Raw genomic sequence first — 55,837 nt, 5'->3', positions numbered from 1 at the left:
ATGAAAGACGAAGAGGAATTGCTGCCGGAATATGAACGCATAACGTTGACGGTCGTAGTGAATTAACAATCCGATTTGGCTTCTGATTTTGACAGAAGCCTGCTTTTTTATTTGAGCGAACTTGATGGAGCTTCTGCATGGTTGTAAAAGTTTATGATATAGTAAAAATTAACATTTTAGGGAGGAAGAAAGCGACTGAATTTTTGACGGTAAAAAACTGCTTAGCAGATGATCGTTTTACGGGGGGACATGAGACTGATATGCTTTCAGAGAAATTAATAACTTATTTTAAAAGTAGAAATTGGTGGTTCGACGATAGTACAGAGGACTATAAAAATGCGTTAATGGAAATAGGAGTTGACCTTGAATCTGATTTTGCGCAGTTTTATTTGCATGTGGAGGATGGGCCAACCTTTCTAGCAAGGCGTCGAGAGATTTATCAGGTTTGCTGGTTTATGATCAATTCTGATTATAAATTAAATATACAAAGTGCTCATGAAGCTTTAAAGCTACCTGCAGAGTATATTCCTTTAGATTCTTTTGAAGGTGAGTATGGATATTTCTACAACCAAAAAACGGATGAAGTTTTACGCCTTGGTCTAGGCCGGGAATGGCATGATTTTATGAAAGGGACCTTGAAACCTCAGTGGGAAAATTTCAATTCATTTCTGGAGTGGTTTTTTGAGCTGGTTGATTAGGCAGGAAGTTAAAACAAGATCAAATCGACTACACGAGGGATTCCCCTTATGTCAGCCGTTTTTTTGATCTCAGTGCATGCTCTTTGTTTTAATCATCGTTTAATAAAAAATGGGCATAAAAAAATATAAAACAACATAAAAAATGAAAATTTGTTGACAAAACAACGTCCTGGAATTAGGATGAAGTTGTGGTGGCAAGACTGGCACGGGTGGGTACTCAACTTTTCTGGCGGTACCGCCGTCATGAAAGACTTGGAAGGCTACCTTGGCGTAGACAAGAAGTGGGCCCAAGGCTGGGGGCAGGGGCTAGTGCTTGCTTTGCTGACGGCTGTTGAAAATGATAGCGTCACAGTGATTTAATAAATATTTTTGGATTTGGAAAAAATGATAGAACAGGTCTGGGTCTTGTCTACTCGAATTGGGTGCAAGGCCCTTTTTATTTAGGCTATATTAACGAATAATGTTTTCAATTGTTTTTTTCTATTTTCCACCATATTAATTCATCATTTTCCTTAAACTTGATAGCACCTACATTCTGTAAGACTTTATGTGATGGTATGTTTGTCTTTTCTGTATCTGCAATCACACAAAGTGCCTTGGGGTTTTCAAAAATCCATTCAGTTAATCCTTTTAATGCTTCTGTGGCATATCCATTTCTTCTATATTTTTCTTCAATGCTATATCCAACAATTACCTCACCAATTTCATTAGGATAACCTTTAAGCATTATAAAACCAATTAGTTGGTTTTCTCTTTTATTGATTATAGCCCAATTAGTTAACCACAAAAAATTTTCAACGTTCTCAAGTACTTTTCTTAACCTTACTTTCATGGCATATTTCATTTCTTCATCAAGAACTGTATTAGTAATTCTTAATCCCAAATCACTTTGCATTTTTTCATAATCCTCTAATGCTAAAGTTAAATTGTGTACCTGTAATGGTAATAGGTTTAATCTTTCAGTTTCTAATTTTATCATGCTGCTCTCCTTAATAATTTTATTATTAAAGACTTCCGACCATTTAAGCCAATACATAAATCAATACATATATTTAGCAGGAAATTTAGTTGCTACACCATTAAATTATCCAACCATTTCTTTAGTTTGCTATGAAATGAGTTAATTGTATGTGATATATACCTTCCTTATGCTTACCAGTAACTCGTTATATACTCGATAACCTATTTTACTAAAAAACCAATTTTAACATTATTATTGAACAGTGCCCTAATTATAGAGTCTGCTTTTAACCAGCTTAGGATTTAGCCGCCGAGCGTTTGACAAAGCACCTATCAGTAGATACATTTGTATTCGAAAGGGTATTGTCTGCAAATGGCAAACTGTAAAAGGAGGATAACGATGACCATTATAGATGCGATTAAAGAAAGAAGAAACATTAAAAAATTTAAACCCGACATGATTTCTGAAAAGGATTTGCTAGTTTGGCTCGAAGCGGCAAGCTATGCGCCGAATCACCGCATGACCGAACCGTGGGAGATTCTCATGATTGGACCTGAAACTAGAGCAAAGCTGAATCACAAGACCGATTTTGGCGGCGCGCCTGTGGTATTGGCGGTATTGTCCAAGTCCGCTTCCACACCGCTTGAACGCGACGAGAACGTGATGGCGGTCTCCTGCTTTGTTCAAAATTTCATGCTGGCTGCACACGAAGCGGGCGTTGGTGTATTTTGGTCATCCATCGGCGCATCACCACAAAACCGAAAAGTTCTCGGTGTGGCTGACGGTGACGATGTCGTTGGCGTCCTAGGCATTGGATACCCGGAAGAGGTTCCTGAAGTAAAACCAAGAACGCCGATTTCCACAAAAATCTCGCATTTGTCTTAGGCCTTTATCATACAATCTATAACTCCAAAAGCATTGGAGACTTCCGCTTAGGCGGGGTCTCTTTTTTATTGGCTGCAAGGTGAATTTGTTGTGAGTTGTAACTCTAGTAACTGCGGTAAAAATCTTTTTCTAGAAGAGGTGATCCCTGTTGGAAGCCAACCGTACTTATCCGTATATTAAGATTTTGCTTAATGAGCCTTATTTGTCTCTACAAACACCGTATGTTCCGGAATGGGTCGAGCTGATTCGAAAAATACCAGGTAGAAAATGGGACTCCCTAAACAAGGTATGGCTTGTCCCGGCGGAAATGCAAACCGTTTTGATGATGTGCCGGATTTTGGAGGCGGTCCCCATAAAAATTAGCAATCCCGAGCTTTATGAAAGTTATCCTGCTATGGTCCGATTGTGCACTCCAAACGATTTCGATGCCCTGAAAAAGCTTGATGAGCATCTTCACCGAAAAGGCTACAGCAGGCAGACTCATAAAGCTTATTTGGGCCATGCCGAGCGCTTTATCCGGCAGTCCATCTTAACGGTGGAGGAAGTGAGCCTTCGTGAGTTAGATACCTATTTTCTTGGGATGATGAAGGAAAAGCATTCTCATGCTTACGTTAACCAAGCCATTAGCGCGCTTCGCTTTTGGTTCAAGGAGGTACTGAAACGAAGCGATTTTCCGAAGCAATGGGTCAGGCCCAAAAGGAATAAAACCCTCCCCTCCGTGTTCTCCGAGGAAGAGGTGCTCGCATTGTTAGAATCGACCTCGAACCTCAAACATCGGTTATTATTAACTTTGGCATACTCCTCTGGTCTCCGTGTTAGCGAAGTTGTGCGTTTGCGAAAAGGGGATCTTGATGTGTCCCGGAAAATGATCCATATTCGTCAAGCCAAAGGTAACAAGGATCGATATAGCCTCATGGCCGAATCTGTGATTGATTTGATGCAACAGTATTTGGGGAGCCACGTAGCTGTGGACTATTTGTTTCCGGGCGGTGGAGGAGACCCGAGAACTCATCTAACAGAGCGCTCGGCTCAGTATATATTCGAAAGAGCCAAACGTAAGGCGGGGATTGAAAAGAAAGCTTCTATTCACGCCCTGCGCCATTCTTTTGCCACACACCTTTTGGAAAATGGCACTGATCTCAGACACATCCAAGAACTCCTCGGCCACGCGAGCCTCAAAACCACCGAAATCTACACCCACGTGGGCCTCAAAGACCTCAAACGCATCCAAAGCCCACTGGACCGGCTGCTGAAGAAATGAAGGGAAGGAAAGTAAGGTAACCGAATGAATTAATGTAAATTTAAAGAATTTCCACAGAAGGATTAATGATCTTTTGCGTCTAATATACAATTATGGAATATTATACGAATTCACAAATTCACCATAACAGGAGGGATGGGTGAATTTGGGGAAAAGACGTTAGCAGAAATTAATGCAAAGGGATGGTTAAACCATGAATAACATTTTCAGCGGATACACTAATGGTCTTGTATTTACCGGTGATATAAAACAAGATGTACACGACTTTTTTAATTTGAATAAAGACATCAGGACATTAAATCATACATTAGATGTAGCTGCTGAAGCTGTTCGAATAGCCAATTTATTTAGCATGGATCCACAGAAAGTTGAATGTGCAGCTCTTTTACATGACATAAGCAATGTAATTCCAATTTCGACGATGCTTGAAGTAGCAGAACGGTTATCAATTGAAATACTTGAAGATGAGTATAAGTACGATAGAAGCGTGCATCAGAAATTATCAAAATATATGGCTTATGATGTGTTTGAAATAGATGATGAAGAGATATTAAATGCAATTGAAAGTCATACAACACATAAACCAAATTCAAATATGATCGATAAGATTTTATTTGTTTCTGATAAGATCTCATGGAGTTTGCCAGGTGAACATCCTTTTTTAAATGAGATGAGAATAGAGGTAAATAATCTAGAAATAGATAAAGCAATTTTAATATACCTTGACCATATTTGGGATCAACGGAATATATTGAAGCTTGTACATCCTTGGTTAATAAAGGCGCGAGAAGAGCTTTTGGAAGAATACTCAGGAAGGCATTAACTTCTGCTAACACCGTATTCACGCGGCGGGCCTTATGGCCCTTGGTCTGTAAGAGGCTTTTCGAAGAAGCGGAATCAGCAGACAACCCTGCACTGGCTAAGTCCGTCGGACCCGGGGCTGGCGTCCCTTAAGCCAGTGAGGTTCGTGAATACCAGAACGTTATAAGAAATCAGCCTAAAATGACATAAAGGAGACGAAACATGTTGATTCGTGAAGCGGAAAGAAAAGATAGGGATCAATTATACGAATTATATAGAATGTTAGTACCAAATAGTCGGAAAATGAACGTTGAGGAAGAACAAATAGAGAAAGTTAAAACTGACCCTATGAATTTTTTGCTTGTGTACGATGAAGAGGGAAAAATATTTGGGACATTAACACTAAACATTTGTTTACAAGCTTTGCATGGTTCTAGACCTTATGCAATAGTAGAAAACATAATTGTCCATGAAAATCATCGGAGCAAGAATATTGGACAAAAGCTTTTACAATATGTTGAGGAGTATTGTAAATCTATTAACTGCCATAGGATTATGCTCTTAAGTAAATCAACACGTATAAGTGCTCACCAGTTCTTTGAGCGGGAAGGGTATGACGGATCAATAAGTAAGGGATTCAAAAAATATCTATAAAGAATATAGTTCGATAGATAAATCGAGGAAGAGGCTGACTTCATATAACACCAAATTCGCGCTGCGGATCGCTAGCGATCCTTGGTCCGCCCGAGAGATTTCGAGGAAGTGGATTCAGGCGGACACATCCCATCGGCTAAGTGGCGTTTCCGCCACCCGGTCCTGCGGACCTTAAGCCGCTGTGACGTCGTGAATACCAGAACGTTATACGACAGGGTCTGAACAAAAAGAAAAAGCCCGCAGGCTCTTAAAGTTTTGTGATATGTAATTCGTTGAAGAGATGTAAGGCATCTTTAAACCCTTGCAGATATATTTTATTTTCTAGAATTGCTTGTAGTGAGAATTGAGCGTCTTCATAGAGGAATAAAGTATGTTGGAGGTTGTCGGGAAGGGATTCTCGTATTGTTTTGAAATACTGTACAGACTCATTTGATACTTGCTTGAAATCAGAGTTATTGGTTGTAAGCTCACTGTATAATAACTCTAATCGGTTACGAATGAGTGGATCAATCAAGACCTCTAAAGAATTGATCAAGAATCGCACCTCCTGGGGGTTTATATTTACGAAATAAAGTTTAACTACTCAAATATTATTTTATCAGGATGAATTATATAGTCAAGTGAACATAAACATAATTTTGCCTATACAAAGATTATTCAATATAATTAAAGAAAAATTCAACTACCTTGTGAGGGGCTTAGCAATGATAAGTTATAAACCATTTCAAAAATTACTCATAGATAGAGATATAAAGAAACAGGAGTTATTAAAAATCACTGGAATGTCATCGGCAACAATGGCAAAATTGAACACGAATGAATATGTCTCTCTAGAAATAATTGATAAAATCTGCTCAGCATTAAAATGTCAACCTGGTGATTTGTTGGAGCATATACCCGAACATAAATAAGGAATAAAAAGACATGAAAATATCGATAGGGTTAATTCAAGAAGGCCCCCGTCGTATAACACTGCATCTACGCTGCGGGGCAATCGCCCCTTGATTGTCAGGTGTGAAAGCATAGAAGAATAATCAGACAACACACGACCCGGCCTAAGATAAGAGCTATCTAAGGCCGGGTCGCGTCGTAGATGCAACAACGTTATGCGCCATTACCGGTAAATATTAAAGATAATATTATATTTAAGGAGATAATTTATGAAAGGTAAGATACTCTTATTATTTTTTATTACGATAGTGTTTTCATCTTGTCAAAATATTAGTCAATCGACTACCTTGAACAGCGAAACTAAATCAATAATGAATTCTGAAATGCCTCCTGATGTAGTGAGTACGGGTAATGGAACAGAAGCGAAAGAAATAACTGAAGGTCGATCAGATTCTTCTAACAATGAAGTGTTATCCATGAGCATTGGGAACTATGATTTGACTGGAGAATTTTATGATGAAATGCTTCGAAATCCTATAGATCATGATTATGAAGTGGAATTTAATGAATTTCAAAATTCCAAAGAGTTTTCAACATTTGGATGGAGGGCGTTGGAAAGCAAATATACAGAGATTTGGGATAAAGAGTTGAATCAAATATATAAAAAGCTTCTTTCTAAGTTGGATAGTGAACCAAGAGAAGCACTAATTGAATCGCAGAAAGAATGGTTACAGTATCACTTAAGGGAAACAAAATTTGTAGAGAAGACATTTATTAATAATGGTTACCTTGGATCACAAGGATTGGTAAGCCTAGACACGGTTATAATGGAGAGAATTAGGGAAAGAACAATGCAATTATTTGAATATCGATATTTGCTAGATGGTGAAGTTGAGTTTTTATACCAAAGCAAAAAATAGAGTTGGAATCTTGATCAAAGGTTTTTAGGTGATGCTTCGAAGACAGTAACGGCGCATAACTGTATTCACGCTGCGGGAGCTTAAGCTCCCTTGGTCCGGGCCGAGGAACTTCGGAGAAGCAGAGTCAAGCTGGACAACCCTGCGAGCCTAAGTCTGACGACCCGTTCCCTGCAGTCACTTAAGGCTCTCGGGTTCGTGAATACAAAAACGTTATGTGAAAGATACGCAAATCTTATATGTGAGGGTGATTCGTTTGAAGCAAGGAATCGTTGTGTTGTTGAACGGTACTTCAAGTTCAGGAAAGACTAGTATTTCTATTGAGCTGATAAATCAGAAAGAGATTCTTTTTCATCATTTATCAATAGATGATTTTTTTGTGAATTTCAATGAATTTATTGATAAAAAATTTCCGGATTTTAAACCTACAAGAGAAGTAGATGATCAAGTTGTCGCTCAAATAATTTTTGATCCCATAATCTCAATGTACTATTCGACAATTAAATTGTTTTCAGAAATGGGTTTGAATGTAATCGCAGATACGGTAATCGATAATGATAAGAGGTTTAATGAGTGTCTTGATGTATTTTTTGATCAGCCTACATTATTTATAGGTGTAATATGCTCAAGAGAAGAGCTCATGAGAAGAGAGCAAATAAGAGGAGATCGACAGATTGGACTAGCAAATTCCCAGTTTGATAAAGTATATTGCTTTAATGAATATGACCTTGAAGTAAATACTGAAGAGTTGAATCCAATAGAATGCGCCGAAAAGATATTAAGTTATATTAAGTCCGATAAGGATTACTCTGTATTTAAGAAATTAAGTAAAAGAAGTGTTAGTAGTTCATAGAAGGCGTATCCATCAGATAACATCGCATTCACGCATCGCAGCCGGTCGGTTGCTCGGTCCGCAGAAGTGTTTCGCAGAGTAGCAGATTCAGCGGACACCCCTGCGAGGTTAAGCCTGTCGGACCCGAACGCGTCCGCCCTTAAGCCTCTCGGGTTGTAGATACACATACGTTATGTGAAACCAGCGCGAATTTTCTAAAGGGAGCGAATAAGATGCTAGCACTTAGATTCACACAAAAACTGATAAAAGATATGAAGGTGGCTCCGGTTGAATTAAGTGAGGTTGATTCGCTATTTAGTTGGCACGTTAATATATTACAACTGAGAAGAAAACATATAATTTTTGTAAATGATTCGAGTCGATTATGTTTAATTATCGGCGGGATTAGGAGTTCCCAAGTAGTCAAGCTTCAGAACATTTTTAAGGAAGAACTAAAAAAGTATCTGATGTTAGAAGGTTTAAAGAGAAAATTAATAGATCAATATTTCTTGGAAGCAGGGGGAATAAGCATAGGAAAAACTAACGATAAGAGTGTTCTGGGAACTATGAAGGAAATGTCTCTTTACTGTAGTGATGTGGAATTTGATCACACATATGATCTTAGTGCATGGCTAAATAAGTTAATTTATAAACCAATTGATTATAAAGAACCAATTCAAATGTTTAAGAATGAATTAGAAAGAAAATACCATTAAGGACATGGTTGCACATCTCAAGGAGGCACCGGCGTCACATTACACTGTATTCACGCTGCAGAACTATCGCAACTCGGTTGTCCAGATGAAAAGATTGCAAGATAATGTTAAATATATATTGTAAAAACTTGATTTCAAGCGCAATTTTTATATTACAATAATTAAGAAAATGGTAAAGTGTGGAATTTATATGGTGACGAAGAAAATTTATAAACTCTGACGTAAGGAGAGTAAGCACATATGGGCAAGAAGAAAAAAACCTTACCGAAAAATTTTGATGAACTAATTAATGCAGGCGATCTATCAGCATTAAAAGAGGTATTTACTCGATGTGAATTGGATGCCCGTGGCGGTTACAGCAAATCAACAGCCTTAAGCTTTTACCAAGTACCGAATGAGTTGATTCGCTGGCTCGTGGAACAGGGTGCTGATATAAATGCTAGAGACAATTACGGAGAAACACCTTTGCATAAACATGCAATGAGTTGGTGTGGTAATTCGGAGTTGCTGCTTGATTTGGGTGCAGATATAGAAGCCACTAATTATCAAAACGAGACACCTTTATTTGCCGCCGCAAGTTCATTTAAACCAAAAGCGGTTCACACGTTGGTGACTAGAGGCGCAAATATCAATGCAAAAAATAAGATGGGACAGACTCCTTTAGAAAAAGCTTTGGTCTGGTGCAAAAACGCGGATATTGTCAATATGGCGGAAGTTGCCGATCTTTTGCTTAACGCTGGAACAGCAGTAACACCGGAAATGAAAGATTCTATTAGACGAATCGGAAAAGACTTTGAATTTCACAGAGAAGGTTTTAATAAAGAATATTTGAATCAAACCGATGAGGCACTTTTACATCTATATGAGCTATTTGATGTTAATCCAGTAGAGAAGCGGAAGACGCACGACGGCGTCTCTTCAATAATAGTATCAACAAAGGGATGGCAGGCGCAACATAATGAACTCTGGAGTTTACTAGTTCCTTCAAAAGGACATGCGAAAACCGTACAGGGTGAGGTTATCCGTATTACTGGCAAAATGTCATACGAAATTTTAGATAATGGGGGTATCAACTGGGATCATCAATATCGTAAAATGCTCACTAGTTTGATTCATTACTTTAGCTTGGGTACACCATTAAATCCCGCTACACTTCAGGAGGTAGTAACATTAGCAAAAGAACTTCACAACGGAAATGGTAATGATGAACCTGCGAGACTGTGCGAACTGGCAGTGCATTGGGTACTTAGCAATCCGAATCCTATCACTCTGGAACAGCCTGACTATAAACGATAACTTATGTTCGACTTAAACTAACATTGCTTTTAATTCATAAAAAATACAGGTGATTATATGTCTGATTTTCTTTTGTATGATTATTTAATGATATATTCCGATGAGAAATCGCAGGTGCAATTGCAAGTAAATTTTCATGGATAATTGATGAACGCAGATAATAATTGAATTTTATGGGCTAAATCGAGGAAACGCTGACATCCTATAACACTGTATTCACGCATCAGGGCTTACGCCTTCGGTTGTCAGATGTATAATCATGGATGAAGCTCAGACAACAAACGACCCAGCCTAGGATAAGAGCTAACTAAGGCTGGGTCGTTTTGTGAATGCAATAACGTTATATGAAAGGAATGCAATAATATGTTAAAAAGACAAAATATAAGCAATAAGGTGTTCCATGAAGAAACCATTTGATTGCTTAACAGACCTAGTATTTGTTAATCAAGACCAACTTGAGCTATCCGATATTATTCTCGTTCCAGGAGGGAGCCATCCCCAATTGATAGAAAGAGCTGTTGAATTATACCAACTTGGGCTTGCTCCATATATTCTCCCTTCAGGTGGATACAATTCTAAGATTAATCAAACGGAATGGAAATTTTTGAATGAAATTGCTATAAAGATGGGGGTACCTCAAGAAGTTATTTTAAAAGAGGATCAGGCAAGGAATACATTTGATAATGCAAGGAATTCGTGGAAGCTTATCGAAGAACGAAATATTAAGGTAAGACAAGTGATAATGGTTTGCAAAGCACAGCATAGTAGAAGGGCTTTAATGACTTATCAAACCGTTTTCCCTTTAGATATTCGATTCTTGATGGAACCTATTTCAGATAAGAATAATATCACACGGGATAATTGGTTTCAAGACGAGATGAAGATTAAAGCAGTAATGGGTGAGGCAGAGAAGATATCAAAATACTTTGTGCATCACATTCCATATTGGATATAGAAAGATATATAAAAAGTATATTTTTAGCGCATTCGAAGAAGGAGGAATAATTTTGCTCGATTGGCAGGCAGTATTTATTGATCGAGACGGTACTATTGGAGGTACCGGCCACTTTATTCATCCAAGGGACTTCGTCTTATATCAGGGTGCTCAAGAATCAATTAAAAGTTTGAAGAAAGCAGGATTGAAGGTATTTGCATTTACTAACCAGACCAGAATTTCTAGGGGAGAGGCCACTGAAGAAGAGTTTATATCACAATTTAAAATATATGGTTTTGATGATTTTTTTATATGTCCACATGGAAAAAACGAAGGTTGTAATTGCCGCAAACCGAGCCCGGGAATGCTTTTTGCAGCAGCAGAAAAGTATGGATTGGATTTGTCTAGGTGCGTTGTGATTGGCGATGTGGGAGATACTGACATGCTAGCTGCACATTATGCTGGAGCAAAGAAAGTATTGGTTAGGACAGGAAGGGGTGAAGGGTCACTGAATATAAATAGAGATAAATGGAAAGAAATTGAACCTGACTTAATAGCGAGTGATATCAATGAAGCAGTGAAATGGATTCTAGAAAGAAACTCGTAGATGGTGGAAACATCACTAACACTGTATCTTCGCTGCGGGGCTGAAGCCCCTTGTATCAGATGGTAATCATGGAAGAAGCTCAGACAACAAACGCCTCTGCCTAAGATAAGAGCTATCTATGGCCGAGGCGTTTCGTGAATACAAGAACGTTATGTGAAACCCCGGAAAGACTCTATACCATGTTTACGGAGGTCCATTATTATGAATAAAATTTGGTCTAGTCAGATTCAAGGTCCTAAGACTTTAGATCTGTCTCGAGAATTAAGATTTAGAGATGATCGGAAGGAGTTTTTCGTAAAGTCCCTTGGGTTACTTACAGGTATGACTGTTGTGGATTTAGGTTGTGGGCCTGGGACGTTAACTCGTAAACTGGCAAAGTGGCTAGGGAATGAATCTAAAATAATAGGAATCGATAGAGATGATATTTTTATTGATTATGCGAAGAACAAAGCACTTGAACAAGGTTTTACTAATATTGAATATTTGAACGGAAATATCATGAATATACCTCTTGAATCAGACAGTGTTGATGCCTGTACATCACATACAGTCATTGAACATGTTCCAAATTATGATTTCTTACTTGAACAGAAGCGCATTTGTAAATCAGGTGGAATTGTTTCGGTGATGAGCGCACGTCCTGAAAAAGCAATTAAATCCTTGCCTTCATCAGCTCCTCAAATTTCAGAGCGGGAGAAAGAACTTTGGGAGCCTATAAATCAAGCATGGTTAAAGAAAGACCAGGAAAGAGGAGTAGGTTCTTATGCCATTGAACCTTCGCAATTCCCGCATTTATTTGAGCAACTTGGATTTGTAGATATAGAAATTGATTCAATAGCTTTACCAGTAGTAATTGATAATTCGAGTATTACTTTTGAAGAAAGACTATTGATGGTTGAATACGAACGCCAACAAGCGATTGATTGCTTGGTAGTTGGTCTAAATCAATTAGAACAAGAGTATGAGCATGCTATAGAGCTAGAATTGCTAATAAATAATCGTTTTGATAAACGCAAAGAAATGGTTATGAATAATCAGAAGATATGGGACTTCCAAATACATATTCTTTTAATTGCTAGAGGAAGGAAACCTTAATACATCTTTGTTAGCTATTCGAAAAAGCCGGGGCATCGCATAACACCGTATTACGCTGCAGGCGTGACGACCCTTGGTCAGCAAGAAGGTTTTCGGAGAAGCTAAATCAAACAGACAACCCTGCACTTGCTAATTCTGTCGAACCCGGGCTAGCGTCCATAAACCAGTCAGGGTTCGTGAATACAAGAATGTTATCCGAAATTCCTTGAAAAGCACTGAATACTTAAACAGGGGAGTAATTTATGTTAGCAATAAAAGCATTAAAATCATTTTGTGATTTGTACTATGGTTCGAACAATAAAGTGGACTGGATTTTGGTTGGATCCGTTGCTTCCCTTTTACAAGGTGCTGAGATGGATCCCAATGACATTGATATTTATACTAAGGACCAAGATGACGTTTTGAGATTGTCAACCATCCTAGCTAAACATAGTAAGGAGAACCCTTCAGATCTACCCATGCACGATCCGAAGTGGATGTCCTCAATAGCAGAACCATTTTTCACTCAATCTTTTCCGTCTGGTTTTACTTGGACCAAAGGTAAGTGGGAGATAGATTCTTTTCAATTGGAAGTTGTACAAATATCAAATTCTGCGGGGATACCTGACTCCATTTCTGGTGATGGGATTTGGGAGGGCGGTAAGTATATTTGGGAATATTTCAAAGAAGTTGAATTTGCAAATTACCGGATTCCAGTTGTTCCCTTAGAAATTCAACTAGAATCTAATTTGAGAAGAAACAGAGAAGACAGAGCCAAAAGTATAATCTCGGCTATGAAGAAACATGGGTTTGATAGGGAGCTATTAGAGAAATCCCTATCAATAAAACATAAGAAAATAATTAATGATTTGTTGTAGTAACTGTAGGGCTATCGCCCTTCGGTTATCATATGTATAATCATGGAAGAAGTTCCAGGCAACAAGCGACCCAGCCTAGGATAAGAGCTATCTAAGGCTGGGTCGTTTTGTGAATACAACAACGTTAGGTGAAACTTCCGTAAAATCAAATTGAGTCTGTGAGGTGCAACATTATGAAACAATATAGATTAGAGCAGGCAGAGATAAATTCATTTGCAGTTCAACAAGTTATCTATTCTAGCTCTGATATTGAAATGTGGTTTGACTGGAATTCTCGCTTGAATGATACGAAGTTTACAGATCAATGTTTTTGGATAATGTGTGACGATGATAGAATTGGAGGGATTGTAAAGCTTACGGATACTTAATGTTTCCATTTATAATTCCTCCATTTTCAGATCGACAACTAATGTGGAGGATATTATTAAACTGTTGCGAAGATATAAAAAATATTTACGGAGTCCTGCAAGATGATGTAAATATACTGTTGTCATTAGGGTTTAAAGTAAATGTAATTCGACAGGTAATGTGCTGTCCTACGGGTAAAAGTAAAAAATCCACAATTCCAAATGGATTGTCATTGTATCTGTTAGACGATTCTTTTGATATTACAAAAATAAAGAATGTAATGAAGGAAGGATACAGCGGAGGAATTGATTATGAGATCTTTGGTGTTCCCAATGATGAGAAGATAATAGAGGATCTATCGTATCTTTTGCAAGTGTATAAACATAGGAATCTTTCGATATATGTAGTAAATGAACAGGACCAAGAAATCGTTGGTCTTTGTATAGCTGGTATAAGCGAAAAAATGCCATTAGGATTCGCAGAAATCGGAGAATTATGTGTTGTTCCTCAATACAGGAACAAAGGCATTGCAGAGTTCATGCTAAATTATATTAAAGAATCTGCTAACACCTATACAGAGGTTGTGAAATTGTGTGTTACTGTTGGTAATTATGCAGAAATACTTTATAAGAAAGCAGGGTTTCAAGCAGGCCATAGATTTGCGAGAATGGTTAAAAGATCAATTTAGTTTTTTTAAGCGGTGCATTAATAATATTTAGTTTTTATGCTAAATAAGTATTTGATTCAATGCAGCTCGGTTATTTTTTTGCAATATTCAGGAGTGATATTTTTGGTGCTAATGATAACAACCATAATTAATTTTATATAAAAGATAAGGAAACACCCAAAGGAAAGACATTGAATAAAAGATTAAAGAAAAGCCAGAGTAGTATTTCAAAAGGAACGAATGCATCTATCATCGTATTCACGCTACAGGGCTATCGCCCCTTGGTTGACAGATGTATAATCATGGAAGATGCTCATTCAACAAACACCCCAGCCTAAGATAAGAGTTATCTAAGGCTGGGGTGTTTCGTGAATACCAGAACGTTAGCTGAAAGCAGCAAAAACTATAATGCTTACGGAGGTACTCATGGAAGAGCATTTATCAAAATACATAAAATATATTCAAGAAAAAAATCCAAAAATCGAAATCAATAATATTCATACCAATTTGACTGACGGTCTTCACAACGATGTTGTTGTTATCAATGATTGTGATGTGTTCCGTTTTGCGAAGCACGACTTTAGTAAAGCCCTTTTATTTAACGAATATAAGGTTCTTCAAATTGTTAAACAATTTGTTGACATGCCAGTGCCGAATTTAGAAATCCTTGATGAAGGAGTTTCTAAGTATTTCTTTATAAAGGGAAGACCGATTTTTAGAAGCAATATTTTGAATTTACACGAAGACCTTCAACTTCAGATTGCCGAACAATTGGGTCGATTTTTATCTCAGTTGCATTCCATTCCGTTGAGTACAATTAAAGAAAATAATATAAACGCATTTCCTGGTAATGGAACACGGGATTCGTATATGGACTTGTATTCAAGAATTGAAGCAAAACTATTCCCACATATGAAGAGTTACGTCATTGAGTGCATTCAAAACGTATTTAGACCAGTATTTAACAACCCTGATTTTCTCGAGTACATTCCAACGTTAATACATGGAGATTTAGCTCCATACCACATCATTGAGGAATCAAACAAAGTTATAGGTATAATTGATTTCGGTGTTTCTGGCTTCGGTGATCCAGCCCACGATGTCGGTGTTATTCTTGATACTTTAGGCGAGGGATTCATTAAGAAAATTAGTCAGTATTACAAAGGCATTGACTCATTTATTGACAGGTCAAGATTTTACGCAAATGTTTCGTCGATTAGATGGGCCCTAATTGGATTAGAAAGTAATGATGTTTCTTGGCATGTAAATCACTTTTTTACAGCCAAAGAGATCAATCCTTATGGTAAAAAATAATTGTTCCATAGTGCCGCTTCAGATAACAATGTAATCACGCTGCGGAGGCTGGTGGTGGTCCTCAAAAGTCGGTGAGGATTCGTGAATACGGTAACATTATACGCAATACCCTAAAGTGAACAGAAAAGGGGCAGAATTCATGGCAACGATAAAAAACGTTGAGCAGGAAGTATTCGATTTCTATAACGCTGGAGTGGAAAAAGAACGCTTGAAACGGGGCATTGGAAAAATTGAATTTGAAAGAACAAAAGAAATTATTTCAAGATATTTGTTAAATACAAAACAAGTGATCTATGACATCGGTGGAGGAACTGGAGAATACGCCAGATGGTTGGCACAGTTAGGGCACGAAGTCCACATGTTTGAACTGGCGCCGCGTGCGGTGGAACATGCGATTGAATTGCAAAATCATACTGAGTTTCCCATTCACTCCATCGAACTAGCGGATGCAAGAGCTATTTTTCGCCCTGATGAGAGCGCGGATATGGTATTGCTGATGGGGCCGCTCTATCACCTGCTTGACAAAGATGACCGAATCGATGCTTTGAAAGAAGCGGTAAGAGTATTAAAGAAGGACGGTGTATTGATTGTCGCGGTGATCTCAAGGTTTGGATCCACGTTGTGGGGGCTATCGGTGTTCGGGCAAAAAAACGATTTAATAGACGAGGACGCCTTTATGGAGATGGTCCAGCGTGAACTTACGGATGGTCAGCATATACGCCCAGAACAATACCCCAATTTCATTGCGCGGGCTTTCTTTCATACGCCTGAGGAACTGAAGGCGGAAATTGAAGAAGCTGGTCTTGCGTACGAGAAAACATTAAGTGTGGAAGGTCCCATATGGATCGTACCTGCGTTTGAACAAAAATGGACGGATAAAAACAGTAAGGAACGGCTTATGAAAATTGCGGAGTTGGTTGAAGAACAAGAAAGTTTACTTGGGATGAGTCCACATATGCTGGCAATATCTCGAAAATTATAAAAACCCGTAAGAGAGAAGGGATTTTTCGATGAAAAATAGCGAGAAAGCTCGTAAGCTCTACGCGCATATGAACGCAAGTATTAAAGAGAGCCTGCTAATACCGAATAAGATATTTGTTAACGGTCGTGTACCAAAGTATTTGCCGTATGCATTAGGTATTTTAGTCCGTCAGTATGCCGAGCATAATTTTGAAGATGATTGGGTTCCCGTAACTTTAGAAACCTTTAATATAAGCAAAAGGGATCGTGAAGGCTGGAAGGATCTTCAGCGGATAATTGATCTACTTGAAAAGAACAAGGTAATAGAGACGAAGGAAGTAGGGGCGGTTTCGTATATTCGTATTGTGGAAGATGTAGTAGTTACCAATAGATCGGACATTGGCCTATTTAATTGTTCCTGAGCCAACCGGCAGTTATCAGTAAATGAAGGATTAAATAAACCAGAAAATGTATACAGGTCAGAAATCAATTTTCATATGGTATGGTTAGATGATTATCTCATAGTATTTGAAGGGATAGGTAAACCAAATAAGAAGAAAACAAAATACAAAGGTATACAAATCCAGTATAAAATAATATGTAATAGAAAAATACAAAATGAGCGCTAGATTAACAAAATAAACTGATCTCTCATTATGAGGAATGAGGAAAACTCATGAACACAAAACTAATATTAATTGATGGAATGCCTGGGTCTGGTAAATCAACTACCGGAAGCTTCATTAGTGAAAAACTGAATGAATTGTATATTTCCAATAGATTTTATCATGAGTTAGAAGAAAATCATCCCTTACGAATTTATGATAGGCAGTTTACTTCCTTCACGGATACAGAAGAAGCTGAATGGTTCTCCACAAAAGTTGAGCAATTATTTAAGAGCTTTGTGAACGACCGACTAACTCGAGATGAAATCACAATTATGGAGAGTTACGTTTTCCAGGACACCATTGGATTCGCCTTTAATATGTGGTTGCTGTGGGTAGATAACGACAGTCTCCAGAAGATTTAGATTCTGTTATATCGATGTGGTTACATAATTATGAGGAGAAAAGTGGATTTGACGCTGGCGTGTGGTTTAATCAAAAATTGGTTGGTATGATAGGACTACATTATATTGATTGGAAGAATAAAGAGACAAGTATAGGATATTTTTTAGCTGAGTCAAACGAAGGGAATGGGGTTATTACTTTATCGATACAAACATTACTTGATTTTTTGTTTAAGGAGCTTAAGTTGAATCGAGTAATTATTCAATGCGCAGAAACTAACATTAAAAGCAGAGCTATTCCAGAACGAATTGGTTTTGTAAAAGAAGGTATATCGAGAGAAGCGCAGTGGCTGTACGATCATTATGAGAATATTGCGACTTATAGTATGTTGTCGAGTGATTGGAATAAGTAATAATCATGGAAGAAGCTCAGACACAAATGACTCAGCCTTAGCTTAGGAGCTTCTAAGGTTGGGTCGTTTTGCGAATACAAGAAACGATATAAGAAATCAGCGAAATATAATTGTAAAGCAGAAAAAGCATGAAATCAGGAGGTTACTATGTCGGTTGAATATATAACTGGAAGAAAGGTCAGTCTTAGAAAAGCGAATCCAGAGGATGCCGATCTTTTATGTAAATGGTATGCCGATGGAAGAGTAATGATCCATGTTGGTTTCCCAGATGGACTACATGGGGACATAGATGAACTGAGGCAGCGATTGGCTGTTATAGATAAGGGAAATTCATTATTTATTATATTAGATGAATACGGTAATCCGATTGGAGAATGTAATTTCAATAATCTTAATAAAGAAAGTTGCGATATTGGAATTAAAATATGTGAAATAGCTTATCAAGGAAAAGGATACGGACAAGATGCGCTGACAATATTTGTTAAACATTTATTTACTACTTATGGGTTAGAACGTATATGTTTAAATACATTACTTGAAAATCATAGGGCTCAAAATCTATATTTAAAAACTGGATTTAAAATCGTAAAAACTAACTATGACTGCTGGATTGATCCAACAGGTACAAGTAGAAGTTCGGTAGAGATGGTATTAACAAAGAACGATGCAGATTTCGTGAAATAGTACCAGTTACAGAGAGCAGGGATGTCCTTGGAAATTGTTAAATCAAGGGTAGAAAGTATTCGTATAGTCGTTAATGAAATGATATTCAGTATGGATAGCTCAAATAAAAAACAGGAAGCTTCTATCCGACTTTATGGAGTGTCATCTTTTGCTTCGATGCTTGCAATGAAGAGAGGTTTAGAGACGGAAATCGCTGCAATTGCGGGTTTGCTTCATCAATTTTATTATTATAAAACCGGTATCATTCATTATCCTGGAATAAATAGTACTGAGGCGGTTAGACCTATAATAAGAGACTTGGGAATTTTCACCAAGGAAGAACAACTTGTAATTTTACGGGCAATATTCTATCAGGATCAAAGTGGACAAGTCCATGGCCCATATGATGAAATAATCAAAGATGCCGTTGTTCTTCATAAGTTTTTGCAAAACATGGATCAAGCTGTACCCCATTTGGATGGGCAAAGACTTTCAAATTTGCTAGACGAATTATCCATACAAGCGGATTACCAAGAGGGAGAGGTTACAACTCAAATTAATATCTCCAGCAATGTTAAAGATAAACGTCAATTGTTGGCTGACATTTCGGAAGAATTAGCAGGAGAAAATATTATTGGCATTCCAGGAGACAAGCGATATCGTGAAATTTGCCAGTACTGGCCCGATCCCGACATATATAAAGCGCTCCAAGGTAATTGGTGTGCAGCATTCGTTTATCATTGCTGCATGTTAGCGGGATTTCTGCTTCCAATACGTTACCCGAATGGAAATCATCGATTAGCTGGCGTAGGTGCGATGTTAGAATGGGCGAAACTACATGAAACCGGTTTTTTCCACATAGATGGCAAGGAAAACTATATACCCGAACGTGGCGATATTGTTATCTATGAGAAACTCTTGTCTGATCACTCGCACGACCATATAGGAATTGTTCTTGCGTGCGATGAGCATGAAATTCTGGTTGCTGAAGGCAATAGAGATAACGAGAACTATTCCAGCATTCTACGCAGGAATAGGAAACAGTGTATTCTTGGATATATCCGAATCGACAATGAATACCATTATAATTTCGATGGCATATACAACCCAACTCTTTAGGTGCTGACAATATTAATTAACGGAGTGGATCATTAATGGCTTTTGATACTTTTACAAAAAAGAGACTTGAAAAAATACTTGATAACTACATAAAAGAAAAAATGCCTATGCTTCTTGAGGAAGAAATAAAGATAATTTATAAGTTCCGGGGAAACACAATCACACTTTCACAAGATAGACCATCTTATATGCCTGGACGACGAGTGGAGCTCCCGATTGCTCAGTTTAGACAAGAAGATAATAAATGGAAAGTTTACTGGATGGACAGTAAAGATAAGTGGCATTTTATAGATGATATAGAACCTATAGAAGACTTTGAAAAACAGTTAAGAATAATTGATGAAGCACAATATGGATTTATGTGGATGTAGTTTAGCTATTTTGGTTTTTTGCTCCCCATTCGCATAATTCTTCTAAGATGGGTAACAGCGTTTTCGCTCTATCTGTGAGACTGTACTCGACTTTTGGGGGGATTTGAGGATACTCCTTTCGTTCCACCATACCATCTGCTTCCAATTCCTTGAGTTGTGAACTCAGTATTTTATAGGTAATTACTCCTATCTGTCTTTTCAGATCATTAAAGCGAACCGGTTGATTTTCTGCTAAGAGGTAAATAATTACCATTTTCCATTTACCACCAATAACTGACAATGTGTAGCCAAAAGGAGTATCCTGGATATTTTTAATTTTACCCTTATATTCAGACATACCCATAATTTACACTATCCTTTCTGATAGTACCTATCAATAAAGTGCGTACTGTTTTTATGTTTAAACTCATTTTATACTAACCTTACTTTGAACTAAAGGAGAGAATAAAATGACAAAAGTTAAAACTTACAATCACGGTGTTGCATGGGAAGAGGGGAATTGCGTCACTCAGGGCTACTCCGTCAATGGAACCATCTATATTTCGGGGCAATTTTCCCATGATATGGAGGGCGCATTCGTTGGTGAGGGAGATATCGAGGCGCAGACACGTCAGACTTTGGAGAATCTCGATCGCGTGCTGGCAGGGTTTGGTGTCACAAGGTCGAACCTTGCTTACGTGGAGGTGTATCTGACAAACGGGCAAGAGCATGCTGAGCCATCCATTCGGCTGTTCAAGGAATACATGGGACAACACCGGCCCGCTGGCAGTCTCATCGGTGTGACAAACCTGGCATTCCCTGAGCAACTGATCGAAATTAGCGCCGTGGCATATACGGACTAACTGGTTTAAACAGGTAGGTGCAGCCCCGGACGGTTCGAATTCTAAAAGAATGTGCCGATTGTTGTTGCAAAACCGGACGGGGCGACCTTAAGTCGCTTTCCATTGTGTATGCTACAACGATAACGATATCGAGGCTAGGGTTTGTTGTGCATACTAAACGTTATCAGAAATATCTATGCATAAATCGTGAGGATATGTTTTGAAGAAATTTAGAGGACTAAGAAGACAGTACAGGAAAATACAAAGAAGACTTGATAATTTAGTTTTCAATCTTAATGAAGAGTCTTGGTATAACTTTTACCATATACACCTAGATTGGAAGGGAATTACTGACTATAGTACTAAAAATAGAAGGAGTCATATTAAATGGTACCTTATAAATAATACTTGATTCAGACCTTGCCTCCGCAGATGCAATATATTTTCACACCGAAAACCCACATAGTGAATTTCCAATAAAGTTCGATGATTATGAATGGGGCATTCAGGCAAATGAGTTATTAAAAGATATAATTGATTTGGATAAATATGATTTGGGAAGATGTCTTGGTAATGAGGGATTTTATAGTATTGCATACAGAAGAAAGGGCTAGGAATTTCTTTAAGAAGATTTATGCATTGACCTCAGATAACACCGTATTCAAGGATTTGTGAAAGGATTAAGCTTTAAAAGCAAGGTTGAAAAACAAGATATTTATTTTAAATCAATGAATTATACATATCCAAAATCAAATCGAAGTGTTGAACTGGAGATTGGTAAAGAGATCTATCATGAAAGTGGTTTAGCCTATCAAAGTTTGTTAATGAAGGGCAAGTATGAAACTTGCCATCGAAACGGAGATAATCATGGACATAAAAATAAGACAATTGGAAAACGCTGAAGAAGCGCCTCTAGAATTATTGCTTATGGCTGACCCATCGGAGAAGATCGTAAGAGAATATTTAAAAAGAGGCTCTTGTTATATAGCCACCGTCAGTCATGAAATCGTTGGAGTCTTTGTGCTGCTCAAAACAAGACCTGAAACGGTAGAGATAGTAAACATAGCAGTACGAGAGGATTATCAGAGAAAGGGGATAGGGACGAAGCTTGTTATTTTTGCAACTGAAAGAGCAAAAGAAGAACGTGCAAAAACAATAGAAATAGGAACAGGAAATTCAAGTATAGGGCAACTTTTACTATATCAGAAATGCGGATATCGTTTGACGGGAATAGATCGAGATTTTTTTGTAAGACATTACAGTGAAGAAATTTTTGAGAATGGGATTCAATGCAGAGATATGGTTAGATTAAGTCTTGAGATATAGGGTGTATGATGGGAAGAGAACTATATGGATAAAGTTGTTGAGAAGAAATACGCAAACCAAGTTAAGAGCGAATTACTAAAAAACCTAAAACCCTACGGCTTTAAGAGGACTAAACCTACCTTTTATACCAGGCTGAAGGAGGACCGCATAGAATTCATACATATACATAAGTTTTCTTTCGGGCCGTCTTTTAGAGTTCATATTGGTGCAAGATTTTATTGCGATAGCTTTGAAGCCGTTGCTTTAAACGGTATTGATAGTGATGGATTCCGAAGGAAATACAATTTGTCCTACGGGTCGCCTGAAGAATCAGTAGTGAAATGTGTCGAAGAGATCATGAAGTTTATCCGATGTGAAGGTTTTAGGTGGTTTGAAGATTGGATGGATCCTATTGAATTGCTAGATGATGAAGATTCGCCGATCATTAGATTTAAGAATGAATATCTAAAATTCCAAGCTGGTGAATACGACATTGAGAAAGTAACCTTATCTAGGATGCTTTTGGGAATTAAGGATTAATTTAAGCAATTTGAAGCTTTCAATTCATGAACATCAAGTAAAGGGGTAAAATCAATGAAAATCGCTTTAGTTTTATTTAATAGAGTAACGTTTCTTGATTTCGTTGGATTTTATGATGTTATCGATCGTTTAAACCAATTTGATGGGACCAAAGGAACAACTTGGGATATTTGTGGTTTGACCGAAGAAGTAACTGATGAACTTGGTATGAGGGTAAAGGTAAATGTGATTAAACCGGATTTGTCTGAATATGATCTTGTTTATATTCCTGGTGGAATGGGAACGAGAACGCTCAAGGACGACAAGGAATTTATGGATTGGGTAAAAACGGCAGAATCCGTTGAATATAAAATATCGGTATGTACGGGGTCGTTATTGTGGGGGGCTGCAGGATTTTTGAAGGATAAGAAAGCGACAACACATCCGAATACTTATGAATTACTGGAGCCTTACTGTTCAGAGGTTATAAAGTCACGGATTGTGAAGGATGGCAAGGTTATCACAGCAGGAGGCGTAGCAACTTCAATTGACTTAGGTTTATACATTGTTGAATTGTTAGCTGGAAAAGAAGCGATGAATATCGTGAAGAAGCAGATTGATTATCCATATACAGCGGTTGGAATCGTAGAAGTGTAGTCCAACCTCTAACAGTAAGCGAATTTAATTCACTGCTGCTAGAGAAGCAACAAGCAAACAAGTACATGCGTCCCTTGCCTGAAGCTTATCTAACCAACCTGTGGAGGAGTTTCATTTGCGCTTTACCGCTGCAGATGATTATGGTGGGTCCACTCACCAGGTTTATTTTTATGAAAATCTATCCGGTGCCAGTTCCTGCCCCAAGTTAAAAGATAAGGATAATCGGAAGTATTGTAAGCTATCCAACATCTGTACTAATTGGTTTCGCCCATTTACAGGCTGCGGATCCAAGCGGCTTGTGAATGAATAAAACGGCATACGGCTGCTGATTTTATCGTCTGATCTTTAAGAACTGAAGCCGGGTCAAGCCCGGTCTGATAACGGTTCAGGAAGTGCAGGAAGACGTCCAGCTTACGAAGCTGAAGCAGCTCGGGCAGCAGTTCCAACTCCTCTGCCTCCAATCGGCGCACACTGTGGTAGCCAGCCAGCATGTCCTTCACGACTTTTCTAGAAAGGCCGCCGGGAGCGGAAAGCTGTTCGGCTAGGCAGACAGCAAGTTCCATCGCCCTAAGGTCGAGGGTTACGAACTCGAAGTCGAGGACGGCCCGAATTTCTCCATCTTCTACGAGGACGTTGGAGTGCGAGAAGTCGCCATGAATCCATTGCCGTTCCAAGCGGCGTATGGATTCCGCATGGTTGGTTAACGAATCCAGGACATCTAGTAGAAACTCGGTCTCTTCGGCTATCGCGGAGAGAGCCGGATCTGTCTTGTAGAGGCGGCGGGCGCTCACCGCCGCTTCTTCTGTGTCCGGGCCGAGCAACTCATCATATGGCGGATAAGAAGGGGCGGCTTCAAGCTGCAGCCCTTCCATGGCCAACGTGAGCTGGCCTACGGCCCGTCCGTAGGCGTAAGACAGGTCGTGGCGATCTTCAGCCGGTTTCACGCCGGGCAAGTAAGCGAACACCGCCGCCAATTTCCCGTCCGGCGCCGTAGTCCAGGTCTCGCCCTGCCTGGTTTGCAGCGGACAAGGGGTTTGAAACGGCAGCTTCTGCCGTGCCAGCAGGAGCAGCAGTTCGTGCTCAGTAGCCAGCTTCATGGTCGAGCGATGGTTTTCATAAATGCGCAGAACCTGAACCTGTCCATCCTCAAGGATAACGTAGCGGGTGGTATTGTTCATGCCACTGTCGCGCTCTTCGATCCGCAGGACGGGAGACAGCGGATAAGCTGCCAGGATGGCTCGGTAGTAGACTTGGTTCGTGGTATCCATATGTTTGCAGACTCCTTAAGTTGTTTATTTCATAGTGGGATGCCGAAGATTGAAGCGTAACATTGCTCCATTGAATTTCAAAAGAAAGAGACACTTGTCAGCACCTCTAATTCACTTTATTGTAAGGTTTATGACACTTGTTTGTTCTGGGAGGTTTTCCACTAATACTCTACCCTGGTATTATCATTGCTAATATAATGGCTAATCCAATCATACAATTATTAATTGTGATCGTGTTAGTAATTATTTGGAGTTTAATAGACAGTTAAGCACTCAATTTATATAGTAGGTGAGTTTATTGACATTAATGCAACTTAGAATACCAACTGGATATGCAGTGACATACAATAAGTTCTATGATGTTGATCCAATTTCACAGGCAGACAGCGACTTTATTGAAAATTGGGGATATTTTACGGAGGACTTACTTCAAATCGTTAAAATTGGAATCAAAAATGGTGCTTGGTATGTTCCTGATAGAGAAAATCGCTTGTTATTTGATCTAGGTTGGTATCCGGACTCAAGTATTGATGGACATTATACATTAGAGGTTGTTGATGGTGAATGGAACGTGTTTAAGAGCATTTCTACAAAAGATCGAAAAGTAATAAAAGAAAAACTTGAAGGATGGTTGGCGGAATATGGCTGTCAGATGTGAAAAATAAGAAATATACTCAGACAACAAACGAATCGGCTTAAGATAAGAGTATATGATAAATATAGATTAAAGGAGTTTACATTTGCAGAGGGAACATTACATCTATATCACCGTTTCATAGTGCAGGGCTACCGTCTCTTGGGAGGAGTCTAATGACGAATAAAGAGCTTCAACTATTATTAAGTAAATACGGCATGATCGATCCATCTATCCAGTTTCTTAGGCATAACGAGAACAGAACGTATCGTGTAAATGACTGCGGCGGCGCTTCATACTTACTGCGTATTCACCAGCCGTACAAAGAGAGCATGACCGGCATGCAGCACACGTATGAAGGTCTTCTCATTGAAATGGATATGTTAGAAGAGTTGTCACGCCAGACGATCCTGACCTCCCAGAAACCCTTGCGCAGCTTAGATGGGCAGCTCGTTACGATGCTCGAACATGAAGGGAAAAAGCTTAATGCAACGATGCTAACTTGGCTAGAAGGGAGAGACCTAAACAAGGACGATGTTGCAGATCCGGAGCGGGTGTTGGCGCTAGGACGCCATTTGTCCGAACTGCATGCATTCTTTCACCTTTATCCGAAAGGTCAACTGGATAAGCGTCCGAGACAGGACATTGCTTACAATACAAAAATGGTTGGTACGATCCAAAGAGGGCTGGAGCTTGGTTTATTTCAGGCTTCCGACATAGACACCATCACGTCAACAATCAACCTTATTAACTCCCGGCTTGAGGGAACAGGGAACAATGGATTCGGCCTGATTCATGGTGATATAAGCATGGGCAACACTTTGATTACGGACGATGGGGGCATTGCGATCATTGATTACGGTTTTTTCGGAACGGGCTATTATTTGCTGGACGTAGCTATGGGGGCAATGATGGTTCCTGCAGAACTACGGGACACCTTTCTTGAAGGATATTACGGGCGTGAGCGGGGGCAAGTGACCGAATACGATATCGTTCTTATGGAGGGCTTCATGATAGTCGCTATCATAGGTTACTATGCTTTCCAAATGGGGAATACTTCGGTACACGATTGGATGCGCGATCGGATGCCAAAGCTGTGTAGAAATTATTGTCGCCCGTTTCTTAACAATGAACGGATATTTTATACCTGTTAGTTGGATGCCTAAGAAGTAGATTACCAATATAGAGGGTTACCACTATAAGAGAGAAGGTGTTTCCATTGGTAAAAAAACTATAATGAGAATATCTATATGCGAACCCAAAATAGGCATGTAGATTTCTCTGAATCTCTGAAAATACTTATTGAGGAGAAGTGACATGCTAAATAAATTAAGTGAATCTATATATTATTTATCTAACCAAAATGATAAGGAAAGACCGACATTAGGGTTGGTTTGTGGCGATAAGTACAGTCTGGTCATCGATGCTGGAAATTCACTTCAACACGCTAAGGATTTTTTACAAGAAATAGAGAGTTTAAATGTACCACCAGTTAAGTATTTGGTTATCACTCATGCGCATTGGGATCATTTTTTAGGGATGAACGAGTTTGATGCTGTGGTCATTGTGAATCCGCTAACGAATCAGCTGTTACAAGCTTGGCGGGGTTATTCTTATGATGATCGTTCTCTCAAAGAATATGTAAATTCCAAAAAGATGAGTGCACAGTGTGTAGAGATCATTAAGAATGAAATACCTGAGAGAGAAGCATTTCAATTACACTCTCCAGATATCATTTTTGAAAAGTCGCTTACTCTTGACTTGGGGAATAAGGCCTGTGTTCTTGAACAAATACGGAGTACGCATACGGATGATTCCACGATTGTTTATGTTCCTGATGAAAAGGTCATTTTTCTAGGGGACAGCGTTTATGGAACAACCCGTAATTCATTATTCCATTACAAAAAGTCTCATCTATTACCAATGATTGAAGATATCCAGAAATTTGATGCTGGCTATTTTCTACTCGGTCATGAATCTATTTGTGACTTAGATGAGATGAATACGTTTTGGAAAGAGCTCAAGTTGGCAAGTGAAGCTACGGAAACCACATCATTAGAGGAAGCCATAGAGTGTTTTACAAAAGACAATGATAGGTCCCCTAATGAAAATGAGTTGTTCTTTATTAAAGCATTCGTTAACGACCAGATTTTGAACTCACAAAAAGCTTAGCTGATCGTGAAATGTAGAGGGTCGCTAACATAGGAAGAAGGCTCTGAAAACAAATGCCCCAGTCTAGGATAGTGAGCTATCTAGGCTGGGGTGTTTTGTGAAATCAGAATAATTTCAAATTTGTAGCCGCTGCAAACATCAGCGTATCTGCACAGCGGGACTATCACTCCTCGGTAGTCAGATGTATAATCATGGAAGAAGCTCAGATACAAATGACTCAGCCTAAAGCACAAACTATGTAAGACTGGGCCAGTTTCAGGGATATCACGTTCACGATGCATCCCAGGAACAACAATGATAAGTGCTTCTAGCAGAGAGGAGAATAGCTATGAAGAAATTAGTACTTATTCGTCACGGTCAAAGTGCCTGGAATCTGGAGAATCGATTTACAGGTTGGACCGATGTGGACTTATCAGATGCTGGTTTAGAAGAGGCAAGGAATGCAGGGATTATTTTAAAGAAAAACGGCTATGTTTTTGATTATGCCTTTACTTCTGTACTGAAGAGGGCTATCAAAACTTTAAATATCATCCTTGATGAAATGGATTTATTGTGGATCCCCGTAACTAAATCGTGGAAGTTGAATGAGCGCCACTACGGGGCGCTTCAAGGCTTGAACAAAGCTGAAACAGCTCAAAAATATGGTGATGAGCAGGTCCATCTATGGAGAAGATCCGCAACTGTAAGACCACCGGAACTTGATCCAACGGACAGTAGATATGATGCCAATAATCCTAAGTATAGTGAATTGAATAAAACGGATATCCCGTTGTCTGAAAACCTGGAGGATACAGAGAAACGCGTCATCGAATATTGGAAAGACTCCATTGTACCGGTTATTAACGAAAACAAGAAGGTTATTATTTCCGCACACGGTAACTCCTTAAGAGCCCTGGTTAAATATTTAGACCATGTACCGGCGGACGGTATCGTGAGTTTGAATATTCCGACCGGCGTTCCACTGGTTTATGAATTAGATGATGATTTGAAGGTCATCAGACATTATTACCTAGATATGCAAGGCGAAGTTCCTGAAGAGGTTATACCTGGCAGCATTAAATAAGAATAAAGATCGAGACAGCAAACGCCTCAGCCTAAAGATGATGAGCATTCTTGGCTGGGGCGTTTTTGTGAATACAACCGGGATGTAAAAGTTAAGAAAATGATTTGCAAGGAATGATAATTACAAATGAACAAGAAAAAGCGATTTGTAGGGATCATAACGGCTGTTATTGTGATTGTATGTATATTTTGCTCATAACCGTGTACTACAGTTTAACCATAGGTTGACGCCGGAAGGTAAAGCAAAGGGATCCTCTCTATCGCAATTAAAGCATTATGAACCAGCAAATGATGGGTGATCAATGCAGGACGTAAACCTAACGAACCCAGTAAGCGCTATTTGGAGAAAAAACGGCATTTTGAAAATTTAACGAACCTGAGACACGTTATTTGTACGTTTTGGTGCCATTCTGCTGCAAAAAAGGTGAAATAGCGTTAACTGGATTCGTTAGAATCACCAGGAGAGCATATTGGGCCAAATAGCGCTTATACAGTTCGTTAGAGGCAAGCAAAGACAACCGTTGGTAATAGGATATTAGGATATGTTACTCCGAAGCTGCGTTCACCCAGCTAACGAACCCAGTAAGCGCTATTTGGAGAAAAAACGGCATTTTGAAAATTCAACGAACCAGAGACACGTTATTTGTACGTTTTAGCACCATTTGGCTGCAAAATAGGTGAAATAGCGTTAACTGGATTCGTTAGAATCACCAGGAGAGCATATTGGGCCAAATAACGCTTATACAGTTCGTTAGAGGTTTGTGATCGCGATGCTTGATAAGCGATTATCTGAATAGTAACAAGGAGCGAATACATACACTGAGCGAATTCATACTAGTAACAAGCAACCCAACCTAAGATGGGAGCATCTAAAGGTTGGGTTGCTTTTTGGTTATTGCTCGATGCTTAGCCTTTCACCGCACCGGCGGTAAGACCGCTGACGATGTATTTTTGACCGAATAAATAAAGGATGAATACAGGTAGTGATGTCAGCACGAGGTTGGCGAAAATCAAATTCCAGTCTCGGCTGTACTTGCCGTAAAAGTTGTAGATCGAAAGCGGCATCGTCCAGGTGGAGCTGTCGGTCAGGAAGTAGACCGGAATCGTGATATCGTTCCACACGGACATGAATACCATGATGGCGACCGTCACGTTTACAGGCAGAATGAGCGGAGTGACGATGCGGACAAAGACGCTGAATACATTCGCTCCTTCCAAAAAGGCTACCTCATCGAGTGCTTTCGGGATCGTTTTGATGAAGCCGCTGTAGAGAAATACGCTAAATGCCGTATTGAGCGAAGCATAAATCAGAATGACGCTCGGAATGCTGCCATAGAACCCCATCCACTGAACGACTCGGATCGTCGTAATGGTTGACATCGGAACAATCAATCCTAGGAAAAAATACATGTACAACGCCCCCGCGACTTTAGTCTCGCGACGCGCCAGAATGAAAGCGGCGGCCGAAGAGGCGACGATGTTAATAAGAGAAGATATGACGGTAATCATCACGCTGTTCAGGAATGCTCTGGACAATCCGCCCTCCTCAAATACTCGCACATAGTTGGAGAACTGCCATACCTTGGGCAGCTTCAAGGAAAAGCTGAGTACTTCGGCGCTTGTTTTGAATGAACCCAAAATCATAATGAGCACAGGTAATATAACGATCAAAGAGGCCAGAAGCAGAATTCCTTCGACAATATAGTTGCGTATCGCGAGCTTGCGCGTGTATCCCATTATTCGGTGACCTCCTTACGCCGCATATACATCAGCAGTGGAATCGCGATTATGGTGACGACGACGAACAGAAGCGTGTTGACTGCGGTACCGAGTCCCCAGTTGCCTTCACCGAATGCGCGCATAATGATCGTCCCGACAACCTGTGATGCATTGCCTGGACCCCCACCGGTCATAACATAGACCTCCGAAAATACTTTAAGGCCGCCTATGAGCGTCAACATCAGGTTAATATTGATCGCCGGCAGGAGGAGAGGCAGCGTAATTTTGTAGAAGCTCTTCCAGGAGCTTGCTCCGTCAATTTTGGCCGCTTCGTAGTATTCCGGCGATATGGACTGGAGTCCGGCCAAATAGATGGCCATTTGGAAGCCGGCGCTTTGCCAGATGGAGACGATAGCAATCGTCCAAATGACCAGCGAAGGATTGGTCAGCCAAGCCTGGCTTAAACCATGTAGTCCGATCGCCTCAAACAATTTATTGATCGTACCTTCGGTCCGCAGCAGTGGCGTAAACAAAATGCTGATGACCAGGATGCTCAGAATGGAAGGCGAATAGAAAATGGCGCGCAGCAGGTTTTTCGTTTTCAGTTTCATGTTCAGAGCGACAGCCAGCAGGATGCCGATGACATTTTTGCCGATTACCGTAGCGACAGCGAAATACACTGTATTTTTGAGAGCCAGAGAGAGCGTTTTGTCGGAGAAAATTTTGGTGAAGTTATCCCAGCCAACAAAATGAATATCTAGTCGGTCCATCCGCCAATCGGTAAATGAATAGTAAAAGCCTGCAAAAGCAGGGACGACGAAAAAGAGGGAATAGATGAGCAGTGCCGGTAAAACCAAATAATACGAGTACAAGTTTTTTGTCGTTTTCATATCTCACACCCCATTATAGCCTGGGGCAGCACCAACCCCGGAGGAATGATGCTGCCTGTTTATTACTCTCCTTAAAAACCGGGCACTTCTTTATCCTTCATCAATTGGCTGAACTTCTCATCCCAGGATTTCAATACCTCGGCTGGCGTCAAGCCGCCTGCAAATTCATCCTGCAGCAGTCTGTACAGCTCGCTGCGGTCAACGAGCATATACGCATCGGTTGTCAGCACGGTCTTCTTCGGCGTCACATAATTGTCCACGATTTCCTGTTTGTAGGCCGGAAGCTTAGGCGTTTTTACATCGCTGAGGTTGGAAATGTAGCCTTTGCTATCGACGATTTTCTGAGCTATTTCCTTGGAAGCCATAAAATTCAGGAACTCTTTAGCCTCATTCAAATGCTTCGCTTTTTTCGGAACGAACAGCTGTCCGCCGAGCGGGCTTGCTCCGAGTTTCGCATCTTGGGAGGACGGAATGGGGAAAACCCCAAGCTCCATTTTAGGGTCCTTCTGAGCTACCCCTTCAATCAACCAGTCACCCATAAACATCATGGCGACTTCCTTGTTCAGGAACTTCCCGACCGCCATGTCATAACTGTCGCTGAGTACGTCGGCATTGGTGTAGCCTTTTTTATACACTTCGTACTGTTGCTCCAGGAAGGTTTGAAATTCCGGGATATCCGACCATTTCTTCTTGTTGCTGTTTAAGTCAGTGAAGAAGTTCGGGTCATTTTTGGAAACAAAATCGGCAAAAGCGGCAGCAGGCCAGATGTTAGCGGCCCAATTATCTTTAAAAGGCATAAATACCGGTGTAACCCCGCTGGCTTTAATTTTTTCGCAAACGGCTAAAAATTCGTCGAAGTTTTTCGGAATGGACAAGCCGAGATCTTTAAAGATTTGTTTGTTGTACACAACCCCTTGCATACCTGTGTCCTGACTGACATGGAAGCTGTAAAGATGGCCGTATGCCGAAAGCACATCCTTGTTTACAATTCTGCTGGCCCAAGGCTCATTATCCAAAATTTCAAAATTGCGTTCCAGATTGAGGTCCGTAGTGGCGCTGGCCAAGTTGTATTGGATGATATCCGGCGTTTCATCGACGGCCAGTTTGGTTTGCAGGACGGTTGTCGTTTGTTCGGCCGGAATCAGCTGCAAATTGACGTGAATGTTCGTTTGCTTCTCAAATTGATCCAGAAAGTCTTGCTGAATAAAAGCGGAATCCTGCGAACTTTTCGAAATCGCTAATTCAATGGTCACCTTTTTGCCATCTTTTTCTTTGGCAGAAGAGTTGTTTGTTCCTGAGCTAGAGTTGGAGCCTCCAGACCCAGATCCACAAGCGGTGAGTGAAACGGACAGCAAGCCGGCTAACACCAGAGCGGTCACTTTTTTTATTTTAGTACTGTTCAAAGCATATCCCCCCAACTAAAATGAATGTTGAATCCGTTTACAACTTGATTATAGTTTGTATTAAAATCGAGTTACATGTCTGTGCTTGACAGTTTGTGTGTAAATTTCTGAACTTGTAATCGCTATCAAATAGTCCGGGCAGAATAGGAGGCGTCAGTTAGCATGCTGAGACGCTGGCAAGGGAAGCTTCAATTTAGTCTGCAAACGAAAGTATTTTTGACATTTTTAGCCCTGCTTCTCTTTGTGTTAGCCTGCTTTATCGTTTTCGTCAATGTGGTCGTCATCAAGCCGATTAAGGAAAAAACGGTGCAAGATACGCTGCTGACTGCCCAAAAGGTGAGCGAACAGGTTGAAACTTATATCAACAATCAAAACCAGCTGTCACAGCGCATCATATCCAGCAGGGATCTATTTGATATTTTGGACAAGAGTTACTCTACGAAAATACAATATGAAAAACTCAATCAAATCCGAAAGCTGAAAGATATTATGTTTCAGGCGATAGGCCCTAGCATGAACATAAAGTATATGATTATTTATGATAAAAAAGGTGCACTTTTGGCCTCTTATCTTGGCTCGGGCCCGACTCCGGCTTCCTTACAGACTTTGCTTGAGAACAGTGATATCGGGAAAAAGTGGACGGGGGGTGGCTTTGTTCTAATTCGCCAGGGTGATACGATTTCTTTTCTTCGAACGATCAATAACCAGAACGGCAAAATGTACGGGTATCTTTGTATTCAAATGGACCAGGCCTATATCCAAAAGCTGACGGAAGGGATTTCGGCTGGAGAGGTTTACATTTTTGACAATGAGGGCCATGAGATGACCAACTCGGGGTCTGGTGCCGCAGATGTAAAGCTGCCTATGCCTGAGTTGTCCGATAACGGGGTTTTTACCGATAAACATAACAACTACGTGGCTTATTCCAAATCGGAAAACACCGGGTGGATCACGTATATCATTACGCCTAAGGAATCTGTGCTGGGTTCGGTCCACACCGTCCAAAATATTTCTATTCTGCTGATTACCTCGTTAATGCTGGTTTCCTTTGTTTATATTTTCATTTCTACGCGCAATTTGCTGCTGCCGATTCGGAAGCTTCGCAGTGAGATTTGGCGCATCAACTATAGCAATCTGAATGTCAAAGTGGATCATCGGCCTAAAAATAATGATTTGCTGCTGCTGAATGAAGCATTTCAGGAGCTGATGAAGCGGCTTCAGGAGTCCATCGAGCGGGAAAAAGCGGCGCTGCATGAAGAAGTCAAGGCACGGAATTCGGCGCTCCAGGCTCAAATTGCTCCTCACTTTATTCATAATGTTCTTTATTTGATCAGCATTGCGGCTCAGGAGGGGAAAAACGAAGTCGTTTCCGACATGTGCAAGCATCTTTCGGACAGCTTACGCTATATCGTCTCATCGCCCTATGCGCATGTAACCTTGGCCGAAGAACTGGAACATACGAGACATTACTTGTCGCTGGTACAGCAAAAATACGAGGATGATTTGGAATGGGAGATCGATGCTGATGAGTTATCACATCAAATCCAGCTGCCTAGGCTGGTTATTCAACCCTTTGTAGAAAACTGCATCGAGCATGCGTTTACGAATACGGATCCCCCATGGCGCATCCAAATTACAGTCAAGCAATATAACGGTTTATGGGCGCTTGAAATCAAGGATAACGGGGATGGTTTTCCAGAGGAAAAAATTCGCGAAATTCTTGGCAATATTCAGGCATCCGGAGCAGGAACGAACGAGTTTCAAAAAAACGGCACATCCCTTGGCAATATGGGGATCGTCAATAGCGTGAATCGACTTAAATTGATGTATACCAACCGGCTTTTCTTTAACATATTCAATAATTATACGGATGATGGAAAAGGCGCAACCGTGCAAATCATCGGCTCACTCACCAAAAATTTCTACTAAACCAAAAAGGGGGGACGGGTGATGTATAACGTCATGATCGTTGAGGACAGCAAGCCGATTCTTCGCAATATCAAAACGCTGTTAAGCACGATGGAGCTTCCGCTTCGCATCGTGGCTACGGCGGCGAACGGGGAAGAAGCGCTGGAAAAGATTCAGCGGGAGTCAGTGCATCTGCTGCTCACCGATATCCGGATGCCCAAAATGGATGGCTTGACGTTGATTGAACAGGCCAAATTGAGAAATCCGCAGTTAAAAGTAGTGCTAATCAGCGGCTACAGTGATTTTGAATATACGCGCAAAGCCTTGAATTTGCAGGTGTTCGATTACTTGCTGAAGCCCGTGGAACGAAAGGCGCTGGAGGAAGTCATGGAGCGGGCGATCGGTCAACTGAATCAACGGATAGTAAATGATAGGGATCTGTTGAAGGAAATTGTCGAGCCGAGTTATTATGCGGAAATCAAGCTGAATCAGGAATTCACTCATTTCGCAAAAGTCATGTTGATTGCACGAAGACAGCCTTTTTCCCCAGGGAAAGATGAATGGAAAAGAGAGAAAATGGAGTACCTCCTAAAGCAGATATTTGCTCCGCATGAATGTTGGGTCTTCCCGGCGCAAATCCCGCAGGAGTATATCGTTTTTGTGAATAGGGCGGCAGCGGGTATGTATTCTTCTATTTATGAGTGTCTAGAATCCGTGCGGAGGCATTTAGTGGGCCATGGCATGGATGCGATCATCGGAGGGCAACTGCTATCCTCGGAATCCGGGCGTTTGCCGGAGCTTTACTACCGAGCATCGGGAATGCTATCGGAGCAACAGCGTATAACACAAGGCTTTGTCATCGATACCGGAACATCTGCCTCTCAGGCGGGGATCGTTGAGAACCTTATGGAACCGACAACGTTGACGGCCTTTGTTCAAATGATCCGGGAACAGCGGAAGGAGCAGTTTGCGCTCAAGCTGACCGAGCAGATGGTGAAATGGGCGGAGGAACACGTTCGGGTTGCGGAAGTGGAACGATTTCTCGGCCTGCTGGTGGACACGTTTGCTCGTTTATGTGAAGAGCGCGGGGCCGAAATCCGGCTTGGACTTGAGCTTAAAGCGAAGCAATTGTTTGAGGAAAATAGCTATGCAGATTTTTGCCGGGAGCTTGTGGAATGGACGAGACAATGCTTCGATATATTGCAGACTCACAGCCGCACCAGCGGGCAGGAGCTGTTCGAGAAGATGGACGAGTACGTCAAGATGAATATGTATGCCGCGCTGTCCATTAATGATATCGCTCTTAAGTTTCACGTCAGTCCATCCTATATCAGCCGGGTCATCAAAAAATATACGCAGACCACCTTTGTGCAGTATTACACTGAGCTGAAAATCAAAGAGGCCTGTCGTCTTCTGGAGGAACGTCCGGACATGAAATTCAAGGAGCTGTCCGACCTGCTTTCGTTCAGTGACCAGCATTATTTCTCCAAGGTGTTCAAGGAATACACGGGTTATAGTCCTACGGAGTACAAGGAGAAGTTGGTTGGCAAATTAGAATAAAATAAATATGGCGTCAGCAAAAAAATGGTAAGCCGGTCCGAGTGGGTCGGCTTGTTTTTTGTCCTTAAGTCAGATTTACGCTTACCGTATATTGATGCAAGAGGGTGAAGCAGCGGAATTGTACATGAACCAACTTGGCGCCAAAGCGGCAACTCGCTTGCTAATTTATTTTTGGCATAACGAACCCAATAAGCGCTATTTTGGGAAAAAGCGGCTTTATCAAATTTTAACGAACTTGAGACACGTTAATGGCATGGTTTTCCTTCAATAGACCCATAAATAGACGGAATAGCGTTAACTGGATTCGTTAGAATCGCCAGAGGAGGATTTTTTTGCCCAAACCATCTATCTTGATGTGACCGCACGCATAACCTTCTCCGAAAAATCAAGTACATTAGATAAGGGTATTTCAAAAATGAATCATGAAAAATTTCAAAATTTGATTTGAATCCTCTTTTGAGAGCGGCGGCCATTATAGAATAGGTTTGCTGATTAACATTCTCAATTGGGAGGTTCAACCTATGAACACAAATATTCAAATTGCGAAAGACATTTATTGGGCAGGTAAAATCGACGACCGTGAGGTTCCCTTCCATCGGCTCGTGCTGGCCAAAGGAACGACCTACAATTCCTATCTGCTGAAAACCGGCAAACCTACAGTTATCGATACCGTAGATATCGAATTCGGCCGGGAATTTGCCGAGCTCATCAGCAGCATGATTGATCCTTTGGATATTGCCTATATAGTCATTAACCATACAGAACCCGACCATTCCGGCGGACTCGCCGCACTGGCCGCTCAAGCTACAAATGCCACGATCGTGTGCACGGAGATTGCCGTGCCGGAGCTGCAGGAAATGTACAAGCTGCACGGACGCAATTTTTTGATCGTGAAAGACGGGGATACGCTGGACATCGGCGGGAAAACGCTCCTGTTCAAGGAGACGCCGTATTTGCACACCGAGGAAACGATGATCACGTATTGCGTGGAGGACAAGATTTTGTTCCCATGCGATATTTTCAGCACCCATGTAGCCGTAAAGCAGTTGTTTGACGACGAAGCCGGCTTTGACATCACCGAGGATTTCAAGGGCTATTACAGCGCCATCATTCATCCGCACCGCAGATACGTCAGAACACTGATGGATGCCGTCCGGGATTTGGATATTCAAATGATCGCACCGTCCCACGGGTTTATCCTTCGGGAAGATGTGCGTAAATATATCGGATTATACGACTCCATGAGCCGTGACACCATGCAAGGAAAGAAAGCAGCCATCGTTTACACCACGATCAAGAACAATACGAAAAAGATGGCGAACCTGCTGCGGGATGCTCTGACGGAAAACGGTATTGAAACCGAGGTATGGGATGCGGACAAGAGCCCGGCGGCAGACATTCTTGCCAGCATCATTTCAGCCGATGCCGTCTTCGTTGGCAGCTCCACGCGCTATGCGGATATGATCGGCAACCTGGAAACAATTCTGAAAGAACTGCTTACGATGAATCTGGAAGGCAAGCTTGCGGCGGCGTTCGGGTCTTACGGCTGGAGTGGGGAAGCGATCGAGGTCATTCACGATTATTTGAAGCAAACGAATATGACCGTGCAAAGCACCTCGGATGTGATCAAATCGACGGGGATGACGCATGTGGAGTTTCCGATTCGCGTTCGTTTCTCGCCGAAAGACGCTGAAAAAGCGCAAAAAATCAAACATGCAGCCGACTTCGTCTCCGATTTGCTGCTGAGCTCTTTGTAAGGAGGGAGAAGGCTTATGTCTGACTCGAAACAATATGTCATCGTCGGTGGCGGCGTGGCCGCCGTTCAAGCTGCGAAAGCGATCCGGGATCTGGATGCCGCTGCGGATATCACAATTCTCGGCGAGGAAAACCGCTTGCCCTACAACCGGATCAAGCTGACTAAAGGTCTGTTTACGGACCTCCACAGCGACAAAGTGCTGATCAAGAAGGAAAAGTGGTATAACGACAACCGCATTACGTTAAAAAGCTTTGCCCGCGCCGTGCAGCTCCATATGGACCGGAAGCTGGTAGAGACAGCGGAAGGAGAACAGATCGCCTACGATAAGCTGCTGCTCTGCATGGGCGCCACCAACCGTGCTCTCCCCGTGCCGGGAGCCGGATTGAAGCGGGTGCATTCGCTACGGGAGCTACAGGATGCCGACCGCTTGAAGGCGGAGCTATGTGAAGGCGACCGCGTCGCGGTCATCGGAGGCGGCGTGCAGGGGCTGGAAACGGCCTGGGCGCTCCATGAAGGCGGATACCGGGTGACGGTCATCGAAGCGGCTCCTCGCCTCATGGCAAGACAACTGGACGAAGCCTCGTCCGAGCGGCTGCGTAAGGCCCTGTTTAGCGCAGGCGTAGAGCTCGTTCTGCAGCGCGGCATAGCCGCGATTACGGGGGAAGAAACGGTGCAGGAGATTGTGCTTAACGATCAGACGGTCATCGCATGCGAGCATGTCGTTTATTCGATTGGGATCGTGCCTAATACGAAGCTCGTCCAGCACACCGCCATTGAGACTGGTTCCGGCATTATCGTCAGCAACTGTCTGGAAACGAGCGAGCCGGACGTGTACGCCGCGGGAGACGTTGCGGAGATCGACGGTTTGGTGGAAGGCTTATGGGGCGCCGCCATGGAGCAGGGCCGTGTAGCCGGTCACAATATGGCGGCAGCCGAACCCGAGGCGTATCGCAGAGCCGTCCCAGTCACGTTGTTCAACGCCTTTGGCGTGTCCCTGTTTTCGATGGGGACGATTGATGAAGCGCAATGCGACCTCACCATTTCCGAGGAGGAAAACGGTATTTATACGCGATTGTTTGTGAAAGATAACACAATTATTGGCGCCATCTCGTGGGAAGGAGCCGCCGCTTCACTGACCTACAAAGCCGCAATCGAGCAGGGCGTAAGTCTGGATGGCATCGATCTGCAAAGCAGCTGCCTGGCGGACGTCATGGCCGAAGTCGAAGCCAGATTGCAGAACTAATTTGATTTCATAAGGAGAGAATATCATGAAAAAATACATTTGCCAGCCTTGCGGTTATATTTACGATCCTGCCGTCGGCGATCCGGATGAAGACGTAGCTCCGGGCACGGCCTTTGAAGATTTGCCGGATGATTGGGTATGCCCGGTTTGCGGCGAAGATACAAGCCATTTTGCGCCGGTACCCGAGAAGGGGAAAGCAACTTCTTAACTTTGTATTTGCATTTTAGTTGAACAAGAGGAGGATCAGAGAGATGCCGGAAGTTTCCTGTCAGTATGCCGCTGAACCCTGCACGCGTAAAGTGCCGATTTTTGCTTCGCTTAGCGACCCGGATCTCTCGCGGATCAGCTCGATGATCAAGCATCGCAAATTCGCCAAAGGAGAGCCACTGGTCATGGAGGAGCAGCCGATCGATACGCTGTACATCATTCAGCATGGCCATGTGAAGCTGTCAAAAATGACGCCGGAAGGTAAGGAGCAGATACTGCATATCCTGACGTCGGGGGATTTTTTTGGCGAGCTCAGCATCTTCAGCAGTGAGGAGCGCAGCAATTTCAGCGCTTATGCACTGAAGGACACCCGCATCTGCATGTTGACCAAGGCGGACATGGAGCGGATTATCCTGGAAAATCCGGATATTGCGTTCCGGCTTTTACAGATTGTCAGCAAGCGGCTCGCCCATACCGAGAACCTGGCCCAAAGCCTCGCGACCAAAGATCCGGAAATTCGCATCGCCTACATGATCCTCGAGCTGAGCGACAAATACGGCAAGACTCAAGACGGACACATTCATATCGATCTTCCGTTGTCCCGCGAAGAGCTGGCCAATTACGTCGGCGTTACGCGGGAGACGATCAGCCGGAAGTTTGCGGTGTTTGAAGGTTTAAACCTGATTGAGCTGATCGGGAACAAAGTAATGCTCGTAAAAAATCGTACCGCTTTGGAGCAGTATATCGACTAAGTTAGGATTGTTTCCTTGACAGCCGGGCAAAATCCGGGATTTGCCGTGCACATCCTTTGAGCAAAATCCGGTTTCAGCTTCGTCAGCTCTTCAAAATAGCTGCTGATGACGTGGTTGAGTCCAATGGCCCCGTTTTGGAAGGTGAGCACCGATCTCGTTTTGACGTGGCTGTAGTAGTACTTTTTTTCCCGTTTGGGCAATTTATAAATGGGAGGCGGAGCGTGCGTGACAATGTCCAAAGGATTGGCAATACGGTAGCTGTTTGGAACATGTTTGGAAAAAGCTTTCGAGAATTCGGGATTGCCGACGCGCGGAGACCCGTAGTTGAACAGGGTGGGGGAACCAAAAGCCGTGTTTGCGGCAACGTCAATCGCGCACAGGGTAGCTAGCGCAGCGCCAAGGCTGTGGCCGGTAATGTAAAGAGCCTTGTCTGCCCCGAGTTCGGCTAGTGTGGACAGGATTCCGCCACGGGTGGAGGTATAAATGTTCGTAAAGCCGCGGTGCGTTTGCACGTGTTCCTTCAAATATTTGAATCTCATTTGAGAGGCGATGATGTCGGAGACCCAATTGGGCGCGGAGCTGGTTCCCCGGAATGCGATGATGATTTCTTGCGGGGATTCCAGAATAAATCCGAAGCGTTCCCAAATATCGCCGAAAGATTTTCCCCGAATCGTATGGATATTCGTAAACCCTATGGGCATGACAAACGAACCATCCTCATTCTCAAACTGGGTATAGGTCTGTCCGCATATGGCTGCCAGAAAGATGGCTCGTTCTTCAAAATTTTGCAGGTTTGGCATCCGCATTCCCCCATTCTTTCTATTGATTTATGAGCAAAAGGCGGAATTGGTGCTTGCCCGGTGACCAGGCATGTGACATTTTTCATATCGGACAAGTCTTGAATTTTGCTAATTCTTTCTTTAGGAGGTGGATTGCGAATGAAAGTCAATTATGCATTCAAAGGAACTGCCGACATCAAAGAAATCAAGGAGTCCCTTAAGGCGTTCGGCGGCCGCTGCGCGAAGATCGTAGATGGTACGCTGGAATATCAGGTTAAGGATGAAAATGAAAAAGCCGCTTATGAGGCGATGAAGGAAAAAGGCTATATCGAATAAACGGCACTGCCGGACTAAGGCAAAAAAACCGTCAAAATCCTTGATTAAGGATTGACGGTTTTTTCGCCTGTCTACGAACAGGTCTAAACTAGCCTCTTCTAGCTTCCAACTCGGCTAATATTTCTTGATGCGGTTTTTCCCATTTGTATAAGAAGACCAAGATGAGAATGGACAATACACACAACAGAATCGGCAGCCAGATAAAGCTGATTTCAATCATCCGGAGGGCGGATGGAGTCTGTGTTTGATTGGCAACATAACCCCCTGCAGCCAGCAGCCAGGCCGGAATAGCTCCTCCGAGACCGGAACCCAGTTTAATCGAAATCCCGGAGGCGGTTGATGCTAGCAAGCCTTGTGCGCGGACGCCGGATTTCCATTCCCCATAGTCGACGGTATCTGCGATAAGGGCAAACAGCAGCCCTACCGGCAATCCCAAACCAACAGCTCCGATGACTGTACCGGTAAGCACCATGGCGGTGCTTTGCCCGCTCAGATAAATAATGATTTGTCCTACAATGCTGATAGCCATACCGGTAATCATCAGCGTTTTTTTACTATACTTTTTGGATAATACCGGCACAAAGATAATTCCTACCAGTGTTAATGAACCCAGCGTATTGACCGTGGAGACAAGACCCGGTTGATTCAGATTGTAGGTAATAAAGTAGATGCCTGACGACAATTTAACGACGTACAAGATGAAAAATACGACACCCAGCAAAATCCCCGCAATCCACGGCTTATTGCCCTTAATCGCTTTTACACTTTCTTTTATCGGCAATGATTTCCCGCCTGATTTATCCTGAACCCGTTCTCTGGTGTTAAAAAAGGTGATCAAGAACATGATTAATCCAATTGCACCAAAAAGTATCATCGTATGGAAGAACCCTTTTTGCTGATCCCCATTCCCTAAAAATCCAACTAGCGGCAATAAAGTCAGGTTTACAAGCAATCCACCGAATTGCCCACCGAACATCCGGAAGGAGTTGGCTACCGTTCTTTCTTGAATATCGCTGGACAAGCTAGGCAGCAGGGTCGTTAATGGATTATTCACGGCTGTATATAATACATTGGAAGCAATATAGAAAATATAGGCGTAAACCAATTTCCCGGAAGCGCTTAACTCGGGTCCCATAAACAGCAGGATAGTTACGATGGTAAACGGAAAACATGACCATAATATCCACGGTCTGGATTTTCCCCATCTCGTATGCGTTTTATCAATAAAGATGCCGAATATCGGACTATCCAGCATATCGACAAGTCTTGCAACCAGCAGTAGCGTACCTACGGCCGCAGCACCAATTCCATAGACATCCGTAAAATAGAAGGTCAAATAAGTCGTAACTACCGCGTAAATTAAGTTGGATGCTGTATCTCCCAAACCGTAGCTTACTTTTTCTAATAAGGATAACTTTTGATTAGACTGTTCCGGCATAACCTTGTCCATTGCCATTGACATTGCTGCCCCCTCCAGATCGAAACATTTTAGTAGTTTGATGCCCTACAAGCTGATACTACCTTTAAGCAGATCCTTTTCCGCGCTGCTGTTTCCGATGCACACGTCATAGGCGATCTTTTCAAGCTCCCACGCGTTGGTAGCAGGATTGAACCATTTGATTTTTTCAATCGGGCAGGCGATTTCCACTTTTTCTTTTTGACCTGGTTTCAGGGTGACCCGTTCAAATCCGCGCAGCACTTTTACAGGTCGGTCAATCTTGGAGTTACTGAACCCGACATACATTTGAACGACTTCGTCACCTGTAACTTTCCCTGTATTTTCAACCTCGCAAGTGGCGATGATTTGATCGTCCACAACTTTGAAGGAAGCATTGGAAAGCGCAAATTCGGTATAAGATAACCCGAACCCATATGGCAGGGAAGGAGCATGGCCTTCTTTGTCCAATTTGGCATAGCCATGGTAATAGTCGTATTTAATCTCCGTCGCATCCCAGTCTACTTTAGGAAGATGACTTTCGCTTGTCGGTACGACAAATGGCAATTTACCGCCTGGATTGACGTCGCCAAACAGCGTTTTCGCGATGGCGGTTCCGCCTTCCATGCCGGGGTAATAAGCCATTAGGATGGAGGAGACGCTTTGCTTCCATTCATCAATCATGATCATATTTCCGCCAATAAGGACGGCCACGGAGTTATGGTTTACAGGTCCAACGGTTTTGATCAAATCAATATCTTTGGAATGCAGGCCAAGGCCATGTTTACGGTCTCCGCCTTCCTTAAAATCGGCATCCTCGTTCGTGACGGATTCGCCCTCATCATCGTGGTCATATCCTACAACGAAAACAACGGCATCGGCGGATTTTGCCAGGTTCTTCGCTTGTCCCAGGTCATCCCCGTTATCGAAAATAACCTCAGCATTAGGAAGTAAGCGCTTAATTCCTTCAAGCGGCGTAACAATATAAGGAGGGAATACCCGGCTTGAACCGTGGTCGCCAATATTTCCAATGTTGCCAAGCTGTCCGATGACCGCGATGCGTTTTGTTTCTGTCTTCGAGAAAGGCAGGACATGATGATCATTTTTCATCAGAGTCATAGCTTTCTCGGCAGCTTCCAAAGCCAAAGCAATGTGTTCTTTACACGCAATGAGCTCCTTGCCATACGTCTTTTGGTCCGCCTCAGTAAATGCAAGCAAGGTACGTACGATTCTTAGGGCCGCTTTATCTATTTTTTCTTCGCTGACTTGACCGTTTCTTACGGCTTCAACCAGCTTGTCGCCAAAAAACTTCGTATGGCACATTTCAACATCCATGCCACCATTAGCAGCTTCAACCGTATCTTTCACGCCCCACGCAAAATCGCTGATCACCATGCCGTCAAAATCCCATTCCTCTTTCAAGACCTGATTGAGCAAATAGTCATGATGACCGCAATGGGTTCCATGGTACATGTTGTAGGCACTCATGATACTGCCGGCGCCTGCATCCACACAATCCTTAAAGTGGGATAAAAATACTTCGCGTTCTGTTCGTTTGTCAGCGGTTACACTTACCGTAAAACGAGCGCATTCCATACTATTAAAAGCATAATGCTTGACGCAGGCAATGACATTTTCGCCCTGCACCCCTTTGACCAAAGAGGACCCCATGGCTCCCAGATGGAAGGAATCCTCGCCGTATACTTCCTGGCTTCTTCCCCAACCCGGGTTATAAGGGAGGTTAATACAAACACCGCCAAAGAAATTGCCGCCCTGTGCTCGAACCTCTTTGCCAATCGCATGACCTATGCGCTGTTCAAGAGCCGGTTCGAAGGAAGCGCCCCTTGCCATAGCCACCGGGAAACATGTGCTATTCCCGGACACGACCCCGCGAGGCCCGTCGACAAATTTCAATTCAGGAACGCCTAGATGGTCATTCCCGCCGGCGGGGTAGGGAATCCAGTTGTAGTGTCTTACTTTAAAATCATCCAGCATCTGCTCCATAGACACTTTGCCGCTCATTAAATGCACTTTTTCTTCCAGACTCATTTGACTTACGATTTTCTTCGCCTTCGCGGTATAAGACAAGCGATACGGTTTATCCACCTTCATCGAATTATTCCTCCAATCGATTTTTCCAATATTTATAAAACCGCTTTCAACTAACCGTGAGCAATAAAGGCTTAATAAATATTGTAGGTTCATTTTAGATCGGATCGGTCAGGGATTCCTTCCCGTTTCTTAGGTGAGTGATAGGCAGATAAAAAGAGAACTATAAGATTTTCTCGCGCAGATATAAAAAAGCCAAGGAATAGCCCCTTATAAAAGGGGCATTTTCTTGGCTCAGTTGTAGAACTTATTTAAAATGATGCATTCGATGCCGTGAACCGGCACATGTAATGAAAGATGGAAATCACCGGTTAATGTAAGCTGCTTTAGCTGCAGCGAAGGCCGGGATATTTTTTTTAGATAATCCGTTTCTTCATAATCCAGATCGACGTATTCGCCCATGCGAATCCATTCATCATAAGCGGACCCATGATTCCGGTTAAGGCTGTACTGCTTGCATTTATACGTTCCGTAAATATTTTGAAGATGGATATTTAAGGACAAATCATTGGATTCCTCAAAAATATCATAAGATTGTTGATCCGCCTGCTGTCCCTTCATAAACAATTGGTTAGGATACGTGTGGTTATACACTAGGATTTGAATATTTTCCCCTTGCTTGGTCATGATATAATTTTTGCCTTTGGCAAATACGGTACCTCCTAACTTCGATAAGAAGGCGAAGGCATAGTAGGCCGATTTCTTGATTCCTTCCGTATTGACCAATCCCGTACCGCCGAAAAAGGGAGTGCTCTTAATATCCCATTCATAAAGTATATCGGAAGCCGTCAAGAAACCGATCGCTTTGGCATGTGTCGCCGATGGATCAAGCATGTTTTCGATGATAAAAGTGGCCATAAAGGCCGTATCATGAAGAAGGTTCGTCACATCCCAGCTAAAGTTCCAACGTGTAACTATAAATTCAATATCCTTCGGATAGTGGGTTTTTAGTATTCGGTGCATCTTTTCCAGCATATTTTTGGTGTGATTTTTATCTTCATATTGAAAAGGAATTGATTTAATATCAACAGGGCTTGTGATGGACCGATCCAGCCATTCATTAAATTTCACGCGATTATGGTAAATATTGCAGCTGTAAAAATCGATTGGCACTTCATTCTGCTGGCAGAAATCAAGCAGCTTTTCGGAAATATGCTCGTCCGTATGGAAATTTTCCGCTGCAGGTCCTACCTTTAGCGATGGAGATATTCCCTTAATCAGTAACGCCGTTTGTTTATATAATTCGAAAAACTGTTCAAGCGTACCGCTCCAATGAATATCATGCACAGGAAACTCGGTCCATATTTGAAAATACCATTTAGACACGGTATCGCGACCATAACGATTAATGCAGTTCATCATAAAGGACTGAACAAGGGAAAGCCATTGACTCATTTCTTTGGGGGGAGAGGTGTTTCCTTGATAATTAAAGAAGCTGCTGCTTTTGCTGGCGAATAATAGAGGCATATAGCTCAAGCAGATGAAGGGCTTAAGCTCAATGTCCCGTATATAATCCAGAATGTTGTTAATAAATTTCCAATTGAATTTTAGACCGTCTCGATCCTTTTGGACCACATCCATTTCCTGATTAAAAAGGCCTTCAAAACGGATATATTCCAGTTCGATTTCTTCCTGCATTTCTTTGATTTGATCGCGTATGTTTTGGTTCAATAGCGTATAAGCAGATCCGATGTTGATGATTTTATTCCACACCGGCTTCAATTCATATCCATCCGTCCGAATATCCTTCACGATCGTGGTTTGGACCGTATTTTCTTCAAGGGTATTTGGCGCGAGAGGAAGGGATGCATAGTGATGAATATATTGTCTATCCAAAGAATCAATGAAAGAGATACCTTCGTCATTCCACTCCTGGAGCTTTTTACGCAGCTGCAAGGGGGTCGCCGAAAATTTATTTTTTATGGCTTTATAATAGCTTTTTTCATCACTAAAGCCTGAAGACAGGGCAATATTCGTAATGGAGGCTTCCGGGTTCTGCAGCAGGAATAAGGAATACCGCATCCGGATTTCATCCAAATACGTTTTAAAGGTAACCCCAACATTTTTTCTGAATATGTCTGACAAATAGGATGCGTTATAGTGCTGTTCCAGGGCAATTTCATTTAGCGTAATTTTCCCTTTGAAATCTAGTTCCACTCGTTTTAATATCTGCTGGACGATATTGGAATCTTTATTGGAGACACGGTTTTCCGGTTCCGCCAAAAGGATCTGTCTACTAAAACGAGACGTTAAGTAGCCTAGCAATCGATGAATATCATTATTTTTTTCTGTTATTTGTTCGTTTGTCCCAGTCATTAAATGACTAATCAAAATGCGTATAACATCATACGGATTTTGATTGTCTTTACTATTTTTGAACGACTTTAAATCGTAAAACAGGTTGTAAAAATTGTGGTAATATTTATAAATATAAAGACTATCCATGTGCAATTGAACAAAATGAGTATTTGATGCTTGTGGAATTGTCCGATGGGATTCGAAATGGTTAATTAAAAGTAGGTCGTTTTCTTGTAAAAAATAATCACTTTGCCCGATGGATGCCTTCAGTTTGCCACTCAAAAGCCATATCATTTCCAGGCCGGAGTGTTGATGAAACTCCTCGGAATTATAATCATTAATCCTAAAATGTATAGGACATCCCGGTCGATACGGAATATGCGCAAGGGAATTCTTCAAATCAACAACACCTCCAATGATTAATCATTAGTCCATACCTGCTTCATTTGCAATGATATTTATGCATCAGAAATTTTTACTATAAAAGTAAAACGAATAGCAGAACTAGCCAAGACATCAGGAACTCCGTGAAGAGAGAGGGCCATGATGTTTTTTATTTTTGCTGTGATTACTAAATTTACATTAGGAGATGGATATGAAAGCCATATACCCGGGCTCATTCGACCCCTTTACATTGGGACATTTAGGTATTTTGGAAAGAGCAGCAAAGCTTTTTGACCATATTGATGTTGTGATTGCGAATAATCGTTCAAAAAAATACATGTTTAATCCTGAGCAAAGATTAAATATCGCGAAAATGTCCGTAGCACATTTAGGAGAGGCAATTCGTGTTAAGTGTTATTCAGGACTGGTTGTTGATTACATAAGGGACGAACAAATCGATATGATTATTCGCGGGATCAGGGGATCAGCCGATTTGGATTATGAAATCAAATTGGAGCACTTTAACAGCTTAGCCAGTAATGCTGGTACGGTATACTTTACGCCTAAAACAGAACAAATGAGCACAAGTAGTTCATTAGTAAGGATGTTTATTGACACCCATAATATGCATTTAATCTCAAATTATATGGTTCCCGAAGCAGTGGAGTATATAAATTCACTGGACTTATGGAAGGAGAGATGATACTGGATTCAGAATACATTAACAGGTGGTGAAGACGATGATCAATCGAATACACATTCTAGGGGGTTCTGGGTCTGGGACAACTACACTTGGAAATGAATTGTCCAAGAGATTGATGTGGCCACATTTTGATACGGATAACTATTTCTGGCTGCCTACGGAAAACCCTTTTACTCAAAAGCGAAATGTGAGTGAACGGTTTGACCTGATGAGAAACGATCTTGTATCCCATGAAAAATGGATACTAACTGGTTCTTTGTGTGGATGGGGGGATATTTTCATCCCCTATTTTGATTTAGTGATTTTTTTGTGGATTCCAGGCGAAATACGAATGGAACGACTAAAACACCGGGAAAAAGAGCGCTATGGGAAAGAGATTGACGTCGGAGGAAAGAGATATGAGGAAAGCATAAAATTTTTGGATTGGGCATCGCAATATGATAACGGAGGAATGGAAATAAGAAGTAAGGTTTCACATGAAAAGTGGATTTCGGAATTAAAATGCCCGGTATTTCGGATCGAAGGGGATATTGAATCTACAGTTGCAGATCGTGTGGATAAGGTTATTGAACATTTAAGGCAAATTGATTTGGAGGTTCGTCCGAATGATTTTTTATAGGGAGCTAAGCAGTAATGACGTTGAAAATCTGAAAGACATTGACCGGTCGGAACAAATTGACCTCATTTATGAGATGCAGCATGGCGAAATCGTTGAAGTGGCAGTAGGCCACGAGTGCCCAAGTTGGAATCAAGAGCAATTAACAGAACTGAAAGCTAGATTTCAATTTGAACTTAATAACGGTGGTAAAGCGTACGGGGCATTTGATAAAGAGCTTCTGGTAGGATTTGCTGTACTGGCACATCAATTTAGAGGGGAAAACCAGGATCAGCTACAAGTGGACCTTATGTACGTATCCAGAAACTATAGAAGACAAGGGATTGCTACTCGGCTAATGGATGAGCTAAGTCGTGAAGCTAAAAAACGGGGAGCTAAATCCTTGTATATTTCATCTACGGAAACAGAATCCGCGGTCAATTTTTATAGAAGTACGGGCAGTGTGCTGACGGGAGAAGTGGATCAAGAATTGTTTGAGCGTGAACCGAAGGACATACATATGATCCGAAAACTTTGAAATCTAATAAGAGTATGGGGGGATCTCCCTTGAAAATATATTTAGTTCGTCATGGCATGGATGAAGAAGGGTTTCGTGGTGGATGGAGCCAACGAGGATTAACCGATCAGGGCATTATCCAATCTCAAAAACTAGCTAAGCACATAAAAAATAATGACCAACATTACGGGATACATACGATAATTAGTAGTGATCTCCCTCGTGCCGTTCAAACAACGAAAGAGATAGAGCAAATTCTACAGGTAAAAACACTTTATCTTGAAGAGTGGAGAGAAATGAACAATGGACATTTGGCCGGTATGCCAAATAATGAAGCTGAAGTGAAGTACCCAGGTGTTTATTTCAATACGCTTCAAATGAATACTTCCTTTGCTGGCGGGGAGTCTCCTAGTATTTTTTATAACAGAATTTGTGAATCTTTTGACGAGCTATGTAAGAAGCTTGAACATAACGAAATTGGACCGAATGTTTTATTAGTTACACATGGTGGAGTAATAAATGTTTTGTACTATTATTTAGAGGGTCGCGAATGGACGAATAAATCTGAATTTTACCCAATTGATAATACAAGTGTGCATACTGTTGAGAAGAGACAAGATAGGTGGAAAATCACTGGAGTAAATGATACGAGGCATTTGAATTGATGGTATCTTGCTATTCATAGGCATAAGCACAATTTAAGCTTCGGCAGATCGTAAAAAGCCATAGATAAATAGTAGTATATAAAAAATTCGACATAAGTCTATTATTTTACTGGTGAAAACTATATGTTATTTATGCGACCGCGGCGCAAAACGATGAGGAATCAAGGGAGAAGGCTTGTATGATTACTCCAAATTTAACAACTAGGAAGTATCTAAAGAACAAAGGCACTCCGTTGCGCCTCCGAAGCGAAAGGCAGGGTAACGATGATGATTATGACTCAAAATGAAATGCTGTTCATTGTGCAATCGCAACTTGCCATTGACCTGAATTGCTCTATCGATGACCTGAACTGCGAAAAGGATAGCATTATTTTTGTTGAAGCTAAAGAAAATCCCGGACGCAGGCCATTTCCGAGGAAGGCACGTTATTTCGAAATTCTGTCTATGGGAAAATCAATTGTAGTATCGGCTACACCCGAACGGTTGTTAATTGCCAAAACACAGATGCAGGGCAAAAACAGGGATACCTTATTCTCCTTACCATTTATAAGAGGTCTTTACTTGCATTTTCTGCCTGATGTAAAAAGAATAAAGCCAGTTTCACCGCCAAATTTTTTTTCATTTGAACTGATTCAGCGAGAAGAAGTGGTTAGTTTATTCGATGTTACAAGATTCAATGAAGCTATTATATATGATACGAATCTTCCATGGCAGACTGATCTAGCTGTTCTTGCAAAGCAAGGTGGGGAAATTGTTGGTGTGGCAGGAGCAAGCAAAACTTGTGCAAAACTGTGGCAAATTGGCATAGAAGTATTACCCAAATATCGTAATTTGGGATTGGCTAGTTATCTTGTAAACAGGTTAACTTTTGAAATATTGGAACGTGGAGAGATACCGGGCTATGACGTAATCGCCAGTAACCTTGCCTCACAGAGAGTAGCTCACCGATTAGGGTATTTTCCCGCATGGGTGACTGATTGGCGATGCAATTTTGAAGGGTTTGAATAGTAATTGTATCTCAAGAAGCTTCAACTATCGAATAACTTTAGTAGAATGACACCCGCGCCAGTCAAAGGCTTTATTTTTTAAGGATTGGTTCGCCGCTGTTTCTTTTAGTTGATTGCCAAAGCTCATTTTTCAAAAAATGACTGATCGTTCAAGAGAAGATTGCCCGACTATTCTCTTTAAGGAGGTATCATCTATGAATTTCGTGATTATTTTCGGCCCGCAGGCAGTAGGAAAAATGACGGTTGGGCAGCATCTAGCTGCAAAAACGAACTTTAAATTATTTCATAATCATATGTCCATTGATTTTGTTTCACAGTTTTTTGATTATGGAACCCCTTCTGGGAAACATTTAGTAAGCCTGGTAAGACGGGAGATTTTTGAGGAGGTTTCACAGAGTGATCTAGAGGGCCTCATATTCACCTATGTGTGGGCCTTTGATCTTCAAGCCGATTGGGACTATATTGAGCAGATTTCGAAATTATTTGAATCAAGGGGCGGAACCGTCTATTTTGTTGAGCTGGAAGCAGATCTTGAAGAAAGAATGAAGCGGAATAAAACGGAAAATAGGCTAGAACACAAGCCGTCTAAGCGAAATGTTGAAAAATCAGAAACAGACCTCATTACTACTCACGAAAAGTATCGTCTGAACTCGCTGCCTGGAGAAATTACTAAGCCGAACTATATCCGGATAAATAATACGGGGATAGAACCAGAAGTCGTAGCGGATATGATCAAAGATCGGTTTCATTTTTAGAGGGGAGGGATTGGCCAATGCATATTCGAGGGATCATCCTTGAGGGTTATTCAAATTCCGGGAAGACCTCGCTATTAACAAACATCAAAATGATGATGGCAAAAGACGAAAATGCTGAACGCAGCCTTATTGTCCTGGGAGAACACTACACGCAAATTTTAAACAATGTGAATGGGGATTTCCAATCATTAAATCGATCAGATCACATGAAGCTGTTACAGGAAAGAGTAGAAATGTTAAAAAAAATTAAATGAATGGGCGATCGGTTTAGGTCCATTTTCTCGTAAATCTAGAGGATTGTTTTTTGTCTTCGAGCGATTTCATCTGAATCACAGAGTTGCCTTTAGCGATTCGTTGGGACATGAAATTAAGGAACTCGAACAGAATCTAGTTGACCTCAATGCCAAGTGTGTATTATTGACGATTTCAGATGATATTGTTAAGGAAAGAATACTAAGTAGAGATGCAGCGTTCTGGAAGGAAAAGTCGAATGACGATCTACTGAAAGCATGTCAAGAATTTATAGAAACCCAAAACCAATTAAGAGAGCAAGCCAAGTTGTCCAAAGTACCTATGCTGGAAATTAATACGGATGCTAGAGATTGGGATACATATGCAAAAAAAATCATTGAATATACGGATGTAATTTAAACAGCCGCGCTAATCTCCTTGTGTACAGATTATTCAACACGAGGAGTGTTCGTTATGAAAACCGCCTGGATCCGTAGAGTTACCGCTTTATTTGTGAAATCCGACCCCGAATATGAGAGCTTTCTTCGCCAGCATGAGGCAAAAAGCCGTAAAGAAATTCTGTTTTATCTATCCTGCGCTGTCTTGCCCATGACCTGGCGATCAGCCAGCGTACGGCGGAATATCACCTGACAGCGATTCTCCAGAAGCTAGGGGTCAAGTCGCGGGTTGGCGCAGTTGCGAAAGGCTATAAATTGGGGATCGTAGGCGCTCAGAGATAAGAGTAGGTTATGATGTTCTTTTACTTAGTTGGGAGGGATAGAGATAAGAACTTTTGTGATCGGAGCAGTTTTAGGAGTGTTTTCCGCCCTGTTTTTCGGACTAATTAGTGATTGGGGAATGGCCATAAAAGTTACTGCAGGTATAGGAGGAATCTCATGGCTATTGGCAGGGGTCCTCTCAGGGGCCTTTATCAGCGGAGATCGAACCCGGGCAAACCAAAGTATTGAAACAAATGAGGACAAGAGCTTCCGAAACAAGTATTCGTCAGTAGTCTTTGTATTTGGTCTGCCTTTTCTAATTACGGCTCTAATCATGTACTTGATATGGGGTGTATAGAACGGAGGGAGTAACTCTTTGAGAGATATCATGGATCTAAGCATCGAAGACAGGGTAGTAATATGTCTAGCTTATGCGGAACAGACATTATATTATTTTGAACACGAATTTAACGATGGCATGTATGATATAGCCTTTGAACGGTTTAGAACCATCATAAGCTTGGGATATGACTGGTTAGCAGGTAGTAAGGTCAATTGGGAAGTGCCTTATGAATTATGTAATGACGATGAAAGGGAAAATGGTTGTTTTAATTTTATAGCTACCTATGAATGTTCGGCTAAATATGAAACGCCAACGAGTGTGCTCATATGGACGCTGTATTATTTTATTTATCAGTGTGCGCATAGCTCTAATGAGAAGTACTTTCCACAAGACCTTTGGGACGGATCGTTGCCGATGGATGATGAGAAAAAAGTATTTGATTCTCTCTACACAGATGTTTCGTCATATCTTTCTGCGGAAGCGTGTGAAATACTGAGAGACGTTTGGCAGCGTTTATCAGCTATCCGAAAATACAGCGAGCCTTGATTTTAAAGAGGTTGAGCGAGAGCTTGGGTTCATTATTCACAGTGACCTTAAAGAGTATTATGCTTGCTATTTTTTTAATAAAATTGAAGGAGCGATCGCGTCTTCTCAAGTACCGCCAACGGAAAAGTGGGGGAATTGGTTTGAGTTTAATGAAGTGGACGAGCTTGAAATTACTCTTCAAGGATTAATGAAAAGCGAAGATTTGAATGAGCATATTATGCATAGCTTCAATGCTTGGACGGGTGACTATGACTTTGGTCAGAGATTTTGGATCGGTTCGATATATACTAATATTGGGGATATTCTAGTGCTCTTCAACAATCAAACCGGAGGGATGGAATGGATTGATCCGGAATACGGCTACTTTGGCAATTTAGAAGAAGATCCGAACGGGAAGTTGGCGGATTCCTTGGTCGGCTTGATCGAAATAATGAAGATAGAGCCTTGATACTTATTTAAAATAGTGAGGGTAAATAGCATGCCATATGATGCGGTTATTACGCATGAAGAGATTAAGAAATTGCTAGGATTTCTTCCTTATTTTCAGGACTCCAACAGTACTTTTTATCGTGTCATTAATGGGTATATGGCTGAAAGTGAAGAGGTTCGCAAGTTTCGGGAGGAACTGAATCAAACTGGATTCTTGATGGTTTTTAATTGGCATGAATGGCTTTCAGACCATGAGGAATTTAAGGATTTGGATAACGATATCCATGACAAAATCATGAGTTCAGATTTGGATACTCTCCGAAAATTGATGACGAGCTACATACGAGGAGATCGGTTTAATGAAGGGCTGTTCATTAGTGCTATTTTGAAAGGACATATCAGGGATGTTTTGTTAAGACTGCAAGAATTAAAGGATAGTCATGAGTAAATTAAAGGGACGTGGCAAATATCCATGAAAATACAATTTGCAACAGCATCGGATTACAAATACATCGTTGCTAGAGACAAACATATTGTTGAGGCACTCATCAGACCAAAAATTAACGAGCAAGAGATTTTTATTCTGCGCGGGGATGAGAATCAAGAAATCGGCTGGATGAGGTTTGGATACTTTTGGGACAACACTCCGTTTATGAATATGTTATGGCTTGATGAAGAGTACCGGGGGCGGGGGTATGGCAAGCAGATCGTTCTTCATTGGGAAGAGCTAATGAGAGAGAAAGGCTTCAGCGTAGTCATGACTTCGACGCAATCCAATGAAGAGGCTCAGCACTTCTATAGAAAGCTTGGTTACAAGGATGCCGGGTGTTTATTGCAAGAGGCTGATCCGCTCGAGATTATTTTGACCAAAAGTCTCTAGGGGCATTTAAATCAGCTAACCCTTGGACGTAATAATATCATATAAGGCTCACACAACAAACGACCCGGCCGAGGATAAGAGCGATCTTAGGTGTGTGTCGTTTTTTTTATTCCAGAAGTCTAGGATAAAGGACTGTTCAAAAAAATACATCCAGTGAATGAAAGGAACCTAAAGAGATGGTAAAAAAAGTTCCGGATTTTCAACAAAAGTATTGCTTTGGAAGTCATTCGGTTCAACTTCTTTGGGATATAAATGCAATAAGAAGGGAACTGCCAAACTTAAAACCTCCAATTCTACAATATAGTACAAAACAACTTATTGCTTACAACCCGTCAAATATCAATGTGGAGTATGCTATGACAACCGATATTTCAGAACCGGGAATAATTATCGAATTGGAGCTGAAAAGGCAAAAGTTAATTGATGGAAATCATCGGCTCTATAAGCAAATGCACTCGGAATAGAAATATTTGAATGCTACTACTTACCTTTTGAAGATCAAAAAAAGTTCATTGAGAATTTTAATATGGAAAATTATGTTCAGATACTTGGTGAGACAAAGGAAAATTACGATAAATGAACCAAGATTGGGGTTAATTTGTTGGATTCGGAGGAAAGTTCCGTGAAAATAAAATATGCTGACCGTCCAGATTGGTCAAGAATTCTTGAGAAGGATTACAAGTGTGTTTTCATCGATGGTGAACATTTTAGGGGCCATGTCGCCTATCTAAAATTGATTAAGGCTAGAGAGCCGCTTCGTGTGACATATGGCTCTGACCAACATTTGTGTATTGTTAATAATAATCTCAACTTTCGCAGCTCGAATCTCCAAACAAACCCTTGATATAGCTGGGCAAACCAGAGATCCAGTCCTGTAGTTGACAAAAAACAGCTGTTTTGTTCTTCTTCGTTTTAGCTTGGGACATTTCGATAAATAAACTCATGAGTTGTTGAAGTGCGG

General features: G+C 41.5%; 67 protein-coding genes and 2 pseudogenes (1 of these 69 cut by a window edge). 57 read left to right on the top strand and 12 right to left on the bottom strand.

Annotation, left to right across the window (positions count from 1 at the left end; all coding sequences use genetic code 11):
* The 3 genes and pseudogenes from ACFQ3W_RS10225 to ACFQ3W_RS10215 form a co-directional block, all read left to right on the top strand.
* Positions 1–66, top strand: the 3' portion of a protein-coding gene (locus ACFQ3W_RS10225; RefSeq protein WP_379319130.1) for a family 43 glycosylhydrolase. 1,995 nt of this gene lie to the left of the window's left edge; 66 of the gene's 2,061 nt are visible here — the last part of the coding sequence; its start codon lies off the left edge, out of view; its stop codon occupies positions 64–66.
* 71 nt (positions 67–137) lie between these two features.
* The gene (locus ACFQ3W_RS10220; RefSeq protein WP_379319129.1) at positions 138–698 is read left to right on the top strand and encodes a hypothetical protein; all 561 of its coding nucleotides are present in this window, start codon (positions 138–140) and stop codon (positions 696–698) included.
* Between the two features lie 207 nt (positions 699–905).
* Positions 906–1,058: pseudogene (locus ACFQ3W_RS10215) on the top strand (glycoside hydrolase 105 family protein); the annotation flags it as partial.
* A gap of 106 nt (positions 1,059–1,164) precedes the next feature.
* Here ACFQ3W_RS10215 and ACFQ3W_RS10210 read toward each other — a convergent pair.
* Positions 1,165–1,677: a GNAT family N-acetyltransferase gene (locus ACFQ3W_RS10210; protein WP_379319128.1), complete on the bottom strand. Its 513-nt coding sequence runs from the start codon at positions 1,675–1,677 to the stop codon at positions 1,165–1,167.
* Positions 1,678–2,058: 381 nt separating this feature from the next.
* On the opposite strand from ACFQ3W_RS10210, the gene ACFQ3W_RS10205 reads away from it, so the two are divergent.
* The 4 genes from ACFQ3W_RS10205 to ACFQ3W_RS10190 all read left to right on the top strand — a co-directional run bounded on the left by ACFQ3W_RS10205 (position 2,059) and on the right by ACFQ3W_RS10190 (position 5,260).
* On the top strand, positions 2,059–2,544 hold the full coding sequence (locus ACFQ3W_RS10205) for a nitroreductase family protein (RefSeq protein WP_379319127.1): 486 nt from the start codon (positions 2,059–2,061) through the stop codon (positions 2,542–2,544).
* Between the two features lie 148 nt (positions 2,545–2,692).
* Entirely contained in the window at positions 2,693–3,805 is a 1,113-nt protein-coding gene (locus ACFQ3W_RS10200; protein ID WP_379319126.1) for a tyrosine-type recombinase/integrase, read from the top strand.
* Between the two features lie 193 nt (positions 3,806–3,998).
* Entirely contained in the window at positions 3,999–4,628 is a 630-nt protein-coding gene (gene yqeK, locus ACFQ3W_RS10195) for a bis(5'-nucleosyl)-tetraphosphatase (symmetrical) YqeK (protein WP_379319125.1), read from the top strand.
* 200 nt (positions 4,629–4,828) lie between these two features.
* Positions 4,829–5,260: a GNAT family N-acetyltransferase gene (locus tag ACFQ3W_RS10190; RefSeq protein ID WP_379319124.1), complete on the top strand. Its 432-nt coding sequence runs from the start codon at positions 4,829–4,831 to the stop codon at positions 5,258–5,260.
* 247 nt (positions 5,261–5,507) lie between these two features.
* Here the strand turns inward: ACFQ3W_RS10190 and ACFQ3W_RS10185 are convergent, their stop codons facing one another.
* Positions 5,508–5,795: a hypothetical protein gene (locus ACFQ3W_RS10185; protein WP_379319123.1), complete on the bottom strand. Its 288-nt coding sequence runs from the start codon at positions 5,793–5,795 to the stop codon at positions 5,508–5,510.
* A gap of 169 nt (positions 5,796–5,964) precedes the next feature.
* Here ACFQ3W_RS10185 and ACFQ3W_RS10180 point away from each other — a divergent pair, with 169 nt between their 5' ends.
* The 19 genes from ACFQ3W_RS10180 to ACFQ3W_RS10090 all read left to right on the top strand — a co-directional run bounded on the left by ACFQ3W_RS10180 (position 5,965) and on the right by ACFQ3W_RS10090 (position 20,269).
* Positions 5,965–6,171: a helix-turn-helix domain-containing protein gene (locus tag ACFQ3W_RS10180; RefSeq protein ID WP_379319122.1), complete on the top strand. Its 207-nt coding sequence runs from the start codon at positions 5,965–5,967 to the stop codon at positions 6,169–6,171.
* Positions 6,172–6,420: 249 nt separating this feature from the next.
* Positions 6,421–7,071 carry a lysozyme inhibitor LprI family protein gene (locus tag ACFQ3W_RS10175; protein WP_379319121.1) on the top strand — a complete coding sequence of 217 codons (651 nt, stop codon included), beginning with the start codon at positions 6,421–6,423 and terminating at the stop codon, positions 7,069–7,071.
* 253 nt (positions 7,072–7,324) lie between these two features.
* Entirely contained in the window at positions 7,325–7,921 is a 597-nt protein-coding gene (locus ACFQ3W_RS10170) for a chloramphenicol phosphotransferase CPT family protein (RefSeq protein ID WP_379319120.1), read from the top strand.
* Positions 7,922–8,133: 212 nt separating this feature from the next.
* Positions 8,134–8,616, top strand: a complete 483-nt coding sequence (locus tag ACFQ3W_RS10165; protein ID WP_379319119.1) for a DUF6933 domain-containing protein — start codon at positions 8,134–8,136, stop codon at positions 8,614–8,616.
* Between the two features lie 240 nt (positions 8,617–8,856).
* Positions 8,857–9,912: an ankyrin repeat domain-containing protein gene (locus tag ACFQ3W_RS10160; RefSeq protein WP_379319118.1), complete on the top strand. Its 1,056-nt coding sequence runs from the start codon at positions 8,857–8,859 to the stop codon at positions 9,910–9,912.
* Positions 9,913–10,312: 400 nt separating this feature from the next.
* On the top strand, positions 10,313–10,867 hold the full coding sequence (locus ACFQ3W_RS10155; protein WP_379319117.1) for a YdcF family protein: 555 nt from the start codon (positions 10,313–10,315) through the stop codon (positions 10,865–10,867).
* Positions 10,868–10,919: 52 nt separating this feature from the next.
* On the top strand, positions 10,920–11,453 hold the full coding sequence (locus ACFQ3W_RS10150) for an HAD-IIIA family hydrolase (protein WP_379319116.1): 534 nt from the start codon (positions 10,920–10,922) through the stop codon (positions 11,451–11,453).
* A 201-nt stretch (positions 11,454–11,654) separates the two neighbouring features.
* A complete protein-coding gene (locus tag ACFQ3W_RS10145) occupies positions 11,655–12,548 on the top strand; it encodes a class I SAM-dependent methyltransferase (RefSeq protein ID WP_379319115.1) in 894 nt (297 codons plus the stop codon).
* 242 nt (positions 12,549–12,790) lie between these two features.
* Positions 12,791–13,405: a hypothetical protein gene (locus tag ACFQ3W_RS10140; RefSeq protein WP_379319114.1), complete on the top strand. Its 615-nt coding sequence runs from the start codon at positions 12,791–12,793 to the stop codon at positions 13,403–13,405.
* A 173-nt stretch (positions 13,406–13,578) separates the two neighbouring features.
* Complete coding sequence (locus ACFQ3W_RS10135; protein WP_379319113.1) at positions 13,579–13,773, top strand: hypothetical protein; 195 nt, start codon at positions 13,579–13,581, stop codon at positions 13,771–13,773.
* Positions 13,773–14,441, top strand: a complete 669-nt coding sequence (locus tag ACFQ3W_RS10130; RefSeq protein WP_379319112.1) for a GNAT family N-acetyltransferase — start codon at positions 13,773–13,775, stop codon at positions 14,439–14,441. The genes ACFQ3W_RS10135 and ACFQ3W_RS10130 overlap by 1 nt, the downstream gene beginning before the upstream one ends.
* A 405-nt stretch (positions 14,442–14,846) precedes the next feature.
* The gene (locus ACFQ3W_RS10125; RefSeq protein WP_379319111.1) at positions 14,847–15,734 is read left to right on the top strand and encodes an aminoglycoside phosphotransferase family protein; all 888 of its coding nucleotides are present in this window, start codon (positions 14,847–14,849) and stop codon (positions 15,732–15,734) included.
* Positions 15,735–15,873: 139 nt separating this feature from the next.
* A complete protein-coding gene (locus ACFQ3W_RS10120) occupies positions 15,874–16,716 on the top strand; it encodes a class I SAM-dependent methyltransferase (RefSeq protein ID WP_379319110.1) in 843 nt (280 codons plus the stop codon).
* 28 nt (positions 16,717–16,744) lie between these two features.
* Positions 16,745–17,116: a hypothetical protein gene (locus tag ACFQ3W_RS10115; protein ID WP_379319109.1), complete on the top strand. Its 372-nt coding sequence runs from the start codon at positions 16,745–16,747 to the stop codon at positions 17,114–17,116.
* 254 nt (positions 17,117–17,370) lie between these two features.
* The gene (locus ACFQ3W_RS10110; RefSeq protein ID WP_379319108.1) at positions 17,371–17,724 is read left to right on the top strand and encodes a hypothetical protein; all 354 of its coding nucleotides are present in this window, start codon (positions 17,371–17,373) and stop codon (positions 17,722–17,724) included.
* 14 nt (positions 17,725–17,738) lie between these two features.
* Positions 17,739–18,116 (top strand): GNAT family N-acetyltransferase, encoded by a 378-nt coding sequence (locus ACFQ3W_RS10105; RefSeq protein WP_379319107.1) that lies wholly within the window; start codon positions 17,739–17,741, stop codon positions 18,114–18,116.
* Positions 18,117–18,263: 147 nt separating this feature from the next.
* Entirely contained in the window at positions 18,264–18,800 is a 537-nt protein-coding gene (locus tag ACFQ3W_RS10100) for a GNAT family N-acetyltransferase (RefSeq protein ID WP_379319106.1), read from the top strand.
* Between the two features lie 27 nt (positions 18,801–18,827).
* Positions 18,828–19,898: a CHAP domain-containing protein gene (locus ACFQ3W_RS10095; protein ID WP_379319105.1), complete on the top strand. Its 1,071-nt coding sequence runs from the start codon at positions 18,828–18,830 to the stop codon at positions 19,896–19,898.
* Positions 19,899–19,933: 35 nt separating this feature from the next.
* Entirely contained in the window at positions 19,934–20,269 is a 336-nt protein-coding gene (locus tag ACFQ3W_RS10090; RefSeq protein ID WP_379319104.1) for a DUF3024 domain-containing protein, read from the top strand.
* Position 20,270: 1 nt separating this feature from the next.
* Here the strand turns inward: ACFQ3W_RS10090 and ACFQ3W_RS10085 are convergent, their stop codons facing one another.
* Entirely contained in the window at positions 20,271–20,612 is a 342-nt protein-coding gene (locus ACFQ3W_RS10085) for a winged helix-turn-helix transcriptional regulator (protein ID WP_379319103.1), read from the bottom strand.
* 106 nt (positions 20,613–20,718) lie between these two features.
* On the opposite strand from ACFQ3W_RS10085, the gene ACFQ3W_RS10080 reads away from it, so the two are divergent.
* From ACFQ3W_RS10080 to ACFQ3W_RS10065, 4 genes are all read left to right on the top strand, one after another.
* On the top strand, positions 20,719–21,111 hold the full coding sequence (locus ACFQ3W_RS10080; RefSeq protein WP_379319102.1) for a RidA family protein: 393 nt from the start codon (positions 20,719–20,721) through the stop codon (positions 21,109–21,111).
* 852 nt (positions 21,112–21,963) lie between these two features.
* Positions 21,964–22,416, top strand: coding sequence for a GNAT family N-acetyltransferase (locus ACFQ3W_RS10075; RefSeq protein WP_379319328.1), 453 nt, complete (start codon positions 21,964–21,966; stop codon positions 22,414–22,416).
* Between the two features lie 24 nt (positions 22,417–22,440).
* Positions 22,441–22,935: a hypothetical protein gene (locus tag ACFQ3W_RS10070; RefSeq protein ID WP_379319101.1), complete on the top strand. Its 495-nt coding sequence runs from the start codon at positions 22,441–22,443 to the stop codon at positions 22,933–22,935.
* 54 nt (positions 22,936–22,989) lie between these two features.
* Positions 22,990–23,571 (top strand): DJ-1/PfpI family protein, encoded by a 582-nt coding sequence (locus tag ACFQ3W_RS10065; protein WP_379319100.1) that lies wholly within the window; start codon positions 22,990–22,992, stop codon positions 23,569–23,571.
* A 272-nt stretch (positions 23,572–23,843) separates the two neighbouring features.
* On the opposite strand, the gene ACFQ3W_RS10060 is transcribed toward ACFQ3W_RS10065, so the two are convergent.
* Positions 23,844–24,839 (bottom strand): phosphotransferase, encoded by a 996-nt coding sequence (locus ACFQ3W_RS10060; protein WP_379319099.1) that lies wholly within the window; start codon positions 24,837–24,839, stop codon positions 23,844–23,846.
* A 289-nt stretch (positions 24,840–25,128) separates the two neighbouring features.
* Between ACFQ3W_RS10060 and ACFQ3W_RS10055 the strand changes: the two genes are divergently transcribed.
* The 4 genes from ACFQ3W_RS10055 (at position 25,129) to gpmA (ending at position 28,708) form a co-directional block, all read left to right on the top strand.
* Positions 25,129–25,497: a hypothetical protein gene (locus ACFQ3W_RS10055; RefSeq protein WP_379319098.1), complete on the top strand. Its 369-nt coding sequence runs from the start codon at positions 25,129–25,131 to the stop codon at positions 25,495–25,497.
* Between the two features lie 152 nt (positions 25,498–25,649).
* Entirely contained in the window at positions 25,650–26,627 is a 978-nt protein-coding gene (locus ACFQ3W_RS10050; protein WP_379319097.1) for a phosphotransferase enzyme family protein, read from the top strand.
* Positions 26,628–26,790: 163 nt separating this feature from the next.
* Positions 26,791–27,645, top strand: a complete 855-nt coding sequence (locus tag ACFQ3W_RS10045; RefSeq protein ID WP_379319096.1) for an MBL fold metallo-hydrolase — start codon at positions 26,791–26,793, stop codon at positions 27,643–27,645.
* Between the two features lie 328 nt (positions 27,646–27,973).
* A complete protein-coding gene (gene gpmA, locus ACFQ3W_RS10040) occupies positions 27,974–28,708 on the top strand; it encodes a 2,3-diphosphoglycerate-dependent phosphoglycerate mutase (RefSeq protein ID WP_379319095.1) in 735 nt (244 codons plus the stop codon).
* Positions 28,709–29,613: 905 nt separating this feature from the next.
* Here gpmA and ACFQ3W_RS10035 read toward each other — a convergent pair.
* The 3 genes from ACFQ3W_RS10035 to ACFQ3W_RS10025 form a co-directional block, all read right to left on the bottom strand.
* Positions 29,614–30,444 (bottom strand): carbohydrate ABC transporter permease, encoded by an 831-nt coding sequence (locus ACFQ3W_RS10035; protein ID WP_379319094.1) that lies wholly within the window; start codon positions 30,442–30,444, stop codon positions 29,614–29,616.
* Positions 30,444–31,316, bottom strand: a complete 873-nt coding sequence (locus ACFQ3W_RS10030; protein ID WP_379319093.1) for a carbohydrate ABC transporter permease — start codon at positions 31,314–31,316, stop codon at positions 30,444–30,446. The genes ACFQ3W_RS10035 and ACFQ3W_RS10030 overlap by 1 nt, the downstream gene beginning before the upstream one ends.
* Positions 31,317–31,387: 71 nt before the next feature.
* Positions 31,388–32,719: an ABC transporter substrate-binding protein gene (locus ACFQ3W_RS10025; RefSeq protein ID WP_379319092.1), complete on the bottom strand. Its 1,332-nt coding sequence runs from the start codon at positions 32,717–32,719 to the stop codon at positions 31,388–31,390.
* Between the two features lie 162 nt (positions 32,720–32,881).
* Here ACFQ3W_RS10025 and ACFQ3W_RS10020 point away from each other — a divergent pair, with 162 nt between their 5' ends.
* The 6 genes from ACFQ3W_RS10020 to ACFQ3W_RS09995 all read left to right on the top strand — a co-directional run bounded on the left by ACFQ3W_RS10020 (position 32,882) and on the right by ACFQ3W_RS09995 (position 40,145).
* Positions 32,882–34,648, top strand: coding sequence for a cache domain-containing sensor histidine kinase (locus ACFQ3W_RS10020; RefSeq protein WP_379319091.1), 1,767 nt, complete (start codon positions 32,882–32,884; stop codon positions 34,646–34,648).
* Between the two features lie 21 nt (positions 34,649–34,669).
* Complete coding sequence (locus ACFQ3W_RS10015) at positions 34,670–36,187, top strand: response regulator (RefSeq protein WP_379319090.1); 1,518 nt, start codon at positions 34,670–34,672, stop codon at positions 36,185–36,187.
* A 521-nt stretch (positions 36,188–36,708) separates the two neighbouring features.
* Positions 36,709–37,944: an FprA family A-type flavoprotein gene (locus ACFQ3W_RS10010; RefSeq protein WP_379319089.1), complete on the top strand. Its 1,236-nt coding sequence runs from the start codon at positions 36,709–36,711 to the stop codon at positions 37,942–37,944.
* A 15-nt stretch (positions 37,945–37,959) separates the two neighbouring features.
* A complete protein-coding gene (locus ACFQ3W_RS10005) occupies positions 37,960–39,186 on the top strand; it encodes an NAD(P)/FAD-dependent oxidoreductase (RefSeq protein WP_379319088.1) in 1,227 nt (408 codons plus the stop codon).
* 25 nt (positions 39,187–39,211) lie between these two features.
* The gene (gene rd / locus ACFQ3W_RS10000; protein WP_379319087.1) at positions 39,212–39,394 is read left to right on the top strand and encodes a rubredoxin; all 183 of its coding nucleotides are present in this window, start codon (positions 39,212–39,214) and stop codon (positions 39,392–39,394) included.
* A gap of 43 nt (positions 39,395–39,437) precedes the next feature.
* Positions 39,438–40,145 carry a Crp/Fnr family transcriptional regulator gene (locus ACFQ3W_RS09995; RefSeq protein ID WP_379319086.1) on the top strand — a complete coding sequence of 236 codons (708 nt, stop codon included), beginning with the start codon at positions 39,438–39,440 and terminating at the stop codon, positions 40,143–40,145.
* Here the strand turns inward: ACFQ3W_RS09995 and ACFQ3W_RS09990 are convergent.
* The gene (locus ACFQ3W_RS09990) at positions 40,142–40,945 is read right to left on the bottom strand and encodes a lipase family protein (protein ID WP_379319085.1); all 804 of its coding nucleotides are present in this window, start codon (positions 40,943–40,945) and stop codon (positions 40,142–40,144) included. The two genes, ACFQ3W_RS09995 and ACFQ3W_RS09990, sit on opposite strands and share 4 nt — an antisense overlap.
* Before the next feature lie 138 nt (positions 40,946–41,083).
* Between ACFQ3W_RS09990 and ACFQ3W_RS09985 the strand changes: the two genes are divergently transcribed.
* Positions 41,084–41,260, top strand: coding sequence for a hypothetical protein (locus tag ACFQ3W_RS09985; protein WP_379319084.1), 177 nt, complete (start codon positions 41,084–41,086; stop codon positions 41,258–41,260).
* 88 nt (positions 41,261–41,348) lie between these two features.
* On the opposite strand, the gene ACFQ3W_RS09980 is transcribed toward ACFQ3W_RS09985, so the two are convergent.
* From ACFQ3W_RS09980 to ACFQ3W_RS09970, 3 genes are all read right to left on the bottom strand, one after another.
* Positions 41,349–42,722, bottom strand: a complete 1,374-nt coding sequence (locus ACFQ3W_RS09980; protein WP_379319083.1) for a glycoside-pentoside-hexuronide (GPH):cation symporter — start codon at positions 42,720–42,722, stop codon at positions 41,349–41,351.
* Positions 42,723–42,764: 42 nt separating this feature from the next.
* A complete protein-coding gene (locus ACFQ3W_RS09975; protein WP_379319082.1) occupies positions 42,765–44,807 on the bottom strand; it encodes a beta-glucosidase family protein in 2,043 nt (680 codons plus the stop codon).
* Between the two features lie 231 nt (positions 44,808–45,038).
* Complete coding sequence (locus tag ACFQ3W_RS09970; RefSeq protein WP_379319081.1) at positions 45,039–47,027, bottom strand: GH39 family glycosyl hydrolase; 1,989 nt, start codon at positions 47,025–47,027, stop codon at positions 45,039–45,041.
* 670 nt (positions 47,028–47,697) lie between these two features.
* On the opposite strand from ACFQ3W_RS09970, the gene coaD reads away from it, so the two are divergent.
* The 16 genes from coaD (at position 47,698) to ACFQ3W_RS09890 (ending at position 55,340) form a co-directional block, all read left to right on the top strand.
* Positions 47,698–48,189, top strand: coding sequence for a pantetheine-phosphate adenylyltransferase (gene coaD, locus ACFQ3W_RS09965; protein WP_379319080.1), 492 nt, complete (start codon positions 47,698–47,700; stop codon positions 48,187–48,189).
* A gap of 37 nt (positions 48,190–48,226) precedes the next feature.
* Positions 48,227–48,808 carry an ATP-binding protein gene (locus tag ACFQ3W_RS09960; RefSeq protein WP_379319079.1) on the top strand — a complete coding sequence of 194 codons (582 nt, stop codon included), beginning with the start codon at positions 48,227–48,229 and terminating at the stop codon, positions 48,806–48,808.
* A complete protein-coding gene (locus tag ACFQ3W_RS09955; RefSeq protein ID WP_379319078.1) occupies positions 48,795–49,322 on the top strand; it encodes a GNAT family N-acetyltransferase in 528 nt (175 codons plus the stop codon). The genes ACFQ3W_RS09960 and ACFQ3W_RS09955 overlap by 14 nt, the downstream gene beginning before the upstream one ends.
* A 29-nt stretch (positions 49,323–49,351) precedes the next feature.
* On the top strand, positions 49,352–49,966 hold the full coding sequence (locus ACFQ3W_RS09950) for a histidine phosphatase family protein (protein WP_379319077.1): 615 nt from the start codon (positions 49,352–49,354) through the stop codon (positions 49,964–49,966).
* A gap of 273 nt (positions 49,967–50,239) precedes the next feature.
* Positions 50,240–50,974, top strand: coding sequence for a GNAT family N-acetyltransferase (locus tag ACFQ3W_RS09945; RefSeq protein WP_379319076.1), 735 nt, complete (start codon positions 50,240–50,242; stop codon positions 50,972–50,974).
* 193 nt (positions 50,975–51,167) lie between these two features.
* Positions 51,168–51,728: an AAA family ATPase gene (locus tag ACFQ3W_RS09940; RefSeq protein ID WP_379319075.1), complete on the top strand. Its 561-nt coding sequence runs from the start codon at positions 51,168–51,170 to the stop codon at positions 51,726–51,728.
* A gap of 17 nt (positions 51,729–51,745) precedes the next feature.
* Entirely contained in the window at positions 51,746–51,982 is a 237-nt protein-coding gene (locus ACFQ3W_RS09935) for a hypothetical protein (protein ID WP_379319074.1), read from the top strand.
* Between the two features lie 100 nt (positions 51,983–52,082).
* Entirely contained in the window at positions 52,083–52,379 is a 297-nt protein-coding gene (locus ACFQ3W_RS09930; protein ID WP_379319073.1) for a hypothetical protein, read from the top strand.
* Positions 52,380–52,433: 54 nt separating this feature from the next.
* Positions 52,434–52,610 carry a hypothetical protein gene (locus ACFQ3W_RS09925; protein ID WP_379319072.1) on the top strand — a complete coding sequence of 59 codons (177 nt, stop codon included), beginning with the start codon at positions 52,434–52,436 and terminating at the stop codon, positions 52,608–52,610.
* Positions 52,550–52,699, top strand: coding sequence for a LuxR C-terminal-related transcriptional regulator (locus ACFQ3W_RS09920; RefSeq protein WP_379319327.1), 150 nt, complete (start codon positions 52,550–52,552; stop codon positions 52,697–52,699). Before ACFQ3W_RS09925 ends, ACFQ3W_RS09920 begins: the two co-directional genes overlap by 61 nt.
* Before the next feature lie 118 nt (positions 52,700–52,817).
* Positions 52,818–53,036 (top strand): DUF5316 domain-containing protein, encoded by a 219-nt coding sequence (locus ACFQ3W_RS09915; RefSeq protein WP_379319326.1) that lies wholly within the window; start codon positions 52,818–52,820, stop codon positions 53,034–53,036.
* Between the two features lie 30 nt (positions 53,037–53,066).
* Positions 53,067–53,567, top strand: a complete 501-nt coding sequence (locus ACFQ3W_RS09910) for a hypothetical protein (RefSeq protein ID WP_379319071.1) — start codon at positions 53,067–53,069, stop codon at positions 53,565–53,567.
* Positions 53,568–53,721: 154 nt separating this feature from the next.
* Entirely contained in the window at positions 53,722–54,015 is a 294-nt protein-coding gene (locus ACFQ3W_RS09905; protein ID WP_379319070.1) for a hypothetical protein, read from the top strand.
* A 30-nt stretch (positions 54,016–54,045) separates the two neighbouring features.
* The gene (locus ACFQ3W_RS09900; RefSeq protein ID WP_379319069.1) at positions 54,046–54,444 is read left to right on the top strand and encodes a DUF6508 domain-containing protein; all 399 of its coding nucleotides are present in this window, start codon (positions 54,046–54,048) and stop codon (positions 54,442–54,444) included.
* Positions 54,445–54,468: 24 nt separating this feature from the next.
* Positions 54,469–54,876, top strand: coding sequence for a GNAT family N-acetyltransferase (locus ACFQ3W_RS09895; protein ID WP_379319068.1), 408 nt, complete (start codon positions 54,469–54,471; stop codon positions 54,874–54,876).
* A gap of 176 nt (positions 54,877–55,052) precedes the next feature.
* Positions 55,053–55,340: a hypothetical protein gene (locus tag ACFQ3W_RS09890; RefSeq protein WP_379319067.1), complete on the top strand. Its 288-nt coding sequence runs from the start codon at positions 55,053–55,055 to the stop codon at positions 55,338–55,340.
* 342 nt (positions 55,341–55,682) lie between these two features.
* Here the strand turns inward: ACFQ3W_RS09890 and ACFQ3W_RS26050 are convergent.
* Positions 55,683–55,837, bottom strand: a pseudogene (locus tag ACFQ3W_RS26050) (IS4 family transposase); the annotation flags it as partial.

Source organism: Paenibacillus puldeungensis (assembly GCF_042678945.1).
Lineage (GTDB): Bacteria > Bacillota > Bacilli > Paenibacillales > Paenibacillaceae > Fontibacillus > Fontibacillus puldeungensis.
The sequence above is the reverse complement of the archived record's forward strand: the minus strand, read 5'-3'. Positions and strand labels throughout refer to the sequence as shown.

What these genes read in the sequence shown, in the direction of transcription:
- ACFQ3W_RS09945 (WP_379319076.1), top strand. Translation starts at nt 50,240, where the DNA reads ATGACTCAAAATGAAATGCTGTTCATTGTGCAATCGCAACTTGCCATT.
- rd (WP_379319087.1), top strand. Translation starts at nt 39,212, where the DNA reads ATGAAAAAATACATTTGCCAGCCTTGCGGTTATATTTACGATCCTGCC.
- ACFQ3W_RS09900 (WP_379319069.1), top strand. Translation starts at nt 54,046, where the DNA reads ATGCCATATGATGCGGTTATTACGCATGAAGAGATTAAGAAATTGCTA.
- ACFQ3W_RS10210 (WP_379319128.1), bottom strand. Translation starts at nt 1,677, where the DNA reads ATGATAAAATTAGAAACTGAAAGATTAAACCTATTACCATTACAGGTA.
- ACFQ3W_RS09940 (WP_379319075.1), top strand. Translation starts at nt 51,168, where the DNA reads ATGAATTTCGTGATTATTTTCGGCCCGCAGGCAGTAGGAAAAATGACG.
- ACFQ3W_RS10125 (WP_379319111.1), top strand. Translation starts at nt 14,847, where the DNA reads ATGGAAGAGCATTTATCAAAATACATAAAATATATTCAAGAAAAAAAT.
- ACFQ3W_RS10190 (WP_379319124.1), top strand. Translation starts at nt 4,829, where the DNA reads ATGTTGATTCGTGAAGCGGAAAGAAAAGATAGGGATCAATTATACGAA.
- ACFQ3W_RS10155 (WP_379319117.1), top strand. Translation starts at nt 10,313, where the DNA reads ATGAAGAAACCATTTGATTGCTTAACAGACCTAGTATTTGTTAATCAA.
- ACFQ3W_RS09990 (WP_379319085.1), bottom strand. Translation starts at nt 40,945, where the DNA reads ATGCCAAACCTGCAAAATTTTGAAGAACGAGCCATCTTTCTGGCAGCC.
- ACFQ3W_RS09895 (WP_379319068.1), top strand. Translation starts at nt 54,469, where the DNA reads ATGAAAATACAATTTGCAACAGCATCGGATTACAAATACATCGTTGCT.
- ACFQ3W_RS10110 (WP_379319108.1), top strand. Translation starts at nt 17,371, where the DNA reads ATGAACACAAAACTAATATTAATTGATGGAATGCCTGGGTCTGGTAAA.
- ACFQ3W_RS10115 (WP_379319109.1), top strand. Translation starts at nt 16,745, where the DNA reads ATGAAAAATAGCGAGAAAGCTCGTAAGCTCTACGCGCATATGAACGCA.
- ACFQ3W_RS10105 (WP_379319107.1), top strand. Translation starts at nt 17,739, where the DNA reads ATGTGGTTACATAATTATGAGGAGAAAAGTGGATTTGACGCTGGCGTG.
- yqeK (WP_379319125.1), top strand. Translation starts at nt 3,999, where the DNA reads ATGAATAACATTTTCAGCGGATACACTAATGGTCTTGTATTTACCGGT.
- ACFQ3W_RS10135 (WP_379319113.1), top strand. Translation starts at nt 13,579, where the DNA reads ATGAAACAATATAGATTAGAGCAGGCAGAGATAAATTCATTTGCAGTT.
- ACFQ3W_RS10015 (WP_379319090.1), top strand. Translation starts at nt 34,670, where the DNA reads ATGTATAACGTCATGATCGTTGAGGACAGCAAGCCGATTCTTCGCAAT.
- ACFQ3W_RS10010 (WP_379319089.1), top strand. Translation starts at nt 36,709, where the DNA reads ATGAACACAAATATTCAAATTGCGAAAGACATTTATTGGGCAGGTAAA.
- ACFQ3W_RS10205 (WP_379319127.1), top strand. Translation starts at nt 2,059, where the DNA reads ATGACCATTATAGATGCGATTAAAGAAAGAAGAAACATTAAAAAATTT.
- ACFQ3W_RS09955 (WP_379319078.1), top strand. Translation starts at nt 48,795, where the DNA reads ATGATTTTTTATAGGGAGCTAAGCAGTAATGACGTTGAAAATCTGAAA.
- ACFQ3W_RS10030 (WP_379319093.1), bottom strand. Translation starts at nt 31,316, where the DNA reads ATGAAAACGACAAAAAACTTGTACTCGTATTATTTGGTTTTACCGGCA.
- ACFQ3W_RS10020 (WP_379319091.1), top strand. Translation starts at nt 32,882, where the DNA reads ATGCTGAGACGCTGGCAAGGGAAGCTTCAATTTAGTCTGCAAACGAAA.
- ACFQ3W_RS10060 (WP_379319099.1), bottom strand. Translation starts at nt 24,839, where the DNA reads ATGGATACCACGAACCAAGTCTACTACCGAGCCATCCTGGCAGCTTAT.
- ACFQ3W_RS10045 (WP_379319096.1), top strand. Translation starts at nt 26,791, where the DNA reads ATGCTAAATAAATTAAGTGAATCTATATATTATTTATCTAACCAAAAT.
- ACFQ3W_RS09915 (WP_379319326.1), top strand. Translation starts at nt 52,818, where the DNA reads ATGGCCATAAAAGTTACTGCAGGTATAGGAGGAATCTCATGGCTATTG.
- ACFQ3W_RS09925 (WP_379319072.1), top strand. Translation starts at nt 52,434, where the DNA reads ATGAAAACCGCCTGGATCCGTAGAGTTACCGCTTTATTTGTGAAATCC.
- coaD (WP_379319080.1), top strand. Translation starts at nt 47,698, where the DNA reads ATGAAAGCCATATACCCGGGCTCATTCGACCCCTTTACATTGGGACAT.
- ACFQ3W_RS09995 (WP_379319086.1), top strand. Translation starts at nt 39,438, where the DNA reads ATGCCGGAAGTTTCCTGTCAGTATGCCGCTGAACCCTGCACGCGTAAA.
- ACFQ3W_RS09960 (WP_379319079.1), top strand. Translation starts at nt 48,227, where the DNA reads ATGATCAATCGAATACACATTCTAGGGGGTTCTGGGTCTGGGACAACT.
- ACFQ3W_RS10085 (WP_379319103.1), bottom strand. Translation starts at nt 20,612, where the DNA reads ATGGGTATGTCTGAATATAAGGGTAAAATTAAAAATATCCAGGATACT.
- gpmA (WP_379319095.1), top strand. Translation starts at nt 27,974, where the DNA reads ATGAAGAAATTAGTACTTATTCGTCACGGTCAAAGTGCCTGGAATCTG.
- ACFQ3W_RS10145 (WP_379319115.1), top strand. Translation starts at nt 11,655, where the DNA reads ATGAATAAAATTTGGTCTAGTCAGATTCAAGGTCCTAAGACTTTAGAT.
- ACFQ3W_RS10220 (WP_379319129.1), top strand. Translation starts at nt 138, where the DNA reads ATGGTTGTAAAAGTTTATGATATAGTAAAAATTAACATTTTAGGGAGG.
- ACFQ3W_RS09890 (WP_379319067.1), top strand. Translation starts at nt 55,053, where the DNA reads ATGGTAAAAAAAGTTCCGGATTTTCAACAAAAGTATTGCTTTGGAAGT.
- ACFQ3W_RS10175 (WP_379319121.1), top strand. Translation starts at nt 6,421, where the DNA reads ATGAAAGGTAAGATACTCTTATTATTTTTTATTACGATAGTGTTTTCA.
- ACFQ3W_RS09935 (WP_379319074.1), top strand. Translation starts at nt 51,746, where the DNA reads ATGCATATTCGAGGGATCATCCTTGAGGGTTATTCAAATTCCGGGAAG.
- ACFQ3W_RS10005 (WP_379319088.1), top strand. Translation starts at nt 37,960, where the DNA reads ATGTCTGACTCGAAACAATATGTCATCGTCGGTGGCGGCGTGGCCGCC.
- ACFQ3W_RS10090 (WP_379319104.1), top strand. Translation starts at nt 19,934, where the DNA reads ATGGCTTTTGATACTTTTACAAAAAAGAGACTTGAAAAAATACTTGAT.
- ACFQ3W_RS09985 (WP_379319084.1), top strand. Translation starts at nt 41,084, where the DNA reads ATGAAAGTCAATTATGCATTCAAAGGAACTGCCGACATCAAAGAAATC.
- ACFQ3W_RS10140 (WP_379319114.1), top strand. Translation starts at nt 12,791, where the DNA reads ATGTTAGCAATAAAAGCATTAAAATCATTTTGTGATTTGTACTATGGT.
- ACFQ3W_RS10035 (WP_379319094.1), bottom strand. Translation starts at nt 30,444, where the DNA reads ATGGGATACACGCGCAAGCTCGCGATACGCAACTATATTGTCGAAGGA.
- ACFQ3W_RS09910 (WP_379319071.1), top strand. Translation starts at nt 53,067, where the DNA reads ATGGATCTAAGCATCGAAGACAGGGTAGTAATATGTCTAGCTTATGCG.
- ACFQ3W_RS10070 (WP_379319101.1), top strand. Translation starts at nt 22,441, where the DNA reads ATGGATAAAGTTGTTGAGAAGAAATACGCAAACCAAGTTAAGAGCGAA.
- ACFQ3W_RS10165 (WP_379319119.1), top strand. Translation starts at nt 8,134, where the DNA reads ATGCTAGCACTTAGATTCACACAAAAACTGATAAAAGATATGAAGGTG.
- ACFQ3W_RS10050 (WP_379319097.1), top strand. Translation starts at nt 25,650, where the DNA reads ATGACGAATAAAGAGCTTCAACTATTATTAAGTAAATACGGCATGATC.
- ACFQ3W_RS10160 (WP_379319118.1), top strand. Translation starts at nt 8,857, where the DNA reads ATGGGCAAGAAGAAAAAAACCTTACCGAAAAATTTTGATGAACTAATT.
- ACFQ3W_RS10180 (WP_379319122.1), top strand. Translation starts at nt 5,965, where the DNA reads ATGATAAGTTATAAACCATTTCAAAAATTACTCATAGATAGAGATATA.
- ACFQ3W_RS09975 (WP_379319082.1), bottom strand. Translation starts at nt 44,807, where the DNA reads ATGAAGGTGGATAAACCGTATCGCTTGTCTTATACCGCGAAGGCGAAG.
- ACFQ3W_RS10080 (WP_379319102.1), top strand. Translation starts at nt 20,719, where the DNA reads ATGACAAAAGTTAAAACTTACAATCACGGTGTTGCATGGGAAGAGGGG.
- ACFQ3W_RS09980 (WP_379319083.1), bottom strand. Translation starts at nt 42,722, where the DNA reads ATGTCAATGGCAATGGACAAGGTTATGCCGGAACAGTCTAATCAAAAG.
- ACFQ3W_RS10130 (WP_379319112.1), top strand. Translation starts at nt 13,773, where the DNA reads ATGTTTCCATTTATAATTCCTCCATTTTCAGATCGACAACTAATGTGG.
- ACFQ3W_RS10120 (WP_379319110.1), top strand. Translation starts at nt 15,874, where the DNA reads ATGGCAACGATAAAAAACGTTGAGCAGGAAGTATTCGATTTCTATAAC.
- ACFQ3W_RS10100 (WP_379319106.1), top strand. Translation starts at nt 18,264, where the DNA reads ATGTCGGTTGAATATATAACTGGAAGAAAGGTCAGTCTTAGAAAAGCG.
- ACFQ3W_RS10065 (WP_379319100.1), top strand. Translation starts at nt 22,990, where the DNA reads ATGAAAATCGCTTTAGTTTTATTTAATAGAGTAACGTTTCTTGATTTC.